This window comes from Nocardioides sp. FY1077 (assembly GCF_058681775.1).
This window is the reverse complement of record NZ_JBZWDB010000005.1, coordinates 1-57,380: the sequence shown is the minus strand read 5'-3', so window position 1 is coordinate 57,380 and position 57,380 is coordinate 1. Positions and strand designations below refer to the sequence as shown.

At 75.0% G+C, this 57,380-nt stretch carries 49 protein-coding genes; 13 read left to right on the top strand and 36 right to left on the bottom strand.

Annotation, left to right across the window (positions count from 1 at the left end; all coding sequences use genetic code 11):
- Nucleotides 1-214: 214 nt before the first annotated feature.
- Nucleotides 215-1,105, bottom strand: coding sequence for a PHP domain-containing protein (locus AC4OR8_RS17345; protein ID WP_492166856.1), 891 nt, complete (start codon nt 1,103-1,105; stop codon nt 215-217).
- 54 nt (nt 1,106-1,159) lie between these two features.
- Here AC4OR8_RS17345 and AC4OR8_RS17340 point away from each other — a divergent pair, with 54 nt between their 5' ends.
- Nucleotides 1,160-2,440 (top strand): YibE/F family protein, encoded by a 1,281-nt coding sequence (locus AC4OR8_RS17340; protein WP_492166855.1) that lies wholly within the window; start codon nt 1,160-1,162, stop codon nt 2,438-2,440.
- 52 nt (nt 2,441-2,492) lie between these two features.
- Here the strand turns inward: AC4OR8_RS17340 and AC4OR8_RS17335 are convergent, their stop codons facing one another.
- The 3 genes from AC4OR8_RS17335 to AC4OR8_RS17325 form a co-directional block, all read right to left on the bottom strand.
- On the bottom strand, nt 2,493-3,149 hold the full coding sequence (locus tag AC4OR8_RS17335) for a DUF6758 family protein (RefSeq protein ID WP_492166854.1): 657 nt from the start codon (nt 3,147-3,149) through the stop codon (nt 2,493-2,495).
- 106 nt (nt 3,150-3,255) lie between these two features.
- Nucleotides 3,256-3,810: a histidine phosphatase family protein gene (locus AC4OR8_RS17330; RefSeq protein WP_492166853.1), complete on the bottom strand. Its 555-nt coding sequence runs from the start codon at nt 3,808-3,810 to the stop codon at nt 3,256-3,258.
- A gap of 32 nt (nt 3,811-3,842) precedes the next feature.
- Nucleotides 3,843-4,379: a MaoC family dehydratase gene (locus AC4OR8_RS17325; RefSeq protein WP_492166852.1), complete on the bottom strand. Its 537-nt coding sequence runs from the start codon at nt 4,377-4,379 to the stop codon at nt 3,843-3,845.
- A gap of 158 nt (nt 4,380-4,537) precedes the next feature.
- Between AC4OR8_RS17325 and AC4OR8_RS17320 the strand changes: the two genes are divergently transcribed.
- Complete coding sequence (locus AC4OR8_RS17320) at nt 4,538-5,737, top strand: endonuclease/exonuclease/phosphatase family protein (protein WP_492166851.1); 1,200 nt, start codon at nt 4,538-4,540, stop codon at nt 5,735-5,737.
- A gap of 45 nt (nt 5,738-5,782) precedes the next feature.
- On the opposite strand, the gene AC4OR8_RS17315 is transcribed toward AC4OR8_RS17320, so the two are convergent.
- The 12 genes from AC4OR8_RS17315 to AC4OR8_RS17260 all read right to left on the bottom strand — a co-directional run bounded on the left by AC4OR8_RS17315 (nt 5,783) and on the right by AC4OR8_RS17260 (nt 20,235).
- Nucleotides 5,783-6,799 carry a hypothetical protein gene (locus AC4OR8_RS17315; RefSeq protein WP_492166850.1) on the bottom strand — a complete coding sequence of 339 codons (1,017 nt, stop codon included), beginning with the start codon at nt 6,797-6,799 and terminating at the stop codon, nt 5,783-5,785.
- A gap of 23 nt (nt 6,800-6,822) precedes the next feature.
- The gene (locus AC4OR8_RS17310) at nt 6,823-8,016 is read right to left on the bottom strand and encodes an acyl-CoA dehydrogenase family protein (protein WP_492167135.1); all 1,194 of its coding nucleotides are present in this window, start codon (nt 8,014-8,016) and stop codon (nt 6,823-6,825) included.
- Nucleotides 8,017-8,162: 146 nt separating this feature from the next.
- The gene (locus AC4OR8_RS17305) at nt 8,163-9,305 is read right to left on the bottom strand and encodes a hypothetical protein (protein ID WP_492166849.1); all 1,143 of its coding nucleotides are present in this window, start codon (nt 9,303-9,305) and stop codon (nt 8,163-8,165) included.
- A complete protein-coding gene (locus tag AC4OR8_RS17300) occupies nt 9,302-9,598 on the bottom strand; it encodes a DUF6752 domain-containing protein (protein WP_492166848.1) in 297 nt (98 codons plus the stop codon). Before AC4OR8_RS17300 ends, AC4OR8_RS17305 begins: the two co-directional genes overlap by 4 nt.
- Nucleotides 9,595-11,289 carry a class I SAM-dependent methyltransferase gene (locus AC4OR8_RS17295; protein ID WP_492166847.1) on the bottom strand — a complete coding sequence of 565 codons (1,695 nt, stop codon included), beginning with the start codon at nt 11,287-11,289 and terminating at the stop codon, nt 9,595-9,597. The genes AC4OR8_RS17300 and AC4OR8_RS17295 overlap by 4 nt, the downstream gene beginning before the upstream one ends.
- Before the next feature lie 89 nt (nt 11,290-11,378).
- Complete coding sequence (locus tag AC4OR8_RS17290) at nt 11,379-12,398, bottom strand: glycosyltransferase family 2 protein (protein WP_492166846.1); 1,020 nt, start codon at nt 12,396-12,398, stop codon at nt 11,379-11,381.
- Nucleotides 12,398-13,591, bottom strand: coding sequence for a hypothetical protein (locus tag AC4OR8_RS17285; RefSeq protein WP_492166845.1), 1,194 nt, complete (start codon nt 13,589-13,591; stop codon nt 12,398-12,400). Before AC4OR8_RS17285 ends, AC4OR8_RS17290 begins: the two co-directional genes overlap by 1 nt.
- 54 nt (nt 13,592-13,645) lie before the next feature.
- Entirely contained in the window at nt 13,646-15,652 is a 2,007-nt protein-coding gene (locus AC4OR8_RS17280; protein WP_492166844.1) for an RCC1 domain-containing protein, read from the bottom strand.
- Between the two features lie 136 nt (nt 15,653-15,788).
- Entirely contained in the window at nt 15,789-17,120 is a 1,332-nt protein-coding gene (locus AC4OR8_RS17275) for a phospholipase D-like domain-containing protein (RefSeq protein ID WP_492166843.1), read from the bottom strand.
- A gap of 71 nt (nt 17,121-17,191) precedes the next feature.
- Nucleotides 17,192-17,680 (bottom strand): hypothetical protein, encoded by a 489-nt coding sequence (locus AC4OR8_RS17270; RefSeq protein WP_492166842.1) that lies wholly within the window; start codon nt 17,678-17,680, stop codon nt 17,192-17,194.
- A 158-nt stretch (nt 17,681-17,838) separates the two neighbouring features.
- Nucleotides 17,839-18,960 (bottom strand): hypothetical protein, encoded by a 1,122-nt coding sequence (locus AC4OR8_RS17265; protein ID WP_492166841.1) that lies wholly within the window; start codon nt 18,958-18,960, stop codon nt 17,839-17,841.
- Nucleotides 18,961-19,089: 129 nt separating this feature from the next.
- Nucleotides 19,090-20,235 (bottom strand): hypothetical protein, encoded by a 1,146-nt coding sequence (locus AC4OR8_RS17260; protein ID WP_492166840.1) that lies wholly within the window; start codon nt 20,233-20,235, stop codon nt 19,090-19,092.
- 47 nt (nt 20,236-20,282) lie between these two features.
- Between AC4OR8_RS17260 and AC4OR8_RS17255 the strand changes: the two genes are divergently transcribed.
- Genes AC4OR8_RS17255 through AC4OR8_RS17240 form a run of 4 tightly spaced genes read left to right on the top strand, consistent with a single transcriptional unit; the run spans nt 20,283 to nt 23,588 of the window.
- Entirely contained in the window at nt 20,283-21,554 is a 1,272-nt protein-coding gene (locus tag AC4OR8_RS17255; RefSeq protein ID WP_492166839.1) for a magnesium transporter MgtE N-terminal domain-containing protein, read from the top strand.
- A complete protein-coding gene (locus tag AC4OR8_RS17250; RefSeq protein WP_492166838.1) occupies nt 21,547-22,080 on the top strand; it encodes a DUF1003 domain-containing protein in 534 nt (177 codons plus the stop codon). The genes AC4OR8_RS17255 and AC4OR8_RS17250 overlap by 8 nt, the downstream gene beginning before the upstream one ends.
- Nucleotides 22,081-22,091: 11 nt before the next feature.
- Nucleotides 22,092-23,255, top strand: a complete 1,164-nt coding sequence (locus AC4OR8_RS17245) for an Mrp/NBP35 family ATP-binding protein (protein ID WP_492166837.1) — start codon at nt 22,092-22,094, stop codon at nt 23,253-23,255.
- A 3-nt stretch (nt 23,256-23,258) separates the two neighbouring features.
- Nucleotides 23,259-23,588, top strand: a complete 330-nt coding sequence (locus AC4OR8_RS17240; RefSeq protein WP_492166836.1) for a sec-independent translocase — start codon at nt 23,259-23,261, stop codon at nt 23,586-23,588.
- A 34-nt stretch (nt 23,589-23,622) separates the two neighbouring features.
- Here AC4OR8_RS17240 and AC4OR8_RS17235 read toward each other — a convergent pair whose 3' ends face one another.
- The gene (locus tag AC4OR8_RS17235; protein ID WP_492166835.1) at nt 23,623-24,156 is read right to left on the bottom strand and encodes a hypothetical protein; all 534 of its coding nucleotides are present in this window, start codon (nt 24,154-24,156) and stop codon (nt 23,623-23,625) included.
- A gap of 157 nt (nt 24,157-24,313) precedes the next feature.
- Between AC4OR8_RS17235 and AC4OR8_RS17230 the strand changes: the two genes are divergently transcribed.
- Both AC4OR8_RS17230 and AC4OR8_RS17225 read left to right on the top strand, forming a co-directional pair.
- On the top strand, nt 24,314-25,039 hold the full coding sequence (locus AC4OR8_RS17230) for a LysM peptidoglycan-binding domain-containing protein (protein ID WP_492166834.1): 726 nt from the start codon (nt 24,314-24,316) through the stop codon (nt 25,037-25,039).
- Nucleotides 25,036-25,572, top strand: coding sequence for an Rv3235 family protein (locus AC4OR8_RS17225; protein ID WP_492166833.1), 537 nt, complete (start codon nt 25,036-25,038; stop codon nt 25,570-25,572). Before AC4OR8_RS17230 ends, AC4OR8_RS17225 begins: the two co-directional genes overlap by 4 nt.
- Nucleotides 25,573-26,357: 785 nt before the next feature.
- Here the strand turns inward: AC4OR8_RS17225 and secA are convergent.
- The 14 genes from secA to AC4OR8_RS17155 form a co-directional block, all read right to left on the bottom strand.
- Nucleotides 26,358-29,198: a preprotein translocase subunit SecA gene (secA, locus tag AC4OR8_RS17220; protein WP_492166832.1), complete on the bottom strand. Its 2,841-nt coding sequence runs from the start codon at nt 29,196-29,198 to the stop codon at nt 26,358-26,360.
- 103 nt (nt 29,199-29,301) lie between these two features.
- Nucleotides 29,302-30,516, bottom strand: a complete 1,215-nt coding sequence (locus AC4OR8_RS17215) for a winged helix-turn-helix domain-containing protein (RefSeq protein WP_492166831.1) — start codon at nt 30,514-30,516, stop codon at nt 29,302-29,304.
- A 179-nt stretch (nt 30,517-30,695) separates the two neighbouring features.
- A complete protein-coding gene (locus AC4OR8_RS17210) occupies nt 30,696-31,379 on the bottom strand; it encodes a response regulator (protein WP_492166830.1) in 684 nt (227 codons plus the stop codon).
- 108 nt (nt 31,380-31,487) lie between these two features.
- Entirely contained in the window at nt 31,488-32,147 is a 660-nt protein-coding gene (gene hpf, locus AC4OR8_RS17205; RefSeq protein ID WP_492166829.1) for a ribosome hibernation-promoting factor, HPF/YfiA family, read from the bottom strand.
- Nucleotides 32,148-32,739: 592 nt separating this feature from the next.
- Nucleotides 32,740-33,483 (bottom strand): ComF family protein, encoded by a 744-nt coding sequence (locus AC4OR8_RS17200; RefSeq protein ID WP_492166828.1) that lies wholly within the window; start codon nt 33,481-33,483, stop codon nt 32,740-32,742.
- A 70-nt stretch (nt 33,484-33,553) separates the two neighbouring features.
- Nucleotides 33,554-35,299 carry an LpqB family beta-propeller domain-containing protein gene (locus tag AC4OR8_RS17195; RefSeq protein WP_492166827.1) on the bottom strand — a complete coding sequence of 582 codons (1,746 nt, stop codon included), beginning with the start codon at nt 35,297-35,299 and terminating at the stop codon, nt 33,554-33,556.
- Nucleotides 35,296-36,933 carry an MtrAB system histidine kinase MtrB gene (gene mtrB, locus AC4OR8_RS17190; protein ID WP_492166826.1) on the bottom strand — a complete coding sequence of 546 codons (1,638 nt, stop codon included), beginning with the start codon at nt 36,931-36,933 and terminating at the stop codon, nt 35,296-35,298. The genes AC4OR8_RS17195 and mtrB overlap by 4 nt, the downstream gene beginning before the upstream one ends.
- Nucleotides 36,934-36,961: 28 nt before the next feature.
- Complete coding sequence (mtrA, locus tag AC4OR8_RS17185) at nt 36,962-37,678, bottom strand: MtrAB system response regulator MtrA (RefSeq protein WP_492166825.1); 717 nt, start codon at nt 37,676-37,678, stop codon at nt 36,962-36,964.
- 58 nt (nt 37,679-37,736) lie between these two features.
- Entirely contained in the window at nt 37,737-39,206 is a 1,470-nt protein-coding gene (gene ahcY, locus AC4OR8_RS17180; protein ID WP_492166824.1) for an adenosylhomocysteinase, read from the bottom strand.
- A gap of 103 nt (nt 39,207-39,309) precedes the next feature.
- Nucleotides 39,310-40,263: a DUF808 domain-containing protein gene (locus tag AC4OR8_RS17175; RefSeq protein WP_492166823.1), complete on the bottom strand. Its 954-nt coding sequence runs from the start codon at nt 40,261-40,263 to the stop codon at nt 39,310-39,312.
- A gap of 108 nt (nt 40,264-40,371) precedes the next feature.
- Nucleotides 40,372-41,400, bottom strand: coding sequence for an SIS domain-containing protein (locus tag AC4OR8_RS17170; RefSeq protein ID WP_492166822.1), 1,029 nt, complete (start codon nt 41,398-41,400; stop codon nt 40,372-40,374).
- Nucleotides 41,397-41,579, bottom strand: coding sequence for a Trm112 family protein (locus tag AC4OR8_RS17165; protein ID WP_492166821.1), 183 nt, complete (start codon nt 41,577-41,579; stop codon nt 41,397-41,399). Before AC4OR8_RS17165 ends, AC4OR8_RS17170 begins: the two co-directional genes overlap by 4 nt.
- The gene (locus AC4OR8_RS17160; RefSeq protein ID WP_492166820.1) at nt 41,576-43,006 is read right to left on the bottom strand and encodes a phosphomannomutase/phosphoglucomutase; all 1,431 of its coding nucleotides are present in this window, start codon (nt 43,004-43,006) and stop codon (nt 41,576-41,578) included. Before AC4OR8_RS17160 ends, AC4OR8_RS17165 begins: the two co-directional genes overlap by 4 nt.
- A 78-nt stretch (nt 43,007-43,084) precedes the next feature.
- Complete coding sequence (locus tag AC4OR8_RS17155) at nt 43,085-43,480, bottom strand: DUF3499 domain-containing protein (RefSeq protein ID WP_492166819.1); 396 nt, start codon at nt 43,478-43,480, stop codon at nt 43,085-43,087.
- Nucleotides 43,481-43,528: 48 nt separating this feature from the next.
- Between AC4OR8_RS17155 and AC4OR8_RS17150 the strand changes: the two genes are divergently transcribed.
- The gene (locus AC4OR8_RS17150; RefSeq protein WP_492166818.1) at nt 43,529-43,978 is read left to right on the top strand and encodes a metallopeptidase family protein; all 450 of its coding nucleotides are present in this window, start codon (nt 43,529-43,531) and stop codon (nt 43,976-43,978) included.
- A gap of 53 nt (nt 43,979-44,031) precedes the next feature.
- On the opposite strand, the gene AC4OR8_RS17145 is transcribed toward AC4OR8_RS17150, so the two are convergent.
- The 3 genes from AC4OR8_RS17145 to AC4OR8_RS17135 all read right to left on the bottom strand — a co-directional run bounded on the left by AC4OR8_RS17145 (nt 44,032) and on the right by AC4OR8_RS17135 (nt 48,651).
- Nucleotides 44,032-45,420, bottom strand: coding sequence for a DUF5719 family protein (locus AC4OR8_RS17145; RefSeq protein ID WP_492166817.1), 1,389 nt, complete (start codon nt 45,418-45,420; stop codon nt 44,032-44,034).
- Nucleotides 45,420-48,302 (bottom strand): glycosyltransferase family 2 protein, encoded by a 2,883-nt coding sequence (locus AC4OR8_RS17140; protein WP_492166816.1) that lies wholly within the window; start codon nt 48,300-48,302, stop codon nt 45,420-45,422. The genes AC4OR8_RS17145 and AC4OR8_RS17140 overlap by 1 nt, the downstream gene beginning before the upstream one ends.
- Nucleotides 48,303-48,396: 94 nt before the next feature.
- A complete protein-coding gene (locus AC4OR8_RS17135) occupies nt 48,397-48,651 on the bottom strand; it encodes a WhiB family transcriptional regulator (RefSeq protein ID WP_492166815.1) in 255 nt (84 codons plus the stop codon).
- A gap of 284 nt (nt 48,652-48,935) precedes the next feature.
- Here AC4OR8_RS17135 and cofD point away from each other — a divergent pair, with 284 nt between their 5' ends.
- The 3 genes from cofD (at nt 48,936) to AC4OR8_RS17120 (ending at nt 51,863) form a co-directional block, all read left to right on the top strand.
- Nucleotides 48,936-49,973 carry a 2-phospho-L-lactate transferase gene (gene cofD, locus AC4OR8_RS17130; protein ID WP_492166814.1) on the top strand — a complete coding sequence of 346 codons (1,038 nt, stop codon included), beginning with the start codon at nt 48,936-48,938 and terminating at the stop codon, nt 49,971-49,973.
- A 10-nt stretch (nt 49,974-49,983) separates the two neighbouring features.
- Nucleotides 49,984-50,997: a coenzyme F420-0:L-glutamate ligase gene (gene cofE / locus AC4OR8_RS17125; protein WP_492166813.1), complete on the top strand. Its 1,014-nt coding sequence runs from the start codon at nt 49,984-49,986 to the stop codon at nt 50,995-50,997.
- A gap of 119 nt (nt 50,998-51,116) precedes the next feature.
- Nucleotides 51,117-51,863 (top strand): DUF3105 domain-containing protein, encoded by a 747-nt coding sequence (locus AC4OR8_RS17120; protein ID WP_492166812.1) that lies wholly within the window; start codon nt 51,117-51,119, stop codon nt 51,861-51,863.
- Between the two features lie 32 nt (nt 51,864-51,895).
- On the opposite strand, the gene AC4OR8_RS17115 is transcribed toward AC4OR8_RS17120, so the two are convergent.
- Entirely contained in the window at nt 51,896-53,014 is a 1,119-nt protein-coding gene (locus AC4OR8_RS17115) for a mannose-1-phosphate guanylyltransferase (RefSeq protein WP_492166811.1), read from the bottom strand.
- Between the two features lie 44 nt (nt 53,015-53,058).
- On the opposite strand from AC4OR8_RS17115, the gene AC4OR8_RS17110 reads away from it, so the two are divergent.
- Nucleotides 53,059-53,808 (top strand): TIGR03089 family protein, encoded by a 750-nt coding sequence (locus tag AC4OR8_RS17110; protein WP_492166810.1) that lies wholly within the window; start codon nt 53,059-53,061, stop codon nt 53,806-53,808.
- Here AC4OR8_RS17110 and AC4OR8_RS17105 read toward each other — a convergent pair.
- Nucleotides 53,790-56,732, bottom strand: coding sequence for an FG-GAP-like repeat-containing protein (locus AC4OR8_RS17105; RefSeq protein ID WP_492166809.1), 2,943 nt, complete (start codon nt 56,730-56,732; stop codon nt 53,790-53,792). The genes AC4OR8_RS17110 and AC4OR8_RS17105 overlap by 19 nt on opposite strands.
- Between the last annotated feature and the right edge of the window lie 648 nt (nt 56,733-57,380).

Genomic DNA, 57,380 nt, shown 5'->3' with positions numbered 1-57,380 from the left:
CACCCGGGTCGTGTGCCCCGCGACCCGTCCAGGAGCGCCACCAGGCACACGACCCACCTACCCACCCCGCGGACCGCCATCCAGCCCGGTCGACCACCCGGCCAGGTCGACCACCCGGGTCGTGTGCCCCGCGACGCGTCCAGGCGCGCCACCAGGCACACGACCCACCCGCCGACCCACGACCAAGGCGCAGCGGCGAGCCCGGGCAGGGGCGTCAGAGCCCGGCGGGCAGGTGCAGCGCCTGGGGGGTCTGCCGACCGGAGGCAGCGGCCGCGGCGGCCGCGAGGTCGAGCAGGCGGCTCAGCTGGGCGGGGTCGGTGGTGTTGCAGCCCAGCTCGTGGTCGACCTTGCCGGTGCCGTGGTGGTCGCTGGAGCCGGTGGCCACCAGGCCGAGGTTGTCGGCGATGGCGCGCAGCCGGCGGCGCACGTCGGGAGCGTGGTCCTGGTGGTCGACCTCGATCCCGGCCAGGCCGCGCTCGGCCAGCGCGGCGAGGGCGGATTCGTCGGGCCGCTCGTCGCGGCGGCGGCCCCACGGGTGGGCGATGACGGTGACGCCGCCGGCGCCCCGCACGGCGTCGACGACGTCGACGAGCGGGGCGGCGTAGCGGTCGACGTAGGCGGGCCGCCCGGGGTTGAGGAAGCGGGTGAACGCCTCGCCGCGGTTGCCGACGACCCCGCGGGCGACCAGCGCGTCGGCGATGTGGGGTCGTCCGCTGGCCGCGGTGCCGTCGGAGACGGCCGCGACGTCGGCCTCGGTGAGCTCGATGCCGAGCGCGTTCAGCCGGGCGACGACCTCCGGCACCCGCGAGGCGCGACCGTCGAGCACCCGCTGCAGGGCGCCGGCCAGCGGCGGGTAGGTGGGGTCGGGCAGGTAGGCCAGCAGGTGCACCGACTGGCCGTCGTGGCGGGTGCTGACCTCCATGCCGCGCACCAGCCCGATGCCCACCTCCTCGGCGACGCGCTCGGCCTCCGCCCAGCCCTCGGCGGTGTCGTGGTCGGTGAGCGCGACGACGTCGAGCCCGGCCGCGGCGGCGGCGCGCACCAGCTCGCCGGGCGTCTGCGTGCCGTCGCTGGCGCGCGAGTGGGTGTGGAGGTCGATGCGCACCCGCCCAGCCTAGGCGGGCGCACCCCCGGTCCCGGCTCCCGGCACAATGCCGCCATGGGCAACCACCGGGCCGACCGCTCCCCCGCCGGCTCCGGCGTCCCCGGCGGGCCCGGCGCCACCGGGGCGCACGGTCACGTGCACGGCGGACCGCCCCCCGACGTCGGGGTCGGCCTGCGCGCCCGCGCGGCGCTGCTCGGGGTGCTGGCGCTCGGCGCGGTGGCCACCGTCGTCGGGCTGGTGGTGCTGTGGCCCTCGGCCGCCGACGCGCCCGCCGACGTCGACTTCCTGCGCGCCGGCACGACCACCGTGAGCGCCCCGGTGGTCGGGGTCGGGCCGTCGTGCCCGGTGCTCGTCGACGGCGAGCAGGGCTCGCGCGAGCCCCCGCCGGAGGACTGCGACACCCTCACCGCCGACGTCGACGGCGAGGAGGTCGTGCTCGGCGTCCCGCCGTACGTCGGACGCTCCGGGCTGACCGCGGGCGACACGGTGCGGCTGATCCGCCTCGACGAGGCCACCACCGCCGCCGGCGGGCCGGGCTACGGGTTCGCCGGCGTGGAGCGCCGCCTGCCGCTGGGGCTGCTGGCGGGGGCGTTCGTCGTGCTGGTGGCGCTGGTGGCCCGCCTGCGCGGGCTGCTGGCGCTGGTGGGGCTCGGGCTCGCCGCCGTGGTGATCGCGCAGTTCCTGCTGCCGGCGCTGCTGGCCGGCGGGTCGGGCTGGGCGGTGGCGGCCGTGGGCTCGTCGGCGATCATGTACGTCGTCCTGTACCTCGCCCACGGCCCGTCGCTGCGCACCAGCGCCGCCCTGCTCGGCACGCTCGCCGGCATCGGCGCCACCGCGCTGCTCGGGGTGTGGGCCGTCGGGGCCGCACGGCTGTCGGGCATCAACGACGAGACCGGCGAGCTGCTCGCCGGCTACGCCCCCGCCCTGGACACCCAGGGGGTGCTGGCCTGCGCGGTGATCATCGCGGGGCTCGGGGTGCTCAACGACGTCACCATCACCCAGGCCTCCGCGGTGTGGGAGCTGCGCGCCGCGGCGCCCCACCTCGGACGCCGCCGGCTGTTCACCAGCGCCATGCGCATCGGGCGCGACCACATCGCCTCCACGATCTACACGATCGTGTTCGCCTACGCCGGCACCGGCCTGGCGGTGCTGCTGCTGCTCTCGCTCTACGACCGTCCGCTCGTCGAGCTGCTCGCCGACGAGTCGATCGGCGTGGAGGTGGTGCGCACCCTGGCCAGCGCGGTCGGGCTGGTGCTGGCCGTGCCGCTCACCACCGCCGTCGCGGCGCTCACCGTGGGCGGGTCGACGCCCCCGCCGGCGTCCCACGACGCCTAGCCACGGAGCCGGGCCGGTCAGCCGGAGCGCACACCCGGCGCAGGCGTCGGGCTCACCAGGCCGGACCGGGGCCGCCGAACGGCAGCTCGACCAGCGCGGGGCCGACGGTGGAGACGTCGCGCAGGTGCCAGTCGGCGTTCAGCAGCAGCAGCGCCGACGCGGGGCGCACCACCACCCACAGCCAGCGGCCGCCGGCCTCGCCGGCCAGCACCGAGCGGTCCCACTCCCCGATCTCCGGAGTCGTGGAGACCGCCCACAGCGGGACCTGCTGGTGCTCCACCCGCACCCGCGCCACCGGCGGCGCCGTGCTGATCTCGTGGCCGGGGTCGTCGTGGCGGGTGCCGGCCACCCGCGCCCCCAGGCCGGTGCCGGGCTCCTCGGCCACCACGACGAGGTCCACCGGCCCGTCGGCGGGGCTGGTGCCCGAGCACGACGCGAGGCTCGCCCGCGCAGCCCCGGCGGGGCCGACCGTGGCGACCGTGGCGAAGTCGGTGACCGACCAGCCGGGGCTCAGCGGCCAGGGCAGGTACGTCGGGAAGCCGGCGGCGGCGTCGAGGTGCTCGGTGAAGTCGTCGTAGCCGACCTCCGAGGGACGCCACAGCGCAGGGGTCGGACCGTGGTCGGGGCACGACCACCCGCCCTCGCCCGCGCTCCCCGGGGCCGGGGCGACGGGCGCCGGGCAGCGCGGGCAACCAGCGGCGAGCGGCACGCAGACACGGTGACCCCCGGGGCCCGGCCCGTCAAGAGCCGGTCACGAGCCGGTCAGCAGCCGGGGTGCGGCAGAGCCGGACCCAGCCGTGCCGGTCGCGGCGGGCTCAGCAGTTCCAGCGCAGCACGACGGGCACGTCGCGCTCGTGGCCGAGCACCGACACGGTGGCGGTGTCCAGGCGCAGCAGCCGCCCGTCGGCGACCGGCAGGTCGAGCCACCGCGCGGCGAGCGCACGCAGGGAGTGGCCGTGGGCGAAGACCAGCGTGTCGCCGTCGGTGGCGCGGGCGCGCGCCACGACGCGGTCGAGGCGGGTGGTGACCTCGGCGGCGCTCTCCCCGCCCGGTGTCGGGTGGGTCCACACCGACCAGCCGGGCACGCTCTCGCGGATCGTCGCGGTGGTGACGCCCTCGTAGTCGCCGTACGCCCACTCCTGCAGGTCGTCGTCGACCTCGGCCGACGACCAGCCGGCCAGCTCGGCGGTGCGGCGCGCGCGGGTGCGGGGGCTGGTCAGCACCAGCGCGAAGTCGCGGGCGAGCCGGTCGCGCAGCGACGCTGCCACCTCCTCGCCCTCCGGCAGCAGCGGCAGGTCGGTCACCGAGGTGTGCCGACCCACCTTGCTCCACTCGGTCTGCCCGTGCCGGACCAGCCACAGCTCACCCATGCCGCCCATCCTCGCAGGCGCGGCGGCGGGCCTCAGGCCTGGGCACCCGGCCCGGCCCAGTGCTTGCCGGGCTGGGGCACCGGTCGCCCGGGCTGCTCACCGCCGCGCTGCTGGAGGTAGCTGTCCTTCGGCACCATGACCTTGCGGCGGAAGATGCACACCACGGTGCCGTCCTGGTTGTAGCCGATGGTCTCGACGTGCACCACGCCCCGGTCGTCCTTGCTGCGCGACTCGGTCTTGGCCAGGACGGTGGTCTCGCCGTACAGCGTGTCGCCGTGGAACGTGGGGGCGACGTGGCGCAGCGACTCCACCTCGAGGTTCGCGATCGCCTTGCCGGAGACGTCGGCGACGCTCATGCCGAGCAGCAGGGAGTAGACGTAGTTGCCGACCACGACGTTCTTGGCGAACTGCGTGGTCTCCTTGGCGTAGTTGGCGTCGAGGTGCAGCGGGTGGTGGTTCATCGTGAGCAGGCAGAAGAGGTGGTCGTCGTACTCGGTGACGGTCTTGCCGGGCCAGTGCTTGTACGTCGCCCCGACCTCGAACTCCTCGTAGCTGCGGCCGAACTGCATTGCGGTGCTCCTCGTGGCTGGGCGACGGTGGTCGGTGTGCGGACTGCTGCGGCCGCTGAGCGGACGCGGGCCCATCGTGGCGCACGCCGCCGACCCCGCGCAGCCGCCCCGCACGTGCGCTTCGTCACCGCGCAGGAACGTCTGCCTACACTTCCCCGGTGACCCCCGACGTGCCTCCTGCGCAGCCCGAGCGTGCCGTCCCGGCACCCGCGGGCGCGTCGCCGGTGGGGCCGCACCACCGGCCCGGAGGCGCGCGCGCCGCGTTGACCGTGGTGCCGATCGTGCTGGTGCTGCTCGCCGTCGTGCTCGCGGTGTCGCTCACCGGCGGGCGCGACGACACCGCCGCCACCGGGCTGGCGCCGGTGGAGTCCGCGGTGGGGTCGACCGAGAGCCCGACGGCCTCGCCGAGCCAGGAGCTGGCGCCGTCACCGGCGCCCCTGGAGGCCGCACCGACCACCCGCGCCGAACGCCGTGAGGCCCGCGCCGAGCGGCGCACCGAGCGGCGCGGCGGGAGCGGCGACCGGCGCGGCCCGCGCAGCGCGACCCCCGGCGTCGACGTGCCGAGCGGCGGGGGCGACCTGGCCCGCCGCACCGAGCAGGCCACCTGCCTCCCGGAGCCGGTGACCCGGTCGGTGACCGTGCTGTCGTACAACATCAAGTCCGGCTTCGCGAGCGGTCGGGGCGTCCAGCTCGACGACTACGCCCGCACGATCCGCGCGTCGGGCGCCGACGTCGTGCTGCTCCAGGAGGTCGACCGCCGTCGCGCGTTCAGCGGGCGCACCGACCAGCCGCGCATCCTGGGCGCCGCGCTCGGCATGGAGCACGCCTTCGGCGCCAACGTGCGCCGGGCCCACGGCAGCCAGTACGGCACCGCGATCCTCTCGCGCTACCCGATCGTGTCGTCGGGCAACAGGCTGCTGCCGTTCCTCGTCGGCAGGGGCATGCAGCAGCGGGGCCTGCTGCACGCCACCCTCGACGTCGACGGCGTGGCGATGAGCGTCTACAGCACCCACCTGCAGAACCGCTCGGAGCCCTCGCGGATGGTGCAGGTGCGGGCGATCAACCGGGTGATGGCGGCCGATCCGCTGCCCACGGTGCTCGGCGGCGACATGAACGCGCACCCGGGTTCTGCCCCGATGCGCACGCTCGCCGCGACCATGGTCGACAGCTGGCCGGGGGTCGGCGCCGGGGCCGGTTTCACCCACCCGTCGGTGGGCCTGCGCGGCCGCATCGACTACCTGCTGCACGCTGGTGAGTCGATCACCCCGGTCGGCGCCTCGGTGGTGCCGTCCACGCTGTCCGACCACCGCCCGGTCCGCACGACGTACCGCCTGCAGGGCGTCGCCTCCGACTGCTGAGGCGGTACGCCGACGGCACCGATGACGCCGGCGCGAGGCGCTGCGTCAGTCGTCGATCTGCGCGGCGAGGACGCCGGCGAGCCCGGCCAGGGCGGCCTCGCCCACCGCGGCGGCGTCGATGCTGTCGGGGTGCACGCCCGGCACGTCGACGGGGTCGAGGTCGGCCCACGCGCCCACGAGGCGGGTGCCCTGCTGCTGCAGCAGCGCCACCGTCTGCTGCGACTGCTCGACCACCCACGGCGCCACCGGCAGGCCCAGCCGCGGCTCCTCGCCCCGGCGGGCGGCCAGCACGGTCTTGGCCAGCACCTGCTTGCGCAGCCGGGCCCCGGCCGGGAACCGCAGGCCGCGGCCGTCGAGCAGCTCGTTGACGCGGCGCAGCGCGAGCGTGGAGGTCAGCCCCAGCGAGGCGTTGCCGGAGTCACCGGGGTCGCGCTGCGGCAGCCCCGCGCCCAGCACCTCCTCGAAGCGCGTGGTGAGGGCGTCGCGCGGGCTGCCGGGGCCGGGCACGGTCACCACGACCACCCGGTCGCGGCCCACGGTCGCGGCCCAGGTGTCCACGACGCGCGGCAGGTGCTGCTGACGCCAGAAGGTGCCGCCGGCGCTCTCGCGGTCGGGCCGGCCGGCGCCTGCGCCGGGAGCCTTGGCGGCCACGTCGGCGACGTACTCGTCCCAGCCCCACGAGCGCCCGTTCTGCACGGTCTCCTGCCACAGCGAGGCGATCGACCGGTTCAGGTCGCGGGCGGTGACGACCACCTCCACCTCGGCGCCGGGGAAGGACCCGACGACCCGCCGCACCTGGTCGGGGCGGGCCGGGCCGAGGAACTCCATCGACACCACGGCCGTGCCCTCGTGGGCGGCCACCTCGTCGACGAGGCGGCCCCACCGGCGTCCGGGGCCCTCGGCGAGCACGTCCTTGACCGCCGCCACCTGGCGACCCCAGCCGGCGCCGGGCACCAGCACCCCCTGCTCGAGCAGGGCCGGCTTGTTGGCGAACAGCAGTCCCTGGACGAAGCTCGTACCGGACTTCATGAGCCCGACGTGCAGGACGACCCGGTGTGCCATGGCGCGAGACCTTAGGCCCTGGCTCAGCGCAGCCGGTAATCCTTCAGCAGCGAGCGACCGATGATCATCTTCTGGATGTCGGCGGTGCCCTCGCCGATCAGCAGGAACGCCGCCTCGCGGTAGAGCCGCTCGATCTCGTACTCCTTGGAGTAGCCGTAGCCGCCGTGGATGCGGAACGAGGCCTCGACGACCTCGTTGCAGTACTCCGCGGCGAGGTACTTGGCCATCCCGGCCTCGACGTCGTTGCGCTCGCCCTTGTCCTTCAGGCGCGCCGACTTCACCATCATCGCGTGGGCGGTCTCCACCTTCGTCGCCATCTCGGCGAGGCGGAACAGGATGGCCTGGTGCTGGGCGATCGGCTTGCCGAAGGTCTCGCGCTGCTGGGCGTAGGCGATGCCGAGCTCGAAGGCGCGGTTGGCGACACCGGTGGCGCGGGCCGCGACGTTGACCCGGCCCACCTCGACGCCGTCCATCATCTGGTAGAAGCCCTTGCCGGGCTCGCCGCCCAGCACCTGGTCGGCGGAGATGCGGTGGCCCTCGAGCACCATCTCGGTGGTGTCGACGCCCTTGTAGCCCATCTTGTCGATCTTGCCGGGGATGGTGACGCCCTGGGCGGTCTCCCCGAAGCCCGCCTCCTTCTCGACCAGGAACGTCGTCATGTTCTTGTAGACCGACTCGGCGCCCTCGTCGGTGCGCACCAGCACCGCCACCAGGTTCGACGACCCACCGTTGGTCAGCCACATCTTCTGGCCGGTGATCTCGTAGCCGTCGTCGGTGCGCACGGCCTTGGTCTTGATCGCCGCGACGTCGGAGCCGAGCCCGGGCTCGGACATGGAGAACGACCCGCGGACCTCGCCGGTGGCCATCCGCGGCAGGTACTTCTGCTTCTGCTCGTCCGTGCCGTGGTGCATCAGCAGGTACGCCACGATGAAGTGGGTGTTGATGACGCCGGAGACGCTCATCCAGCCGCGGGCGATCTCCTCGACCACCAGCGCGTAGGTGAGCAGCGACTCCCCCAGCCCGCCGTACTCCTCGGGGATCATCAGCCCGAAGACGCCGAGCTCCTTGAGGCCCTCGACGATCTCGGTGGGGTACTCGTCGGCGTGCTCGAGCTCGGTGGCGACCGGGAGGATCTCCGACTCGACGAACGCGCGGACCGCCTTCAGGATCTCGGACTGGTCCTCGGTGAGTCCCTCGGTCTCGCACAGGCGGGCCATCGTCACGCGCTCCTTCGTCGGGGTCTGGGCGTGCCCGGCGACGCAGGCGGCGTCGACCGTGGCCCCAAAGTAACCCGTGAGTAGCCTCCGGTCCCTGTGGGAAACACCACACGGCCCGGACGCCGGTCGCGTGCGGGTCGGGCGGGTCAGGCCGGGGGACGCCGGGACCTGCGGGCCCGTCCCACGACCGAGCGGACCCGGTCGGCCGTGGTGGCGGCGGGAACGGTGGTGGGGGCCGCGGCCGGCCCGGCCGACAGGGTGGGCCTGGCCGGGGTGTCGGCCCGCTCGCGCAGCTCGCCGAGCAGGTCGGCGACGAGGTCGACCGCCACGGCCGCGACCTCGGCGTCGGTGACCGAGTCGGGGTGGCGCCGCCGTCCGGGGTCGGCCGGCACGAGCAGCGAGTCGAGGTCGCCGCGCACGTCGTACCCGGCCTCGCGCACCGCGGCCACCGCCCGCTCGCCGCGGGCGCGGCAGTCGGCCACCTGGTCGTCGCCGGGCCAGAACCGCTCGCCCCCGCGCGCGGCCAGCCGCTGGTCGGCGAGGAAGCTGCGCAGCCAGCGGCCGCGATCGACGGCGCTCCAGGCTCCGGTGAGGGCGGCGTTGACCCGGCGCAGCGTCTCGGCCTCGACCACACCCATGCCGGAGTTGGCGAACTGCCCGCTGGTGTCGACCACGTCCGGGTCGACGCCGAGCACCGCGGCGAACCGGTGCCACAGCTCCTCGCGGGGCTCGTCACGACCCGGCACCGGCAGCACGTGCACCCGCTCGGGCGGCACCGCCGGTCCCCAGCGCGCGAGCACCAGGCCGAGGTCGAGCGCGCGCCAGTCCCAGACGTCGCGGGGGTCGTCGGACTCCCCGCGGCCGTAGTCGGCCAGCGGGGTGGTGCCGCGGTTCTTCAGGTGCTCCTGCCAGCTCGACGTGAACAGCGCGAGCGGCTCACGGGCCGTGACGACCAGGTGCACCTCGTCGGCGGACAGGTCGGCGACCGCGCGGCGGGCCTGCTCTGCGCTCGCCGCGCAGAAGAACTCGTGGGAGACCAGGGCGTCGCCGTCGTGCTGCGCGACCTGCGCGGTCACGACGTCCCAGGCCTGTGCCGCGCCCGGGCCGCGCCGGTGCACGCCGGGGTCGTCGCGCACCACCAGCGAGCTCAGCAGGTGGTCGCGCTTGGCCCGCCCCGGCAGCAGCACGCCGGCGGCGAGCAGGCGGTCGCGGTGGGACCACCAGCCGGCCTGCAGGTAGCTGGTGCCGGTCTTGGGCAGGCCGAGGTGCAGGAAGACCCGCCGGCTCATCTGCCGAGCTCGGCGTCGTACCGGTCGAGCACCTCCTGCGCCCGGGCGGGGTCGCTGGACGACAGCGGCAGCAGCAGCTCCTGCACGACGTCGGTCAGCTCGGCGACACGCAGGTTCAGGCGGCGCAGCTCGGCCACCTCCTCCTCGAGCTCGACCACGCGGGCGCGCAGCCCGTCGACCTGGGCGGCCACGCCCTCCGCCTCCACGACGCCCGGCACCTTGCGGCGCAGGCGCTCACCGAGACCGGCGGGCTCGGCGCCCGCGTCGGGTCCGCGGCTCCCGGGTGTGCTCATCTCGTCCACTCCATCACCATCCGGCATCCTTCCTGCGGGTCGTCGACGTCGACGGCGGCCGCGGGCTGTCCGGTGTGCAGGGCGCGCACCGGTTCCTGGCTGAGCACGGTGGCGCCCCGGGCCTCGGCCTCGGCGCGCACGACCTCGGGGGCCACCCCGTGCAGCAGCAGCTCCGAGGGCAGCGGCGGACGCGACGGCGGCACCAGGAAGTCGACGTAGAGCCGTCCCCCGTCGGCCAGCGTCATCGCCGCCAGCCGCCACAGGTGGCGGCGGCCGCGGTCGCTGGTGGCGTCGGCGACGTGGCGGGCCAGCACCGCCCGGGGACCGGGACGCCGCGCGAGCCGCGCGCCCCAGAGCATCACCTGGCGCAGCTCGAGCAGGTTCATCGAGGCGAAGTCGACGTTCCAGCCGTACTCCCGGGCACGGTCCTGCAGGCGGGCGAAGCCGTTGGGCGAGAAGTCGAGGCCGGTCACCTGGTGGCCCTGCCTGGCCAGCCAGACGGCGTCCTGGCCGCGCCCGCAGCCGACGTCGACCACCTCGCAGCCCTCGGGCTCCTCGCGGTGCAGCAGCTTGGCCAGGTCGTGCGGCTTGCGGACCGGACCGCGGTGCACCGCGTCGGAGTAGCGGCGGTCCCAGTGGTTGCGCGCGGCGCGGGTGCCGCGGAACCAGCTGTCGAGGCGCTGGGTGGTCGACGCCGGCGGGTGGAACGCGAACGCCGGGTCCGGCACCCGCCACTGCGGGCCGTAGGTCGCGGCGAGCAGGCGCTCGGGATCGGCCGGCGCCGGCAGCATGCGCCCGCGCAGCGTGACGGTCGAGCGGGGCAGCACGGAGTCGCGCTCGTAGGGCACCAGCAGCTCGCCCATCAGCATCAGGTGGCGCTGGAACAGCGCACCGGCGAACACGTCGATCGTGCGGCGGGTGCCGTCGGGCACGGCGGCGTCGACGCGGAACCCGGCCCCGCTGTAGCGGGTGGTGTCGTAGCCCGCTCGGATCAGGTGGCGCTGCACCCGGTAGGACTCCAGGATCACGTCGACCGGGTTGTCGTGACGGCTCAGGTAGGCCAGGTCCACGTCGTTGTCGTGGCCGAGGAAGGTGCCCTCGCGCACGGCGCCGAGCAGGGTGCCGTAGGCCACGAACGGCTCCACCCCGGCGGCCTCGAGGTCGCCGAGCAGGCGCTCGGTGGCGTCGAGCAGCGGGGCGACGGACTCGTCGTCCTGGTCGCCGAAGGCCACCGCGAGGCGCCCGTGGTTGTCGACCACCAGGGGCCGCCCGGCGCGGTCGACGAGGTCGACCCGCTCGGGTCGCGGCCCCAGGACGAGCTCGCGGTCGAAGAGCACCTCGCCCTCGCCCCTCACCTCCAGCCGGGCCGGCCCGGTGAGCGCCTCGGCCAGCTCGCGCGGCCACGGCACCACCACCTCCGGCTCCACGACCACCGGGGGCTCGACGACCTGGGCGAGGTCGGGCGGCGCGCCGGCGCCCTCGGACGCGGTGGCGCCGGCGACCGCGTCCCCGGCGGCGTGCACCGCCGGGTCGGCGGCGGCCGGTCGGCGGACGCGGCGCCCGGCCACCCGAGCGGTCCAGAAGGACCAGACGCGACGACCGTCGAGGTGCACGTCGAGCAGGACGTCGTCACTGCGGCTCAGCCGCAGCCCGGCACTGTCGACGTCGATGACGTCGGGAAGCCGTCGCACGTCGTCCCCCCTCGGGTGTCCTGGAGCCGCGAACGTACCAGCCCCCGACCCGGCCGGCGGGGCATCCGGCGCCGCCCGGCGCGGTGCGGTCACACCAGTCCGTGGAAGCGCTTCGGCACCCGCACCAGCGGTTGGTTGCGCATCGCCTGCACCTGCCCGGCGCCGGTGGCGCGCCACATGCGGCCCTGGCGCTGCACGATCCGCTCCAGGCGCGCCGGTCGCGGCCGGAACCGCTCCACCGTCTCGAGGTCGACGTCGGCGGTGATCTCGTCGAGCAGGTCGACCATCTCGTCGGCCGGGCGCTCCCAGCTGGTGCGCGCGGCGCGGCCGTCGTCGGCGAACGCGGCGTGGCGCTTGGCCGCGGCCTGCGCGAGGTGGTCGCGGTCGGCGAACTTGAGGTGGAACATCCACAGCTCGGGGTCGACCTCGAAGGGGCACTCGACCCCGTGGGAGGCGTGGGCCCAGCGGGCCGGCACCCACTTCAGGCTGGGCTTGCACATCAGCGGCACGAACTTGGCGAGGTGGCGCTGGCCGAGCACGGGCTCGTCGTCGCGCAGGGCGCCCTCGCGGGCGGCGTCGTGCACGACGTTCAGCGCGGTGACCCCCACGGCCTGGCGGTCCGGCCGGGCCGCGACGAAGTGACGCAGGGAGGCGTGCACGTCGGGATCGGCGACCAGGAACTCGTCGGCGTCGCAGAACACGACGGCGTCGTACGCCGCGAGCAGCCCGGCCGACAGACCGGCCATCAGCTCCATGCGCGACGGCTCGAAGCCTCGCTTGCGCAGGGTCGGGATGCGCAGCACCGGGCCGGCCAGCGCGTCGGTGGAGCCGTCGGTGGAGTGGTCGTCGACGACGTAGACGTTCTCGGCCCCGACCTGGGCGGCGTAGTGGCCCACCCAGCGCCCGAGCATCGCGCCCTCGTCGCGGGCCATGGTCATCACCGCGACGCTCGGCAGCTCGCCCTCGGGCGGCGCGAACACCAGGTGGGAGAGGTCCTCGGGCTCCTCGGCGCGTCCGGCACCGGTGCGCGCGGCCTTCTCGCTCCTCGCGGGCGTCCCGGCGGGTGGCTCGGACGTGGCGTCGCCGCCGCGTCGACGCAGGAGCGCCATCAGTCGTCGTCCCCGAGGTCGGTGCCGTCGGCGCGGTCGGTGCCGCCGGTGCCGTCGGTGTCGTCGGCGGGACCGCGCCCGCGGCCGCCGCGACCACCACCGCCACCACGACCACCACCACGACCACCACCACGACCACCACCGCGACCCGAGCGCCGGGTCGCCCGGCGCTGCTTGCGCTCGCTCTGGCTCCACTCCCGCAGCACCAGCTCGAGGCCGTCGACGGCGGCGGCGAGCTGGTCCTCGGCGGCGATCTGGTCGGTGTGCACCCCCGGCACCACGACCGGGGTCAGCTCGTCGAGGTCGCCGACCACGCGGTGCCCCGCGCGCCGCAGCCGCTCGAGCTGGTCGACACCGGCGGTGCGCACCCACGGCTCGTCGAGGCCGAGCCGGGGCTCGAGCGGGGTGCGGGCCACCAGGCCGCGCTTGGCGAGCGCGTGCTTCACGAAGCGGTCGTAGCCCGGGGGGACGGCGCCGTTCACGACCATCTTCTCGTTGAGCCGGCGCAGCACCATCGCCGTGGCCGGGCCGATCGAGCGGTTGGAGCGCACGTCGAGGTCGTAGCCCTCGGCGTCGACACCGAGCACCTCGGCGAACCGGCGCCACAGCAGGTCGCTGGGGGCCCCGGACGGCGGCACGGTGAGGATCGTGACTCGGTCACGACCGAGGACGCCGGCCCACCGCGCGGCGATGGCCGGCAGGTCCTGGTGGCGCCAGAAGTTGCGGGACGCCGGGGAGCGGCCGTCGTGGTCCCGCACCGCGGCGAGGTAGTCGGGCCAGGTGATCGACGAGCCGTTCTGCATCGACTCCAGCCACATCGCGGGGATGTTGCGCGACAGGTCGCGGCAGGTCAGCACCGCCTCGACGCGGGTGTCGGGGAACGACGCGAGCAGCTGGCGGATCTTGTCCTCGCTGCGCGGGCCGAGGAACTCCATCGAGATCACGGCCGTGCCGGGCCAGGCGTTGACGTCGGCGGCCACCGCCGCCCACGACCCGTCCTCGGGCACCGGCTCCTGGCCGGGGCCGCCGAGCTCGATGAGCTCGCGCACCGCCTTGACCTGCACCCGCCAACGCTCCCCCGCGAACAGCACACCGTGCTCGGCCAGCCGCTCGCGGTGCACGCCGAGGACGTTCTGCACGAAGCTCGTGCCGGACTTCATCGATCCGATGTGCAGGACCAGGCGCTCGGCCATGGGCACGCTCCTCCGCCGCGTCGTGGGGTGGCGGGCGCCGGTCGGGGACGTGCGTCAGGGAACAGTGACGCGAGAGACCGGCACCCAGTGATCCGTCGCCAGCCTCACCAGCGGGATGCGGCTCTCAGCATACCCGGCCCAGGACGCGTTGCCCGGACCGAAGAGCCAGTCGACGCGCATGGTGCCCGGCGGCGGGGTGCACGTGCCGTCGCGGTAGCGGCCACCGGTGGCACTGCGCAGGGTGGTGTGCTGCATGACCTTGCACACGATGGTCGCCTTCTCGTTCATGTCGCCGATGAAGAAGACCGGCGTGCCGGTGGCCTCGAGCTCGTTGATCTTCGCCAGCTGGTCGCGGACCGCGGCGTTGCGCTTGCGCTGGTACTCCCAGGGCGCGTTGTGCACGGCCATCACCCAGGCGCGGCGCCCGGTGGCGCGGTGCTCCAGCAGCACCACCGGCCGGGGCAGCTGGCGGCTGATGAACTGGGTGCTGATGGTGGTCCGGCGCACGGCCTTCCACACGTCGCGGCGCCACAGCAGCGCCGACTCGACGGCGAGGTCGCCGGCGGCCGGGGCGCGGTACGCGGCGTACTCGCCGCCGGCGGCGGCGGTGATCGCGGCCAGCTGCTCAGCGGTCTGCTCCTGCACCCCGACGACGTCGACGTCGAGGGTGCGCAGGGCCCGGGCGGTCCACTCCGCGCGCAGGCGGGCCGGCGCGAGGTGGTCGTCGTGGGCGTAGGGACGGGTGTGCTGGTTGCCCACGGTGTTGAACGTCGCGATGCGGAGGTCGAGGGGACCGGCGCGGCGGGCCGGACGGGTGGCGCGGGACCGGGCGGCAGGCACGGGGGCGGCTCCGGCGCTCTGGCCGCGCTCGTCGTTGCCGGCGCAGACCCGTCGTCCGTCGGCGGTGCGCGAGCAGGTGTGCAGCCAGCCCACGCTGACGTCGCTCCAGGTGCCGGTCGAGGCGACCGGACGTGCGGCGCTGCCGCCCCGCAGCCCGTCACCGAGCTGGCCGTAGACGTCGGAGCCCCAGCACCAGCGGCGCCGGTCGGCGTCGACGAGGCACGAGGTGGCCTCCCCGACGTCGAGGCGGGTGGCGTCGTGGCCGCCGACCACGGTCTGCGGCGAGGTGGCGCCGGTCGGGCTGCCGGTGCCGAGCTGGCCCTGGTCGCCGCGGCCCCAGCAGCTCACGGCGCCGGCGCGGGTGCGGGCGCAGGTGTGGGTCCAGGAGACGGCGATGCCGCTCCAGCTGGTGCCGGTGCCGACCTGCGTGGGCTCGCTGCGGTCGCGGTTGTCGCCGACGCCGAGCTGGCCGAACACGTTGCGACCCCAGCACCAGGCGCTGCCGTCGCCCTTGACCGCGCACGTCGTCCAGCCGTCGACCGAGACCCGCTTCCAGCCGCGTCCGGGGACCTTGACGGGGCTGGTCTGGTCCTTGAGACCGCCCTGGCCGAGCTGGCCGGCGGAGTTGTCGCCCCAGCACCACAGGGTCTCGTCGTCACGGGTCGCGCAGGTGTGGAACCACCCGGTGGAGACCTGGGCCCACTGGCTGCCGGCGACCTTGCGGGGCGTCAGGCGGGCGTCGGTGGTGCCGTCGCCGAGCTGGCCTCGGTGGTTGACCCCCCAGCAGTAGAGGGTCCCCTCCGTGCGCGTCGCGCAGGTGGACGAGCCGCCGGCGGAGACCGAGCGCCACGTGGTGGCCTCCCCGACCTGCTGCGGCTCCGGCGTGCCCGGGCCGGTGCGGTCGGTGCCGAGCTGCCCGTAGGTGTTGCGACCCCAGCACCACAGCGTGCGGTCGCCGCGCACCTCGCAGGAGTGCTCGCCGCCGGCGGAGACCTTGCGCACCGTCGCGGCGCGCCGCGCGGCGGCGTCCTCGACGCTCACGACCGACGCCGTGAGCCGGGTGGGGTCGGTGGTCGAGTCGTCCGGGGCGGCCGAGGTCGTCAGGCTGCTCGTGGGGACGGCGGCGGCGGGGTCGGCGAGGGCCGTGGCACCCGGTCCCAGGGAGAGGGTGGCGGCGAGCAGGACCAGAGCGGTCCAGCCACCGAGCGGGCGCACGAGCATGTCGACCTCCGACGTCGGGGAAGGGGAGGAGGGTCCGGGGAAGGCTAACCTTCCCCGGACCCCCTGTCCCGGCGTTCGGGCGGCGTGTCCGGCACCGGTGCGGGACCGCCCGCCGACAGGCGGGGGCCCCGTGCCGTCACTGCGTCAGCAGCCAGGCCTTCTCGTACGGGTCGACGCCGGCGCTCGGGCGGCTGGCGACCACGCGGCCGCGCGGCGGGTTCAGGAACAGCTGGTTGGCCCAGTCGATGTAGCTGCGCACGATCGCGTCGCGGGTGATGATCATGCCCTGCTCGTCGGACTTCAGGCTCGAGCCCGACCAGTTCGCGGAGCCGTTGAGCACGATGCGGTCGCCGCGGCTGTTGCCGTAGTGGCCGCTGATCGCGATCGACTTGATGTGCAGGTAGCGGTCGTAGACGCCGTCGCCGTTCGGGTCCTGCACGATGTGGCGGCGCGGCACGGGGCCGAGGATGTCGCGCACGTTCGGCGTCATCACCGAGTAGTTGATGCGGACGTTGCAGCCGGCGTTGTGCTTCTGCCGGACCGCGCGGGCGATGGCCTCACCGCGCAGGCCGTTGAAGACCGACTGCGAGATGCGGATCTGCGTGCGGCCGTTGATGCCGAAGCCCTTGCGGGCGTTCTTGCACTTGGTGCGGTCGAGCATGTCGACGACCTGGTCGGAGCGGCCGAGGCGGGGGTAGAACCAGGAGCGGAACTCGCCGTCGGCGAAGGTGTCGAAGGTCGGGCGGTGCAGCCGGTCCTTCGCGGCCTGCGTGAAGATCTTCTCGTAGCCGCGGTAGGACTTCTCGCGTCCGGCCAGCGTGACCAGGTCGTCCCACTGGTTGTTGGCGGCGGCCTCGGTGAGGTTGCCCGAGCCCTGCATCACCACGTGGCGCGACGAGCCGACCCGGCTGAAGAGGAAGAACTTCGAGTGCACGATGCCGGTGCCGGCCTTGCCGCGGCAGGAGTTGTTGCAGACGCGGAACCAGCTCTTCATGCCGGGCTCGCGCGACTTGTTGCCCACCGACAGGGCCCGCTTCAGGGTGCGGTAGTCGCCGTCGGGCTGCTGCTGGGCGGCGAGGCCGCCGGACATGATCACCCGCACGCTGACGCCGCGCTGGTGGGCGGCGCGCAGCGAGCGCACGAACAGCTGGCTCTTGAAGTTCCACGTGATCATGCGGATCTTCTCGCCCTTGGGCGTGTTCGCGATGGCGTCGCGCAGGTGCCTGTTGATGACGTGCGAGCGGTCGTTCAGGGGGTTGTTGAACAGCACCCCCTGCCGCACGGCGAAGCCCGAGGCCACCGACATCTCGCGCTGGCGGCCGTTGCCGCCGGGGCGGTCGGCCGTGGGCACCTCGACGGAGGCGACACCGGCGACCGGCGCGGCCTGCGCGGGCACCGCGACGACGGCCCCCGTCAGCAGCAGCGGCAGCCCCACCAGGGCTGCGGCGAGCGTGCGACGTACAGACATGCTTACTCCTTGTCCCGGACCGCCGGAGGGCGGACCGCACACCTGCCGGCGGCAGGTGGTTGCACCGTGGGTCATCCTTGGCAGCTGCGCAGGGCGCGCTGGTACTGCCGGCTCGAGGCGAGACCATCGGTCTCGTTCACGACGTAGCCCGGCACCGCGTAGTAGCGGCCGGCGTGCTCGACGATCTGCTGTCCCAGCTCGCAGCGGCGGGCCACGGGCTCCTCCACCACGCCGTCCTGCTCGCACCCGGCGTAGCCGCGCGGGAGGTCCTGGCCCGCCACCCACACGTCGGCGCACGCCGGGACGGTGGCCGCCCCGTTACTGCCGCCGGGCGCCGCGCTCCCGGTCGGGCTCTCGCTCGCCTCGGGCGGGGACGCCGACGGCTCGGACGACCCGGACTCGGCCGCGGACGGGCTGGTCGACCCCGCGGGGTCGGTGGCGCTGTCACCGTCGGAGGAGCCGCACCCCGCGAGCAGGGCGGCGGTGGCGACGAGGACCACCGAGGCGCGGGCGCCGTACCCACCGGGGCGGGTGACGACACGACGCAGGACTCGGGACACCTGTCGAGGGTAAGGCATGGTCACCGGCGTGGGGGAACCCCGCGGGCGGCACGTCGGCCGACGTGTCGGGGACCCCCCGGGGCCCGCGACGGCTCCTGCCGCGACTCCGGCCGGGGGCTCCGACGGCACGCCGTTCGGCACGCCGGCCGACGCACCGGTCAGCGGACCGCGGCGACCTCGCGCAGCAGGCTCGCGGCCTCGCCCAGCAGGACGTCGAGGTCGGCGTCCGGACCCGCGACCGACCCTGCCGGGGCCGGGCCCACCTCGTCGGCGTGGCGCTGCGCGGCGTGGTCGCGCAGCACCAACGCCGCCCGCAGCACCTGGTCGGGCGCCGGGGCCGGGGCGACCTGCGGGTAGTCCGCGAGGTCGTCGGAGACCGGCAGGTCGTCGAGGTCGCCGGTGAGCACGACCCGCCCGGTCGTCACCAGGTCGCGCACCGCGGCGTTGCGTGCCAGGGCCACCGCGGCTGCGGCGCGGTCGAGCAGCGGGCGCTCCTCGTCGGCCCGCAGCGCGGCCAGCGGGCCCGTCGCGGCCTCGCGCACCAGCGCCCGGTAGACCGGCGGGGCGATCTCGGCGAGCTGGGGGTTGACCCGCCGCAGCACGTCGCAGGACGCGAAGCCGAGCGAGGCGTTGTGCTTGGCGACCGAGGGGTCGACGACGTCGGGGTCGGCGCCCACCGCGCTCGCGAAGCGGTGCCACAGCGCGTCGGGCGGCGCACCGGGGGCCGGCACCGTGACCAGGCCGACGCCGCCGACGGCGGGGTGCGACCCCCACCGGGTGACCACGTCGGGCACGTCCTGGGCACGGTGGAAGGTGCGGTGGGCACGGCTGTCGACGTCGTCGGGGTCCTCGATGCGGCGCAGGTAGGTGGCCCAGTCGTCCTCGCCCAGGTTGCGGGTGAAGGTCTGCCACTGCGCCGGCACCGCCAGCCGCTGGTCGCGCGCCGAGACCACGACCTGCACGTCGAGACCGGCCAGCGGGGCCAGCAGCTCCTCGACCTGGGCGTCGGTGGCGAAGCCGAGGAACTCCATCGACACCACCGACGTGGGCGACGGGGAGGCGCGGGCCGCAGCGACGAGGTCGAGCCAGAGCGCGCGGTTGCGCTCGGGCGCGGCGGGCAGGCGCAGCATCCGGCGCACGGCGCGGGTCTGCAGCCCGAAGCCGCCCACGAACTCGGTGCCGGACGCGGCGAGCTCCTGCTTGTGGCGGCCCATGATCGACTGCACGTAGCTGGTGCCGGTCTTCATCGCCCCGACGTGCAGGACAACGCGGCTGCTCATGGTCCTCCCAGGTCGCGACACCGGCTGGCTGGCCCTGGCCCGGCTGCCGAGGCGGGTGAACGGTAGCACCGGGCTGCCCGGTGCCGGCCCGCCGTCGCGGGCGGCTCGCCGGGTGGCTCGCCGGGGACCTCAGCGCCCGCGCAGCCGCCCCAGCCGGCCGCGCCGGCCCGGCGGGGAGCCGCGTCCCGCGTCGGCCGCGGGCGGGACGGCGGCACGCTCGAGCAGGGTGTCGGCCCAGCGCTGCGGGTCGTCGCCCGGCGGCGGGTCGACGTCGGGGGGCGGGGCGCCGGGCGCGCCGAGCACCGGCGCGAGGTCGGCGAGGTCGCCGTGCACCTGCCACCCGGCGGCCGCCACCTCCTGCGTCCAGGCCTGCGTGGCGGCGTCCAGCAGCGGACCGAGGTCGGCGGGGGTGGCCGGGCGAGGCGACGACCGGGCGGCCAGCTCACCCTCGGCCCAGCCCTGCTTGACCACACGGGCGCGCGTGCGGGCGTCGAGCCGGTCTCCGAGGGCTGCGTTCACGGCGCGCACCAGTGCGGTCTCGGCCGCCCCCAGCGACGGGTTGCCGGCCACGGCCGCCGCCGGGTCGACGAGCCCGGGGTCGATGCCGGCGGCCTCGGCGAAGCGCTCCCACAGCAGCGCGGCCGGCGCACCGGGCGGGGGGCAGGTGACCAGGTGCACCTGGCCGGGCGGCAGGTCGCCCGCCCAGCGGGAGAGCGCGCCGACGGGATCCTGGGCGTGCCAGAAGTGCGGACGACGCCCGCCGTCGTCGGGGCCGCGCGCCTCGCGCCCGGTGTCGGCGCGCAGCTGCTCGCGCGCCAGGTCGGCGAAGGACCAGGTGGCGCCCAGCTTGACCTCCTCCTGCCAGTGGGCGGTGGCCTGGCGCCCGAGGTCGCGCGCGGTGACGACCAGGTGCACCTCGAGGCCCTGCAGCGGCGCCAGGGCCCGCGCGACCTGCTCCGGCGCGGCTCCGCCCAGCACCTCGTGGCCGAGCACCGCCGTCCGCCCGCCGTCGTCGAGGAAGGTCCGGGCCCGTGCGCACACCGCTGCCCAGGCGCCCTCCACGTCGCCGGGCGCCAGCCCGAAGCGGCCCGCGCTCCCCCGCACCTCGACCGCGCCGTGGAACATCGCCCCGGGCCGGACGAAGGGGTAGACCACGCCGCCCGCACGCAGCGGGTCGCGGTGGGCGGCCAGCAGGCCCTGCAGCCACGTCGTCCCGGTCTTCGGCAGCCCGACGTGGAGCACGACACGGCCCGGGGCGCGGGTGGGTGGGGTCACCCGGCCATGCTGTCATCGCCGGGCTGCCGGGGCGCTAGCGTGACCCCGTGAGCTCCGCCCCCTCCCGCGTCTACGTCGCCCGCCTCGTCGGGCTGCCGGTCTTCGACCCGCAGGGCGACCAGGTGGGCAAGGTCCGCGACGTGGTGGTCTCGGTGCGCTCCGAGACCAGCCAGCCGCGCGTCCTGGGGCTGGTGGCCGAGGTGTTCGGCCGTCGGCGGATCTTCGTGCCGATGACCCGCGTCACCAACATCGACAGCGGGCAGGTCTACACCACCGGCCTGCTGAACATGCGCCGCTTCGAGCAGCGCTCCACCGAGACCCTCGTCATCGGCCAGATGCTCGACCGCACGGTGCGCATCGCCGGCTCGGAGGTCTCCGGCACCGTCTACGACGTGGCGATGGAGCAGGCCCGCAACCGCGACTGGGCGCTGAGCCGGGTGGCGGTGCAGGAGCCGGCGAAGGCGCTGCGGCGCAAGGGCCAGACCCACGTCGTGGAGTGGCGCGACGTGGAGGGGCTGACGCTGCGCGACGAGGCGCAGGGCGCCACCCACCTCGTCGCCGCGCTCAACGAGCTGCGCCCGGCCGACGCCGCCACGATGATCCACGAGCTGCCCCCCGAGCGGCGCACCGCGGTGGTCGCCGCCCTCGACGACGAGCGCCTCGCCGACGTCCTCGAGGAGCTGCCGGAGGAGGACCAGGTCGAGATCCTCGGCCACCTCGGCGACGAGCGCGCCGCCGACGTCCTCGAGGAGATGTCGCCCGACGACGCCGCCGACCTCATCGCCGAGCTGCCGCCGGAGACCGCCGCGAAGCTGCTGGAGCTGATGGAGCCCGACGAGGCCGAGGACGTGCGCCGCCTCATGTCCTACGTCGAGGACACCGCGGGCGCGATGATGACGCCCGAGCCGGTGATCCTGGGCCCCGACGCGACGATCGCCGACGCGCTCGCGCACGTGCGCAACCCCGACCTCACGCCGTCGCTGGCCGCGCTGGTCTACGTGTGCCGCCAGCCGCTCGAGACGCCCACCGGCCGGTTCCTCGGCGTGGCCCACATCCAGCGGCTGCTGCGCGACCCCCCGTCGACGCTGGTGGCCGGGGCGCTCGACGACTCGATGGAGACCCTGCCGCCGGAGGCGAACATCGACCAGGTCGCGGCCCACCTGGCCACCTACAACCTGGTCGCCGCGCCCGTGGTCGACGAGAACGGCCGGCTGCTCGGGGCGGTGACCGTCGACGACCTGCTCGACCACATGCTGCCGGAGAACTGGCGCGAGCAGGGGCTGCGGCCGCGCTCGCGACGGAGGGTGCCCCGTGGCTGACCGCCGTCCCCGCCTGGACACCCCCACCGAGACGCGCCGCCAGCTGGTGCGGCGCCCGTCGTACGACGACGACACCTTCGGCGTGTTCGCCGAGCAGTTCGCGCGCTTCATGGGCACCGCCCGGTTCCTCATCTACATGACGCTGTTCGTCATCGCCTGGGTGCTGTGGAACCTGCTGGCGCCCGACGCCGCGCGCTGGGACCCCTACCCCTTCATCTTCCTCACGCTGATGCTGAGCCTCCAGGCGTCGTACGCCGCGCCGCTGATCCTGCTCGCGCAGAACCGGCAGGAGACCCGCGACAAGGTGGTGGCCGAGCAGGACCGGCAGGCCAACGCCCGCGCCCACGCCGACATGGAGTTCCTCGCCCGCGAGGTCGCCTCCCTGCGGATGTCGGTGGGCGAGGTCGCCACCCGCGACTTCCTGCGCTCCGAGCTGCGCTCGCTGCTGCAGGACCTCGAGGAGCGCGCCGCCGACGAGTCGTCCGCCACACCCGCCGGCGACCGCCGGGAACCACCGCTCGCCTAGACTGGGGCATCATGAGCACCCCCCTTCTCGAGCAGGTCACCGCCGCGCTCGCGACCGTGAACGACCCCGAGATCAAGCGCCCCATCACCGAGCTGGGGATGGTCGACTCCGTCGAGGTCGACGAGGCCGGCCTGGCCCGCATCACCGTGCTGCTGACGGTGGCCGGCTGCCCCCTCAAGGACACGATCAACCGCGACGTGACCGCGGCGGTGACCCGCGTCGACGGCGTCGCGGGTGTCGACCTCACCCTCGGCGTGATGACCCCCGAGCAGCGCTCCGGGCTCAAGGACGTGCTCAACGGCGGCAAGGCGCAGCGCGAGATCCCGTTCGCCCAGCCCGGCTCGCTCACCAAGGTCTTCGCGATCGCCTCGGGCAAGGGCGGCGTCGGCAAGTCGTCGGTGACGGTCAACCTGGCACTGGCGATGGCCGCTCAGGGGCTCAAGGTCGGCGTCGTGGACGCCGACATCTACGGCCACTCCGTGCCGGCGATGCTCGGCGTGGCCGACGCCCGGCCCACCCAGGTCGACGACCTGATCATGCCCGTGCCGACGTCGTCGGGGGTGTCGGTCATCTCGATCGGCATGCTCAAGCCGCGCCGCGACCAGGTGGTCGCCTGGCGCGGGCCGATGCTCGACCGGGCGCTGGTGCAGATGCTGGCCGACGTCTACTGGGGCGACCTCGACGTGCTGCTGCTCGACCTGCCGCCCGGCACCGGCGACGTCGCCATCTCGCTGGGCCAGCACCTGCCCGGCGCCGAGGTGCTCGTGGTGACCACGCCGCAGGAGGCCGCCGCCGAGGTGGCCGAGCGCGCCGGCACGATGGCCTCCATGATGCACCAGCGCGTCGTCGGCGTCGTGGAGAACATGAGCTTCCTGCCCTGTCCGCACTGCGCCGAGGAGGGTCGTGAGCACCGCCTCGAGATCTTCGGCTCCGGCGGCGGCGACCGGGTGGCGCAGACGCTGTCGTCCCGCTTCGGCTACGACGTCGCCGTGCTCGGGCGGATCCCGCTGGACGTCTCGCTGCGCGAGGGCGGTGACGTCGGCAAGCCCATCGTGGACGCCGACCCGACCGCCCCGGCCGCCGTCGTGCTGAAGGACGTGGCGACCAGGCTGGCCGGACGCGGCCGAGGGCTGGCCGGCATGCAGCTCGGACTGACCCCGAGCGCTAAGTTCTAGCTCGTGCCTGGACTCGCCGAGCTTGCCGTCATCGCCCTGGTCGCGATCTTCGTGTTCGGCCCCGACCGGCTGCCCGACCTGGCCAAGCAGGCGGGCCAGATGGTCCGGAAGGCACGCGACTTCGCCAACTCCGCGCGTGACGAGCTGCGCGACGAGCTCGGCCCCGAGTTCTCCGACCTCGAGCTGCGCGACCTCGACCCCCGCACCATCGTGCGCAAGCACATCATGGAGGCGATGGAGGAGGCCGAGGCCGAGGAGAAGAAGCCGAAGCGCAGGGGCCTGCAGCCCCTCGGCGACGGCGAGCTGCCGCCGTACGACCTCGAGGCCACCTGAGCCACCGCGCTCCCTCCCTGTGCCCCGGCCGGGGTCAGTCGCGGCTCTGCACGGCGGCCACCGCGGCCAGGGCCACCAGCACGACCCTCCCGTCGCCGACGCCGACCTCCACGAAGTCGGCACCGACCCGGCGCACCACCCCGTCGTGACGCCCGCCGTCGAGCAGGTGCAGCACGCAGCGCTCCCCCGCGTCGGCGAGGCGGCGCAGCGCCGAGCCCACGCCGAGCCGGGCCACCGGTGACCAGGCCACCTCGGGCGTCGAGCGCTCCGAGGCACCGCGCACCGCGCTGAGGGCGGCGCACCGCACCACCCAGTCCTGAGCCGGGCCGCGCACCACGACCCAGTCGGCCGCCACCCGGTCGAGGACACCGGCGACCGCGCCCACACCGAGCACGTCGAGCACCACCTCGTGCTCCAGCGAGGCCATCAGCCGGCTCACCAGGGTGACCTGCTGGTACTCCGCCCGCGCCCGGTCGGCGAGCTCGACGACCCGCTCGGCGTCGTACATCGCCTCGGCCTGCTGCTCGAGGTCGTCGAGCACCTCGAACAGGTCGTCCTCCCAGCCCATGGCGCCACCCTGCCCCGTGCCGGGCCCGGCCGGGGCCGGGCGCGCCGTGGTGCTGGCCGCTGGCGCCGCCAGCGCTGTGGAGCGCTGGTTGACGCGAGAGGCGGACGGGCGTCTACTGAGGCAAACGGACGCAAACTCATGAATCTCGGGGATCGACATGGACCGTGCCACCGCACCGCGCTGTCTCGCGGTCTGGCTGGGCGCCACCGCGGTGGTCGCCGGGCTCGGCGTGCTGCTGCTGCCCGGCCTGCGCGCCACCCGGGTCGAGGCGTTCGACGACGCGCTCGTCGCCGCCTGCACGGTGGCGCTGTACGCCGGCGCCGCCTGGGGCTGGCTGGTCCTCACCGTGGTCGTCGTCCAGGCGCTGCGCGGACGGGTCGTGCGGGTGCGTGGGCTGCCGGCACCGGTGCGGGCCGCGCTGCTGGCCGCCTGCGGCCTCGCCCTCGCGGGCACCGCGGTGGCCCCGGCCGGCGCGACCTCCGGCGACCCGTCGCAGCGCGAGCGCTGGCTCGACGGCCGCCTCGGCCCCGCCGCTCAGGTCGAGCGCGGGCAGCTGCTCGCCGGGCTGCCGCTCCCCGACCGGGCCACCGCTCCCCCGCAGCACCACGGCGACCGCCACGGCCCGGACGGCCGCGACGGCCGCGGCCGCGCTGCCGCTCCCCGCGTGGTGACGGTGGCGCCCGGCGACACCCTCTGGAGCCTCACCGCCCAGGCGCTGGAACGCGACGGCCGTCCCGCGGGCGAGGCAGAGGTCGCCGCCTGGTGGCCCCGCCTGCACGACCTCAACCGCGACGTCGTCGGGGCCGACCCCGACGTGATCGAGCCCGGCCAGCAGCTCCGGCTGCCACCACCCCCCGCCGACCGACAGGAGCCCCACCCGTGACCGAGTCCTCCACCCGGCGCCGCCGCCGCGGCGACAACGTCGTCGACCTGCGTCGGCCCGTGCCCGTGGCCGCCGTGCAGGGCACCCTCGCCCTCGACCTGCTGGCCCACGACCTGCCGCCGTCGCTCGCCCCGCCGCCCCCGACGGCGCCCGAGGCCGGTCGGGTGCACGCCATCGACCAGCGCGCCCGCCAGGAGGGCGAGGCCTGGGCCCGCCGGTTCGTGCAGGCCGCGGTCGAGATCGTGGGCGGCGACCGCCCCGTGGCGCAGCTGCTGCGCTGGACCAGCCGCGACGTCTACCTCGACCTCGCCCGCCGGGCGCTGCTGGTGGCCCGTGCCGGCGACCACCGGCCCGGCGCCGGCCGGGTGCAGCCGGTGCGGCCGCAGGTGCGCAGCGTGCACGCCACGCAGGTGCGTGCCGGCGTCCTCGAGGCCTCGGCCCGGGTCGCCTACGGCCCCCGCTCCCGCGCCGTCGCCGCCCGCTTCGAGGCCCGTGACGGCCGCTGGGTCTGCACCGCCCTCGAGTTCGCTTGAACAGCGGCGTCCGACGGAGGAGGACGGCGCGTCGTTCAAGCGGGTCGAGCAAGCCCCGCGCCCGAGCCTGCGAGGTCACCGGGCAGCAGGCAGCGAGGAACGAGCTGGCTGCGTGGGCCCGGGTAGGTCGAGCAAGCCCCGCGCCCGAGCCTGCGAGGGCGCGACGGGCGGGTCGAGACCACCGCAGCCGACGCTGGGACCCAGCCACGACAGTCGGAGGGTCTCGATACACCTCGTCGCTGGCGCTCCTCGGCACTCGACCAACGAAGAATCCACCGGCACTCGAGCACCGGCGAACCCCGGTTCGTCGGTCGAGGAGCGAGCGCCAGCGAGCGTCTCGAGACCGCCGCAGTCGACACCGGAGCCCGACCACGACAGTCGAGAGGTCTCGATACACCTCGTCGCTGGCGCTCCTCGGCACTCGACCAACGAGGAACCTCTCGCTGGTCGAGGAGCGAGCGCCAGCGAGCGTCTCGAGACCGCCGCAGTCGACACCGGAGCCCGACCACGACAGTCGAGAGGTCTCGATACACCTCGTCGCTGGCGCTCCTCGGCACTCGACCAACGAGGAACCTCTCGCTGGTCGAGGAGCGAGCGCCAGCGCCCGTATCGAGACCACCGCAGCCCACGCCGGGACCCGACCACGACAGTCGAGAGGTCTCGATACACCTCGTCGCTGGCGCTCCTCGGCACTCGACCGACGAGCGGCGGCGTCTGGGGCTCATCGACCGACGACAGCAGCAGACCCCCGACCGGGAGCCGGTCGGGGGTCTGCGGGGTGCGGGTCAGCCGTTGACGCGTGTGGTGAGGCCGGTGGGGCCGCCCTCGGCGCCGTGGCACTGCTTGAACTTCTTGCCCGAGCCGCAGGGGCACTTCGCGTTGCGGCTGATGCCGGCGAACGGGTCGTCGGGGTCGGCGACCGCCACGACCTCGGCGTCCCCGGTCTCGTCGGGGGCGGAGTAGGCCAGCTTGGCGGGCTTGGCCGGCTCCAGGCCCTTGGCGTGGATGTGCGGTCGGGCCTCCGTCGGCTGGTCGGCGGGGGCCTCGGGGGCCTGGGCGGGGGCACCGGCGGTGACCGGGGCGCGCAGGCCCGCCGCCACCTCGAGGACGGGCGCCTCGTCGGGCTCCTCCTCGACGGTGACCTCGAGGTTGAACAGGAAGCCGACGGCCTCCTCCTTGATGCCGTCCATCATGGCGGCGAACATGTCGAAGCCCTCGCGCTGGTACTCCACGAGGGGGTCACGCTGGGAGTAGGCCCGCAGGTAGATGCCCTCGCGCAGGTAGTCCATCTCGTAGAGGTGCTCGCGCCACTTGCGGTCGAGCACCGAGAGCAGCACGCGGCGCTCCAGCTCGCGCATGACGGGCTCGCCCACCTCGGCCTCCCGGGCGTCGTAGGCGGCGTGGGCGTCGGTGCGCAGCGCGGTGATCAGGTCCTCGCGGTCGATGTCGTCGCGGCTCCCCGCGGCCTCCTCGAGCTCGGCGATGGTGATGCCGATGGGCCAGATCTGCCCGAGGTCGGTCCACAGCTGCTCGAGGTCCCAGGCCTCGGTGAGGTCCTGGGTGGCGCCGGTGACGGAGCCGGTGACCACGTCGTCGAGGAAGGTCCGCATCTGCTCGCGCAGGTCGGCGCCCTCGAGCACCTCGCGGCGCTCGCCGTAGATCACCTGGCGCTGGCGGTCCATCACGTCGTCGTACTTGAGGACGTTCTTGCGGGACTCGAAGTTCTGCGACTCGACCTGGCCCTGGGCGTTGGCGATGGCCCCGGTGACCCGCTTGTTCTCGATCGGGACGTCGTCGGGGATGCGCAGCACCTGCAGCACCCGGTCGACCCACTCCGACTTGAACAGCCGCATCAGCTCGTCCTCGAGGGACAGGTAGAAGCGCGACTCACCGGGGTCGCCCTGACGCCCGGAGCGACCACGCAGCTGGTTGTCGATGCGTCGCGACTCGTGGCGCTCGGTGCCGACGACGTAGAGCCCACCGAGGTCCTTGACCTCGTCGTGCTCGGTCCTGACCTGCTCGCGGATGCGCTCGAGCATGCCGGGCCACGCGGCGTCGTACTGCTCGGCGGTCTCGCCGGTGGGCTCGAGGCCCTGCTTGCGCAGCGCCTCGTCGGCGAGGAACTCCACCGAGCCGCCGAGCATGATGTCGGTGCCGCGACCGGCCATGTTGGTGGCGACGGTGACCGCGCCCTTGTGGCCGGCGAGCGCGACGATCTTCGCCTCGTCGGCGTGGACCTTCGCGTTCAGCACGGTGTGGGGGATGCCCATCGAGGTGAGCTTCTTCGACAGGTGCTCCGACTTCTCCACCGAGACGGTGCCGATCAGCACCGGCTGGCCCTTCTCGTGCCGCTCGCGGATGTCCTCGGCGACCGCGTCGTACTTGGCCTCCTCGGTGCGGTAGACCAGGTCGCCCTGGTCGATGCGCGCCATCGGCTTGTTGGTCGGGATCGGGACGACGCCGAGCTTGTAGATCTTGTCGAACTCGCTGGCCTCGGTCATCGCCGTGCCGGTCATGCCGGAGAGCTTTTGGTAGAGGCGGAAGTAGTTCTGCAGGGTGACGGTGGCCAGGGTCTGGTACTCCTCGCGGACCTGCACGCCCTCCTTGGCCTCGATCGCCTGGTGGAGGCCGTCGTTGTAGCGACGTCCCGACAGCATCCGGCCGGTGTGCTCGTCGACGATGAGCACCTCGCCCTGGATGACGACGTACTCCTTGTCGTTGTGGAACAGCTCCTTGGCCTTGATGGAGTTGTTCAGGAACGAGATCAGCGGGGTGTTGGCCGACTCGTACAGGTTCTCGATGCCGAGGTGGTCCTCCACCTTGGTGATGCCGGGCTCGAGGACGGAGATGGTGCGCTTCTTCTCGTCGACCTCGTAGTCGACCTCGCGCTCGAGCTTGCGGGTGATCTTGGCGAACTCGCCGTACCACTTCACCTCGTCCTGCGTGGGCCCGCTGATGATCAGCGGCGTGCGGGCCTCGTCGATCAGGATGGAGTCGACCTCGTCGACCACGGCGAAGAAGTGACCGCGCTGCACGCAGTCCTCGATCGCGGAGGCCATGTTGTCGCGGAGGTAGTCGAAGCCGAGCTCGTTGTTGGTGCCGTAGGTGATGTCGCAGTCGTAGGCCACACGACGCTCGGCGGGGCGCATCTCGGGCAGGATCACCCCGGTGGTGAGGCCGAGGAAGTGGTGGATGCGGCCCATCTGCTCCGACTGGTACTTCGCGAGGTAGTCGTTGACCGTCACGACGTGCACGCCCTTGCCGGCGAGCGCGTTGAGGTAGGACGGCAGCACGGCGACCAGGGTCTTGCCCTCGCCGGTCTTCATCTCCGCGATGTTGCCGAGGTGCAGCGCCGCGGCGCCCATCACCTGGACGTCGAACGGGCGCATGCCGCTGACGCGGCGGGAGGCCTCACGCACGACCGCGAACGCCTCGGGCATCAGGTCGTCGAGGGTCTCCCCGGCGGCGAGACGCTCCTTGAACTCCACCGTCATGTGCTGGAGCTCGGCGTCGCTCATCGCCTCGAAGTCCTCCTCGATGGCGTTCACGGCCTTCGCGACCGCCTCCAGCTGTCGGAGGATCTTGCCCTCGCCGAGGCGGAGGAGCTTGTCGAGGATCACGGGCACGGAAGGACGCTCCTAGTCAGGGGGCCTAGCGGTGGTCACAGGCGAACTCACTGTACCCAGGGGGGTGGGGCGCTCCCAACCGGGCCGTGCTGCCCGCCGGAGGTCATCCCAGGGCCGCGCGCAGCGCCCCCACGAGGTCGCCGCGCTCGCCCACCTCGACGTCGCCCAGGCCCAGCCACCCCGCCAGGTCGCGCAGCTCGGCGGCCAGCTCGGCAGCGGTCTCCGCCGGGGCCCCGGGCTCGGCGAAGGCGCCGGGCACCCGCAGGACGCCCGCGCCGCCGGCCGCCGACCGGTCGGCCTTGAGGTCGACGCGGGCCACGATCTCGTCGCCGAGCAGGAACGGCAGCACGTAGTAGCCGTGGCGGCGCAGGTGGGCCGGCACGTAGATCTCGATGCGGTAGTGCAGGTCGAAGAGCCGCTCGGTGCGCTCGCGCTCCCAGACCAGCGGGTCGAACGGGCTGAGCAGCGCCCGGGCGCGCACGGCCCGCGGCCGGCGCGCGTCGCGGTGCAGGTAGGCCGGGCGCGACCAGCCCTCGATCGTCACCGGCACCAGCTCGCCGGAGTCGACCAGCGCGGCCACCGCGGGCCGCACGTCGTCGACGTGCATGCGGTAGTAGTCCTTGAGGCAGCGCAGCGTGGCCACGCCGTGGGAGCGCGCCGCGCGCCGGACCAGCTCGAGGTGCTGCTCGGCCACCGGCGGCACGGGCGTGGCGAGGACCTGCGCGGGCAGCACCCGCTCCGGCAGGTCGTAGCGCACCTCGAACTGCGGGGTGCGCCCGGCGATGGCGAGGTCGCCGGTGGTGAACAGGAAGTCGAGCACGCTGCGGGTGGCCGACCAGTTCCAGCCCCACTGGTCACGACTCGCCGGGCCGGCGTCACCGCGCCAGGCCGCGACCTGGCGGGCCGTGGCCGGGCCGTGCGCGGCGATCCGCCCGACGACGTCGGCCTCGAGGTCGGGGGCCTCGTCGAGCACGCTCCACTTGCCGCGGCGCGCGCGGTAGTGGTCGCGGCGGTGGGCCATCACCGGCCAGAGCTCGACCGGCATCAGCGCCTGCACGTGGGCCCAGTACTCCACCAGCCGGCGCGGGCGCTGCTCGGCGGCGCGACGCAGCAGGTCGACGTCGTAGGCGCCCGTGCGCGACCACAGCGGCATGAAGTGGGCGCGCTGGAGCACGTTGACGGAGTCGACCTGGAGCACCCCGGTGCGCCCGACCACGCGCTGCAGCGTGCGCATCGTCGGCGCGGACGGGCGCGGCTCGGCGAAGCCCTGCGCGGCCAGGGCGACGCGGCGGGCCTGCGCGCGGGAGAGGGTCTGCACGGGACGAGGCTAGGGGCCGGGGCCGACGGTGGTCACCCGCGCCTCCGTCTCGGCCGGCCGCGGCCGCCCACCTGCCGCGGGCGGCGCTGCCACGGCAGGTCTCGACACGCCGGTCGCGGGCTCGTGCCTCGCCCGCGCGGCTCGCTCGACCACCACCGACCTGCTGCAGCGGCTGCGCGCTACGGCAGGTCCAGCAGCTTCTCGCGCACGGCGTACATGACGGCCTCCATGCGCGAGTGCAGCTGGAGCTTCTCCAGGATGTTGCGCACGTGGTTCTTCACGGTGTTCTCGGAGATGAAGAGGTTGCGAGCGATCTCGCGGTTGTTCATGCCCTTGGCGACCAGGCGCAGCACCTCGAGCTCGCGCTCGGTGAGCCGCAGGCCCGGCACGTGCTCGCGCTCGGGCTTCGACATCTGCTTGAACTCGTCGATGAGCTTGACCGCCATCGACGGGGAGATCAGCGACTGGCCGTCGGCCACCACCCGGATCGCCTGGGCGACCTCCTCGATCGAGGAGTCCTTGAGCAGGTAGCCCGACGCGCCGCTCTTCACGGCCTCGTACAGGTCGGCCTCCTCGTCGGAGACCGTCAGCATGATGATCTTGGCCGAGGGCACGGCCTCCTTGATGGCCAGGCACGCCTCGATGCCGGACTTCTTCGGCATCCGCACGTCGAGCAGCACGACGTCGGGAGCCACGGAGGAGGCCACGGTGGTGCCCTCGAGGCCGTCGCCGGCCTCGCCGACGACCTCGATGCCGTCCTCGGCGGCCAGCAGCATCGTCAGACCGCGGCGGAAGAGCTCCTGGTCGTCGACGACGATCACACGGACGGCCTCGCGGCGGGAGTCGCTGGTGGTCTCGGGCACGGCTGCATCATGGCACGGCCGCTCGCCGGCCGGGCAGCGAACGGGACCGCCGGACACGACGCCGCCCCGGGGTCCGGCGTACCGGGCCCCGGGGCGGGAGGGCGAGGGTCAGGCCTCGCCGAGGTCGAGCGAGATCACGCCGTAGTCGTAGCCGCGGCGGCGGTAGACCACGGCCGGACGGTCGCTGTCCTTGTCGACGAAGAGGTAGAAGTCGTGGCCCACGAGCTCCATCTCGTAGAGCGCCTGGTCGAGGGTCATCGGGCTGGCCGGGTGGGTCTTCTCGCGCACCACCAGCGGGCCGTCGCCGGTGACCGCGATCGGGCCCACCTGCCGCTCCTCGACACCGTCGTCGGTGGCAGCGTCTCCCCCGTCGGCCCCGCTGGCCCCGTCGGCACCGCCGACCAGCAGCTCGGGGTCGACGTCGGCGAGGGCCTGGCCCACGGAGACCGGGGCGTGCCGGCCGCGGTGGACGCGGCGGCGGTCGGCGGCGCGACGCATCTGGGCGGCCATCTTGTCGACAGCGAGGTCGAGGGCGCCCATCTTGTCGTCGGCGGCCGCCTCGGCGCGGATCACCGGGCCCTTGGAGAACGCGGTGAGCTCGACGTGCACGCCACGGTCGTGCTGGCGCGGGTTGACCTCGCAGTCCACCTCGACGTGCACCCGCATGATGCGGTGGTCGTGCTTCTCGAGTCGGGAGAGCTTCTCGGAGACGTGGGTGCGGAACCCGTCCTTGATCTCGCAGTTCCGTCCGGTGACCACAACTTCCATGTGAACCTCCTTGTGCACGCGAGGCGTGCCGTTGGTGTTGCTCGGTGGTGCGCAGTGCGGATTGGGGGCCGGCTCGGCGGCGCGCGCGGTGGCGCTCGGCCGGGGTGGCTCGGGTCGCTCAGCTGCCGGTCGCGACCTCCTGGGGGCAGGCGGCCACCCGGCGCCGCGCAGGCCACACGTGGGGGGCGGGCCCGCGGCCCGGGGAAGGAGTCCGCCCGGCCGACCTGGTCTTCGACCCCACAACCGCCTGCTGAGGCTCCCGCAGCTTCTCTGCCACTACCGGCCTTCTCCCGGCGCCGGTCGCATCTGACGACCGGGCCGAGGCAGGACTTACCTCTAAGCCGCACCGTGATCGACCCCGAGCCGGGGGCGAGCCCCCGGTCGTGGCCTTACGTGGACCGTTTCGCCTGCGACTGGCATCGGCTTGCCGCTGACGCGTCCGGACTCGCCGGAGCGTCGTCACGACGCAACCACGGACCCGGGCGGACTCCATGACGAGACGATAGGGGAGGTGGCCGCGTGACGAAAGGGACGGGGGTGTCGCTCAGGAACTTCTTCGCCACCGCGGCGACCACCGCCGGACCACCGCCGTTCACCCACCGGAGCCGGCAGGCGGGGTGCGGGCCGGGGTGCGCCGCACGGTGGCGGCGACCGCGGCCACGCCGGCGACCCGCAGCCCCACCGCCTCCAGCGCCCGCTGCGCCTCGCGGGCGGTGGCGCCCGTGGTCAGCACGTCGTCGCAGACCACGGTGAGCACCCGGCGTCCGGGTCCGAGGCGCCGCAGCCCCGGCGTCGGGCAGGTGAGCGAGCCCGCGAGGTTGGCCGCCCGGGCCTCGGCGTCGAGGCCCGACTGGTCGAGCAGCCCGGGCCGGGTGCGCAGCAGCCGGGCCACGGTGACCCGTCGCCCGTCGGCGGCGAGCAGCCGGGCCGCCCCACGGGTCATCGCCAGCGTGGGGTCGTGCCCCCGCGCCCGCACCGACGACGGGCGCGACGGCACCGGCACCAGCACGACGTCGGGCCGCTCCCCCGCACCCCGCGGCGGCACTGTGCCGGCCAGGCACGCCGCGACGGCGAGGGCGAGCAGGTGCGACAGCGGCGCGCCCAGGGCGAGCAGCCGGCGCTCCTTGTGATTGAGCACCAGCGCCCGCACGACGTCGGCGTACGGCGCCGCCGCCCAGCACGGCGCGAGGCCCGGCGGGGGCGGGGTGGGGCCGGCCGGTGCGGCCGCGGCGGGCAGCGCCGCCCGGCAGGCGTCGCACAGCAGCCGTCCCGGGCGCGCGCACCCCACGCAGGTGCTGCCGAGCAGCAGGTCGGTGACGGCGTCGCGCAGCTGCACCCGCCGATCGCACCAGCCGTGCCCGACCGGGGCAACCGACGCCGGGCCCACCTGTGGAGGAGCCGGCGGGTCAGCCCACGTAGTCGAGGGAGCGCACGCCGTCGGTGGTCGGGCGGGCCGAGCCCGGCAGGCCGGTGAGGTCGACCAGGCCGTCGCGGGTGACGGCGTAGAGGACCTCCTCGGGCACCGGCGAGCCGACCAGGGCGGTGGCGCCGGTGAGCGTCGTCGACACGCCGTCGGGACCGGCGGGTGAGCCGTCGACGCCGACGGTGCCGACCTCGGCGCTGGTGGCGCTGAGCCGCTCCAGCACGGCCAGGCTGGTCGGGGTGCGCCAGGCGACGTCGAGCACCCGGCCGCGGGTGCCCTCGTCGGCGTCGACGACCACCGGGCGGCCCAGGCGCAGGATGCGACCGCGGTCGTCGCGCAGGACGCGGGAGACGAGCACCCGGTCCCCGCCGGCCGTGCGCACCACCGCCACGAACCGGGTCCCGTCGCGCGAGACGAGGAAGTCGCTGACCCGGCGCCCGCTGATGCCCGGGGCCCGCACGTCGACGCGCCGGCGCCCCTGGAGGTAGGACACCGCGGCGCCCGCGGCCCTCCGGTCGACGAGCCACGTGCGGTCACCGTGGTCCCAGGCCGGGGTGAGCAGGTCGCGGGCGCCCTCCACGACGCGCTCCACCTCGGCGTCGGCGCCCCGCACGGGCGCGGTGACCAGCGCCGTGCCGCTGTCGGTGACCGCGGCGGCGGTGGTGGCGGTGAGGTTGACCGCCACCGAGCGCACCCCGGCCACGCGCGAGCCGAGGGGACCGTCCACCGGCTCGAGGGTGTCGGGGGTGCCGGAGACCAGGAGGCCGTCGCGCAGGCCGTAGACCAGCGAGCTGGCCTGGAACCCGGTGGGCGCGTACGACGCCCCCTCGGTCACGCTGAACCGGCCGTCGCCGCCCGGCAGCGTGACCGGCTCGCCGTTCAGCCGCAGCTCGACCGCCTCGATCCCGGCGCCCTGGCGCAGCGTCCAGGCCAGCTGCGCGAGCACCAGCTCGGTCTCCGGGCCGGTCACCGGCGGGGTGGCCGGGCCGGTGAGCGACACCTGGGCGACCCCCTCGTCGGAGACCGGCACCGAGAGGTCGACCTCCAGGCCGGGCGGGAAGAAGGTGCGGGTGACCCCGCGCGACCCCTGCCCCGGGCCCTCGACGAGGCCCTCGACCAGCGAGCTGGCGAAGGAGTCGTCGACCGGGGCGTAGACGGGCTCGGGCACGAGCACCTTCGCCTCGCTGTCGAAGAAGTAGAGCGACACCTGCCGGAAGCGCTGGTCGAACCAGCTGTCGGGGACGACGAGCGCGTCGGGCGGGTCGCTGAGGCGCAGCTCGCCGTCCTGCACCTCGAGGGTGAACTCCAGCACCGACTCCTGCGCCGACAGCCGGCCCTGCCAGGCGCCGCGGGCGTCGAGCAGGGCGGCGCCGGTGAGGCCGACGGAGACGCGGCTGCTGCCGGTCGGCAGCTGGTTGTCGTCGTAGGTGATCGTGGCCCGCTGCGGGTTCCACGACGAGGCCGCCTGCGTGGTCAGGAACTGCTCGGCGGCGCGGGTGTCGATCGGGCTGGCCTGCATCGCGGCGAGGAAGCCCTGCACGACCTCCACCGACGACGCTCCCGGGGTGGGGGCCGGCGGGTCGATGGCCGGTGCGGTGCCGACGTCGTCGCTCGACTGACCCGTCCCGGTCTCCACGACCGGCCCCTCGTCGGGCATCGAGACGCACCCGCCGCCGAGCAGGCAGGCGCCCAGCGCCGCGGCGAGGGGTCGCGCGCCCCGGCGGGTCACACCGTCTCCACGGCGTCGTCGGGGATCAGCACGATCGGGCTGCGGTGCAGGGAGCGGCCCGCGTGGCGCGGCAGCGTGAGGCGGAACTGCGCGCCCTCTCCGGGGCGGCCCCACGCCTGCAGCCACCCGCCGTGCAGGTGGGTGTCCTCCAGCGAGATCGAGAGCCCCAGCCCGGTGCCGCCGCTGGTGCGGGCCCGGGCGGGGTCGGCGCGCCAGAAGCGGTTGAACACCATGGCCGACTCCCCCGGCGCCAGGCCCACGCCGTGGTCGCGCACCGCGACCGCGCTGGCCTCGCCGTCGGTGGCCACCCGCAGCACCACCTCCACCGGCCCACCCGGGCGCTCGGGGCCGGCGTGGTCGATGGCGTTGGTGACCAGGTTGCGCACGACCCGCTCGATGCGTCGTACGTCGACCTCGGCCAGGCAGGGCTCGTCCGCGGCCTCGACGACCAGGGTGACGTCGCGCTGGTCGGCCAGCGGGCGGGTGGCGTCGACGACGCGGTGGGCCACCGCGACGAGGTCGACGTCCTCGAGGTCGAGCACCGCCGCGCCGGCGTCGAAGCGGCTGATCTCGAGCAGGTCGGCCAGCAGGGTCTCGAAGCGGTCGAGCTCCTTCTGCAGCAGCTCGGCGGAGCGTGCGGTCACCGGGTCGAAGCCGCCGCGGGCGTCGTGCAGCACGTCGCCGGCCATCCGCACGGTGGTCAGCGGGGTGCGCAGCTCGTGGGAGACGTCGGAGACGAAGCGGCGCTGCACCCGGCTCAGCTCCTCGAGCTGGCGGATCTGGCGCTGCAGGTTGGAGGCCATCTGGTTGAACGACGACGCCAGCCGCGCCAGGTCGTCCTCCCCGCTCACCCGCAGCCGCTCCTGGAGCCGTCCGGCGGCCAGCCGCTCGGCGACCCGGCGCGCGAGCCGGATCGGGGTCACCACCTGGCGGGTCACCAGCCACGCCACCCCGGCCACCAGCACCAGCAGCAGCACGCCGGCGGTGAGCAGCGCGCGGGTCACCAGCGCCAGCGTCTCGTCCTCCTCGGCGAGCGGGAAGAGGAAGTAGAGCGTGTAGGCCTCGCCGTCGGCGGGCAGGCGCACCTGCGAGCCCACCACGATGCCCGGCTCGCTGGAGACCAGCGACCCGCGCTCGTCGAGGCGGCCGACGTCGGTGTAGGTCCAGGCCATCCGCGAGCTCGACTCGAAGTGCTGCACCAGCGTGTCGGGCACGCTCTGCCGGTCGAGCCACGGCGTGTACGTCGCGCCCGCCGACGCCGGGTCGGCGCTCCCGTCGACGGGCCCCGCCAGCACCACCGCGAACCCGCGGGTGTCGCCGCGGGCGATGATCGGCTGCACCAGGTCGCGCTGCTGGCCGACCGCGTCGAGGTTGAGGCTGATCGCGGCCTGCAGCCGGGCGTCGGCCTCGTCGGTCTCGCTGCCGACCTCGGCCAGCACCGCGTCGACGCGGTTGTCGAGCAGGCCGTCGCGGGTCTGCTGCAGCAGCAGCCACCCGACGACCCCGACGACCACCGCCGAGAGCAGCAGCGTCTCGGCCACGACGCGGGCCTGGATGGAGCGGCGCCAGAAGGTCAGCGCGCGCCGCAGCGACACCGACAGCCGGGAGGCCGCCGGCACGCGCACGTTCAGCACGGGAGGACCAGCACGGTGCACCCCACCGCTAGGCGGTGCCGGCCTTGTAGCCCACGCCGCGCACCGTCACCACGACCTCGGGGTTCTCCGGGTCGTGCTCCACCTTCGACCGCAGGCGCTGCACGTGCACGTTGACCAGCCGGGTGTCCGCGGCGTGGCGGTAGCCCCAGACCTGCTCGAGCAGCACCTCGCGGGTGAACACCTGCCACGGCTTGCGGGCCAGGCACACCAGCAGGTCGAACTCGAGCGGGGTGAGGCTGATCGGCTCGCCGCCGCGGGCCACGGCGTGCCCGGCGACGTCGATGGACAGGTCGCCGATGTCGAGGGTCTCGGCCTGCGAGGTGGCGTCGAAGCGACGCACCCGCGCGCGGATGCGGGCCACCAGCTCCTTGGGCTTGAACGGCTTCACGACGTAGTCGTCGGCGCCCGACTCGAGCCCGACGACGATGTCGACGGTGTCGCCCTTGGCGGTGAGCATGACGATCGGGACGCCGGACTCGGCGCGGATCTCCTTGCACACGTCGATGCCGTCCTTGCCGGGCAGCATCAGGTCGAGCAGCACCAGGTCGGGCCGGTAGTCGCGGAACTCGTCCATCGCCAGGTCGCCGCGGGTGCACATGCGGCTGTCGAAGCCCTCCTGGCGCAGCACGATGGTGAGCATCTCCGCCAGGGAGGCGTCGTCGTCCACGACGAGCACGCGACCCTTCGTGGCGTACTCGCTCGGGCTCGGCACTGCCTGGCTCATGCGACCATCTTGCACCCTGGGGCGAGCGTGGGCCGGCGCACCGGCCCACGCCCGGACCTCAGTAGCGGTACTGCTCCGACTTGTACGGACCCGCGACGTCGACGCCGAGGTAGGCGGCCTGGCTGTCGCTGAGCGTCGTGAGCCGGACGCCGAGGGCGCCGAGGTGGAGCCGGGCGACCTCCTCGTCGAGGTGCTTGGGCAGCACGTAGACCCCGACGGGGTACTCCTCGGGCTTGGTGAACAGCTCGATCTGGGCCAGCACCTGGTTGGTGAAGGAGTTCGACATCACGAAGCTCGGGTGACCGGTGGCGTTGCCCAGGTTCATCAGGCGACCCTCCGAGAGCAGGATGATGGCGTGCTCGTCGCGCTCGCCGGTGGCCGGGAAGGTCCACACGTCGACCTGCGGCTTCACGTTCTTGCGCACGACGCCGTCGAAGGCCTCGAGGCCGGCGATGTCGATCTCGTTGTCGAAGTGGCCGATGTTGCCGAGGATCGCGTTGTGCTTCATCCGCGACATCTGCTCGACGGTCACCACGTCCTTGTTGCCGGTCGCGGTGATGATGATGTCGGCGGTGGCGACGACGTCGTCGAGGGTGGCGACCTGGTAGCCGTCCATCGCCGCCTGCAGCGCGCAGATGGGGTCGATCTCGGTGACGATGACGCGGGCGCCCTGGCCGCACAGCGACTCCGCGGAGCCCTTGCCGACGTCGCCGTAGCCGCAGATGACCGCGACCTTGCCGCCGATGAGGACGTCGGTGGCGCGGTTGATGCCGTCGACGAGGCTGTGGCGGCAGCCGTACTTGTTGTCGAACTTCGACTTGGTGACCGAGTCGTTGACGTTGATCGCCGGGAAGAGCAGCGAGCCCTCGCGCATCATGTCGTAGAGGCGGAGCACCCCCGTGGTGGTCTCCTCGGTGACGCCCTTGATCGCGCCGGCGACCTGGGTCCAGCGGTCCTGGCTCTCGGCCAGGCTGGCGCCGAGCACCTCGAAGATGATGCGCTGCTCGGCGCTGGTGGCCGTGGCGGGGTCGGGCGCCTGGCCGGACTTCTCGGCCTCGACGCCGAGGTGCACGAGCAGGGTGGCGTCGCCGCCGTCGTCGAGGATCATGTTGGCGTGGCGGGGCTGGCCGTCGGCGCCGGCGGGCCACTGCAGCACCTGCTGCGTGCACCACCAGTACTCCTCGAGCGTCTCGCCCTTCCACGCGTACACCGGGACGCCCTGGGGGTCCTCGGGGGTGCCGGTGGGGCCCACGGCGATCGCGGCCGCCGCGTGGTCCTGGGTGGAGAAGATGTTGCAGGAGGCCCAGCGGACCTCCGCGCCCAGCGCCACCAGCGTCTCGATGAGCACGGCGGTCTGGATCGTCATGTGCAGCGAGCCGGTGATCCGGGCGCCGGCGAGCGGCTTGTCGGCGCCGTAGCGCTCGCGCATCGCCATCAGGCCGGGCATCTCGTGCTCGGCGAGCTGGATCTCGGTGCGGCCGTAGTCAGCCAGGGAAAGGTCGGCGACCTTGAAGTCAGGGGTGTCCATCGGTGTCTCCTCAGGAGGTGTGGAGCAGGTCTGCGTCGCGCATCTGCGCATCGTCGGGATCTCCCACGCGGACGCCGCCAGCCTAGGTCGCAGGCTCCCTGATTCAGGAATTGCCGCGGAGGCGGTGGAGGGGCAGCACGTGCAGCACCGCGACCACCACGGCCCCGACCAGCAGCCCCACGATCGCGGAGGCCACGGTGTTGACCAGCCAGCCGGCGACCGCGCCCACGGCGCCCAGCGCGTCGTGCACGCCCTCCTCCAGGTGGTGCACCAGGTCGTACGGCGCGTGCCAGCCGAGGTCGTCGACGCCGACCAGCAGGATGTGGCCGCCCACCCACAGCATTGCGGCCGTGCCGACCACCGAGATGACCGTCAGCAGCTTCGGCATGCCGCGCACCAGGCCGTGGCCGACGCGCTGGGCCAGCGCCGAGGAGCGCTGGGTGAGGCTGACGCCGATGTCGTCGGTCTTCACGATCAGCGCGACCACGCCGTAGACGAGCGCGGTGATGCCGATGGCCACCACGACGAGGATCAGGGCGCGCGAGACGAAGCCCTCGGCGGCGACCTCGTTCAGCGAGATCACCATGATCTCCGCCGAGAGGATCAGGTCGGTGCGGATGGCACCGGAGACCATGGCCTTCTCGGCCTCCTCCGACGACGTCTCCGCCGCGGCCACCGCCGCGTGCTGGTGACCGCCGTGGCCGCTGACCTTCTCCCAGACCTTCTCCGCGCCCTCGTAGGCCAGGAACGTGCCGCCCAGCATGAGGATGGGGGTCAGCAGCCACGGCAGCCACTGCGACAGCACCAGCGCCGCGGGCAGGATGATCAGCAGCTTGTTGCGCAGCGAGCCGATCGCGATCTTGCGGATGATCGGCAGCTCGCGCTCGGCGGCCACGCCGTGCACGTACTGCGGGGTCACCGCGGTGTCGTCGACGACCACACCGGCGGCCTTCATGCTGGCGCGACCGGCAGCCGCGCCGACGTCGTCGACCGAGGCCGCGGCCAGGCGGGCCAGGACGGCGACGTCGTCGAGCAGCGCGAACAGGCCGGCGCTCACCGGCGCACCGCCGGGGCCGTCGTCACCGCGAGGCGGCGGGCGGTCGGGGGCTGGGCACTGCGGGGTGTCGGCACGAGACCAGCCTAGACGTCGGACGCAGCGGTCGGGTCAGTCGTCGACGAGGCCGAGGCGCAGGTACTCCGCGGCGTAGCTGCCGCTGAGCAGCAGCGAGGCGTAGCGGGCGACCTCGGTGGTGGCCTCGTTGGTCACCGTCTCGACCCGCACTCCGCGGGCGTCGGCGGCGGTGACCAGCCGGGTGCGCTGCTCGCCGACCAGCGGGTCGTCGGCGCCGTCGTCGAGGATGATCAACATCGGGCGCAGCTCTCCCCCGCCGTCGGCGAAGGGGTCGACGAACACGTCGCGAGCCCGCGCCGCCTCGATCACCGGCAGCAGCTGCTCGACGTCGCCGGCCAGCGCGTTGCGACCGGTGGCGCGGCGCAGCGACTCCGCCAGGCGGCGCGCGGCCCGGGCGGCGAGCACGGAGCCGCCCCACACCACCGGGTTGGCGTCGGCCAGGGCGATGGCCAGCATCTTGGCGGGGTTGACCGCGATGTCACGCTGCGGCGACGACGCGATCGCCACCGCGTCGAGGGCCTCCGCGACGCTGTCGGCGTCGGCGCGGGGGCCGAGGCCCACGCGGTCGAGGTAGCTGAGCATCACCACCGCGATGGCGAGCTGGTCGGTCGTCTGCACCGGCAGGATGGTGCTCCACCGCCCGGCGGCGTGCTCCGCGACGCTGGAGCCGGGCGCACACGCCACGACGACCTGGCAGCCGCGGCGCACGGCCTCGGCGATGGCCGACTTGGTGCCGGAGTCGGTGCCGTCGGGGGCGAGCACGACGACGAGGTCGAGGCTGCCGGCCCAGCCGGGAAGCGAGGGCCCGGGCCACGCCACGAACGGCACCGGGCACCACGGCTCGAGCACGGCGCGCAGCAGCCGGGAGTCGGGGCCGGCCGCGATGACCGCCCGGGGACGGGAGAGGTCCTGGCTGCGCACCACGGCCTCCTCCAGCGACTCGGCGGCCGCGCCGGCCTCGCGCCGCACCCGCGAGCCCGACTCCGCCAGCCCGCGCAGGCGCAGGTCGGCGGTGGACAGGGCGGCGTCGTCGTCGAGGCGGGACTCGTCGAACCAGCTCACGGGTGGCGCGCCTCGTCGACCAGGAGCACGGGGATGTCGTCGCGCACGGGGTAGGCCAGGCCGCAGCCCTGGCACACCAGCTCGTCGGTGCCGCCGGGCGCCGTGGCGGGCGTCTCGACGAGCTCGCTGCGGCAGGCCGGGCACACGATGATCGCGAGCAGGGCGGGATCGAGGTTCATCCGACGCTCCCGCCGCGGATCAGGCCCAGCACCTCGTCGCGGATCGCGCTCATGGTCTCCTCGTCCCTGCCTTCGGCGTTGAGCCGCAGCAGCGGCTCGGTGTTCGACGGGCGCACGTTGAACGTCCAGTCGGCGTGCGACACGGTGAGCCCGTCGAGGTGGTCGGTGGTCACGCCGGGCTGCGAGGCGTACGCCGCCTCGATCGCCGCGACGGTGCCGTGGTGGTCGGCCACCACGGAGTTGATCTCGCCGCTGACCGGGTAGCGCTCGTACTGCGCCAGCAGCTGCGAGAGCGGGGCGGGCGACGCGGCGAGCGCGGCCAGCACGTGCAGCGCGGCGAGCATGCCGGAGTCGGCGCGCCAGAAGTCGCGGAAGTAGAAGTGGCCGCTGTGCTCGCCGCCGAAGACGGCGTCGGTCTCGGCCATCCTGGCCTTGATGAAGGAGTGGCCCACCCGGGTGCGCACCGGCACGCCGCCGAGCTCGGTGACGATCTCGGGCACCGCCCGGCTGGTGATCAGGTTGTGGATGACGGTGGCGCCGGGCTCGTCGGCGAGGTGGCGGGCGGCGATCAGCGCGGTGAGCGTGGACGGCGACACCGCCTGCCCGAGCTCGTCGACCAGGAAGCAGCGGTCGGCGTCGCCGTCGAAGGCCAGGCCCACGTCGGCCCCCTCGGCCAGCACCCGCGCCTGCAGGTCGCGCAGGTTGTCGGGGTCGATGGGGTTGGCCTCGTGGTGGGGGAAGGACCCGTCGAGGTCGAAGTACATCGCCACGAGCTCGGCCACGTCGGGGCCGAGCCGCTCGAAGACCGCGGGCGCGGTGTGGCCGGCCATGCCGCTGCCGGCGTCGACCACGACCTTCAGCGGACGTCCCCGCACCCCCGCCGGCACGGGTGCCAGGGTGAGCAGGTGGGCGGCGTACGCCTCGAGCACGTCGTGCTCGCTGAGCGACCCGGTGGGGGCGGTCAGGGCGTCGCCCACTGCGCCGGCCGGGGTGTCGGCCGCGTCGGCGGCGGCCGCGACCACGCGGTCGCGGATCTCGGCCAGCCCGGTGTCGAGGCCGATCGGCGAGGCCAGGGCGCGGCACATCTTGATGCCGTTGTACTGCGCCGGGTTGTGGCTGGCGGTGAACATCACGCCGGGGTGGGCGAGGTGGCCCGAGGCGAAGTAGAGCTGGTCGGTGGAGGCCAGGCCGATCAGCACCACGTCGGCGCCGGCCTCGGTGGCGCCCTCCGCGAACGCCCCGGCCATGCCGGGCGAGCTGGGCCGCATGTCGTGGCCCACCACCACGGTGCCGGTGCCGACCACCTCGACGAACGCGCGGCCCACCGCTCGCGAGAACTCCTCGTCGAGCTGGTCGGGCACCGTGCCGCGCACGTCGTAGGCCTTGAAGACCGCGCCGACGTTGTCGGCACCCAGGGTCTGTGACATGGCCCAGAGCGTAGTGGTGCCGCGCCCCCGGGGCGCACCCGCCGTCGCGCTGGACCACCGCCGCGCGGTGGGCAGCGCTCAGCCGTCGCTGGTGAGGACGCGCAGGTGCCCCTTGCGGCCGGTCTCGCGGCTGCCGCCCGGCACCGGCGGCTGACCCGACGCGGCGCCGGTGACGGGGTCGCCGGCGGGGCGGCGCGGCGCGGGCCGGGCGGCCTCGCGCACGGCGTCGGCCAGGGCGAGCAGGTCGTCGTTGGAGGGCCCGCGGTCGACGGGGTCGCGCTTCAGCCGCAGCACCTCCCAACCGCGGGGCGCCGAGAGCCGCTCGCTGTGGGCCTCGCACAGGTCGTAGGCGTGCGGCTCGGCGTAGGTCGCGAGCGGGCCGAGGACGGCGGTCTGGTCGGCGTACACGTAGGTCAGCGTCATGACGGCGGGCCGGCCGCAGGCGGTGCGGGAGCAGCGGCGGGCGGAGGTCACGCGGCGACGCTACCCCGCGCTCCCGGCACCGGCGCTTAGGCTCGCCCCATGCCGTCCGAGCCGCCGCCGTCCGAGCCCCGGCGCCCCCGCCGGCGCGACCGTCGCGGGCGCGGGATGCGCGGTCCCGGCGTGATGCCGTCGCGTCCCGGCACGGTCGCGGTGCGCACCCGCCGCGAGCGCTTCGACCAGCTCGTCGTCGACGTGGTCACCGAGGTCGACGCGCGGTGGCAGCACCGCCTCGGGCTCGTCGAGTACGCCGTGGAGGACGCTCCCCAGGTGCCGGACGACTGGCACTCCACCACCGTGCCGCTCTCCGCGCTGGTGCCGGGCACCGGGGGCGAGCCCACCCGCCTGGTGGTGTTCCGCCGGCCCATCGAGCACCGCGCCGAGGACCGCACCGAGCTCGAGGCACTGGTGCTCGCCGTGGTGGTCGAGCAGGTCGCCGAGCTGCTGGGCATCGACGCCGCCGAGGTCGACCCGCGCTACCCCACCGACTGAGCGCGCCCGACGGAGCCGCGCCCGACGGATCCACGCCCGACGGATCTCGGGGGTCAGGGCAGCCCGGGGCGCACGGCCGGCACCAGCGCGCTGCGCACCAGCTCGCGCAGCGGCACGACGACGGCGCCGTCGGGGCCCTGCTGCACCAGCGCGCCCACGACCGACGTGCGCCGCGGCTCGACCCGCACCAGCACCGCCCGCGGCGGCACGTCGACGGCCAGGCCTCGGTCGGGGCCGACCTCGACCCGCTGCGGGCCCAGCTCGGTGCCGTCGGCGTCCCAGGCCTGCACCTCCACGACGCCCGACGCCGTCGCCCCGCCGAGCACCAGCGAGGTCTCGCCGGTGGTGGTCGGGGGCACGGTGAGCAGGGTGGGCGCGGTGACGTCCTGGCCGGGCACGGTCTCGGCGAGGTCGCCGTCGACCGAGGAGCGCAGCGTCGCGGTCACCGCCTCCGAGGAGGTCACCTGCACGCCGAGGGTGCCCTCGGCGGCCGGGGAACCCAGCAGCGCGGCGACCGAGACCACCTTGACGCTGCCGGGGTCGACGACGACCTCCGGCACGTCCTGCGGCTCGAAGACCGACTGCTCGGTCACCAGGCGCAGCTGCACCCGGGCGGCGTCGTCACCGGGGTTGGCCACCGCCAGGGTGCGCCGGCCCTCGCCGGGGGGCACCCCCATCATCAGGTTGTCGGTGCGCGGCTCGTCCTGGGACGGCAGCCACTCGGTGGCGGCACCGCCGGGAACCGCCTCGACCCGGTCGACCAGCGTCGCGGCCACCCGGCCGCGGTCGGTGGTGACCCGCAGGGCGAGCTCCTCGCGGCGCGGGACCAGCTCGGCGAGGTCGAGGCGCAGGGTGCCGCCCGACGGCACCGCCACGCCGCGCAGGCGCTCGGCGTCGAGGGGGCCCGACTGGCTCAGCACCTCGACGTCGGCCACCGCCGGCCCGCCGTCGGGGTTGTGCAGCTCCAGCACGGAGGTGTGGGAGCCGCCCGCGCCGACCCCGGTGAACCACTGGTCGGAGGAGGTGGGCGGGCAGTCGAGGGCGCTGGCGGCGCCGGGCACGGCGCGCCCGGCCACCAGGCCGGGGGCGAGGTCGTCGCGCGCGGTCACCTCGGTCACGCCGTCGACGTCGAGCAGCGCGGTCGTGCCGCGGCCCACCTGCACGGGGTCTCCCCCGGCATCCACCTCGCCGGTGGCGCCCGCGTCGCTGGCGACCCGCACCTCGCCGCCGTCGGCGCGCGGGCACACCACGGTGCTGCGGGCGAGGTCGGCGGTGGTCGGCGCGGTGGCCCCGCCTGACGCGGCGGGGTCGGCGGGGTCGGCGGGGTCGGCACGGTGGAGCAGCAGCGCGGCGAGGAGCAGCACCAGCGGCAGCACGACGGCCATCACCACGGTGGGGGTCACCCGGCTGCCGGTGACCTGCTCGGATCGGCGTCCGGACATCAGGTGCGTCTCCTCTCGCGCGACGGGACGCACAGCAGCAGCACGAGGAGCAGCGCGAGCCCCTGCACGACCAGCAGCACGGTGCGCAGCCACGACCCCGGCCCGTCGAGCGCGTCGGGGTCGAGCTCGCGCCCGACCTGCCAGGCGCGGGTGTCGCGGTCTTCTGCGCTGGCCTGCACCAGCCCGCCGGTGGCGTCGAGACCGGCTGCCACGTCGCCGTCGGCAGGGGCGGGCAGCACGACGTACTCGATGCCGCTGGCGGCGAGGTCGTCGACGACGGCGGGGCCGGGCCGGGAGGTGAGCTCGCCGACCAGCGCGGTCAGGTCGTCGTCGGCGGGGCCGAGCGCGATCACCTCGTCCTCGCCGAGGGTGACGCCGTCGCCACGGCGCACGGTGTAGGTGAGGCCCCCCTCGACGTCGCCGCGCACCACGAGGATGCCGTGCTCGGGACCGAGCTCGGAGCGCTGCACCATGTAGGCCGGCACGTCGGTGGCGGCGGTGTCGGCGAGCGCGTCGTCGGGGCCGGCGACGTACCAGCCCAGCGTGGCCAGCGGCACCAGCGAGGCCACCACCGCGAGCGCGGCGACGCCGCGGCGCACCAGCGTCGGCGCGCGGTCGTGCCCGGAGCCCAGCGCCCCCGTCGCGCCCAGGACGGTGGCGGTGACGAACGCGCCCTGCAGCACCACCACGAGCACCCCGAGGCCGGCAGGGCTGGCGGTGACGGCGAGGTCGAGGGTGAGCGGTGCGAGGGCGGTGGTGAGCACGGCGGCCACGGCGGCGCCGAGCCAGCACACCAGCACCGGCACCCGGGTGGCCCGCGGCACCAGCGCCAGCACGGCGAGCACGGCCGGCACCAGGCCCAGCCACACCGGCGCGCCCAGGTCACCGGTGCGCCCGGCCAGCAGGTCGAGGGCGTCGAGACCGGCGACGGGCAGCCGCCCGGCCTCCAGCAGCAGCGACTCCCCGGCGCTCTCGCGCAGGGCCGGCACCCACCACGGGCAGAGCAGCACCAGCGGGACCAGCAGCGCGGTCAGCGGCGGTCCCCACACCGACTTCTCGGCCACCACCCCGCGCACGACGACGGCCGCGGCCACCAGCACCACGGCACCCATCGCGGCGGCGAACAGCACGACGACGGGCGCGAACGCCGCGACGAGCGCGAGCAGCAGGCCGCTGCGCCAGGCCGCCCGCCAGCGGCGGTCGGCGGTGGGCTCGGCGAAGCCCAGGGCGGCGTGGGCCAGCCACGGCAGCGTGGCCGCGGCGACCACGGGACCGAGGCGGCCCTCGCCCCAGGCGCCGCTGGCCACCGGCACGAGCGCGAAGACCGCGGATCCCCACAGCAGCAACCAGCGCGGCATGCCGCGCGGCGAGACCAGCCGGCCCGCGACGCGCAGGAAGCGCCAGGCGCCCCACAGCGCCACCGGCACGGCCAGCAGCAGCACCGCGCTCACCGCCGCGGCGGGGCTGCCGCCCAGCAGGGTGCCCAGCAGCGCCATCGGCAGCAGGTACGCCGGGGCCGGCACGGCGGTGCCCTGGCCCAGCGGGTGCCAGGCCTCGGTGTGCAGGGCCCACCAGTCGCCCACCGACGCCGGCACCGGCGACAGCGCGCCGCCGGTGACGGTGCCGAACGCCTCGCGGGCCCCCACCACCGCGAGCACGACGAGCAGCGCCAGCGCCAGCGCGACGGGGTTGGTCACGAAGCGCACCAGCACGCCGGGGTCGGCGGCGTACGCGTCGCCGTCGGGGTCGTCGGGGTCGTCGGCCGGTCGGCGCGCGGCGAACGACGCGGGGTCGCGCTCGGCCGCGGCGGCCCGCCGGCGCTCCGCCACGTCGGCGGCCTGGTCGGTGAGCGCCGCGACGAGGTCGCCGACGACGTCGAGGCCGTGGCGGTAGGGCAGCCAGCGCGGCGCCAGCAGCGCGCGCACCTCCTCGGCGGGGGCGGTGCGGGCCGCGCGCCGCGCCCGCCGGGCGGCGAGCACCTCGCGCGGCCGGGCGGCGACGTTGACCAGGGCCGCGAGCTCGTCGAGGGCCTCGCCCACCGAGCGCACCAGCAGGAAGCCGGCCACCCGCAGCAGCGTGCCGAGCGCCAGGCGCAGGGCCTGCAGCAGCCACAGCCGGCTGTCGGAGTTGACCAGGAGCGTCCACAGCGCGGCGCGGCGCTCCTGGTAGTGGGTGTGCCGCCCGGTCAGCGGGGTACGACGCACGCCCCGGTGGGCGGCCTCGGCGTGGAACACCACGGCGGCGGGGACGACGAGCGTGTGGTGGCCCGCCGCGGCGGCGCGCCAGCCGAGGTCGAGGTCGTTGCCGAACATCGGCAGCGCGGGGTCGAGGCCGCCGAGCTCGTCGAGCACCTCGCGCCGCACGAGCAGGCCGGCGGTGTTGACCGCCAGCACCCGGCGCAGATCGTCGTGCTGGCCCTGGTCGTACTCGCCGCGCTCCAGGCCGGTCTCGCGGCGTCCGGTGCCCGACAGGGTCACCCCGACCTCGAGCAGGCGGCGCAGCGAGGGCCACTCGCGCAGCTTGGGGCCGAGCAGCGCCGCCTCGGGGTGCGCCGCGGCGGCGGCGAGCAGGGCCGCGAGCGCGTCGGGGGCGGGGTTGGCGTCGTCGTGGAGGAGCCAGACCCAGTCGGTGCCCGCGGGCACCTGCGTCAGGCCGAGGGCCACGGCGGCGGGGTAGGACGTGGAGCCCGGCGCCCGGTGGACCGGCCCGAACGCCGCCTCGAGGAGGTCGGCGCTGGCGTCCTTGCTGGCGGTGTCGACGCACACCACGGCGTCGAGCGGGCGGGTCTGGGTGCGCAGCCCGTCGATCACCGCGGGCAGCCAGCGGGCGCCGTCGTGGCTGACCACGAGGGCGGCGACGCGGGGCGCAGACGATCCGGACACGGTCGGTGACCCTAACCCGCAGGGGCAGCCGCCCCGAATCCGCCGGCGGGCGGGACAAATGCGAGCGGCCCCGGCCGATGGCCGGGGCCTGCACTCACACTGCGCGCTTCTTGAGCTTGCGCCGCTCCCTCTCGGAGAGGCCGCCCCAGATGCCGAACCGTTCGTCGTTCATCAGGGCCGACTCGAGGCACTCGTCGCGCACCTCGCAGGTCAGGCACACCTTCTTGGCCTCCCTGGTCGAGCCCCCCTTCTCGGGGAAGAAGGCCTCCGGGTCGGTCTGGGCGCAGAGCGCCCGCTCCTGCCAGCCCGCCTCGTCGGCGTCGCTTTCGAGGAGGATGAGTTCCCTCATGTCGTCGCCCTTTCGACCCTGTGCGTCACCGCGAGCCGGCTGGGGGCCGGTTCGGCTGATCAGTGAACAACACTGTGGGAATTACATGCCTGTCGTGCACTCGAAGTCAAGTGCGGTTCTGGTATGGAACCGTCCGCGGCACCCGCGGCGTCCGTCCGGAACCGCCGCATGGCCCGGACGGGCCATGGCGCCCCCGCGCCCGGGCCGCTAGCGGCGCGTCACGGTGCCGACCACCGCGACCGGTCGGTCGGCGGACGGGCCACGGCATGCGGCACAGTGGGCGCATGCGTGAGATCACCGTCCTGTCCGGCGGCATGGGCGGCGCCCGGTTCCTCCAGGGCCTGCTGCACGGCATCGCCGCGGGCACGCTGCCCGGCGTCGCCGCCGACGCCCGGGTGACCGTGGTCGCCAACACCGCCGACGACCTGTGGGTGCACGGCCTCAAGGTGTGCCCCGACCTCGACACCGTCATGTACACCCTCGGCGACGGCATCGACCTCGAGCGCGGCTGGGGCCGGCGCGACGAGACCTGGAGCGTGCGCACCGAGCTGGCGGCGTACGGCGTGGAGCCGACCTGGTTCGGCCTCGGCGACCGCGACGTGGCCACCCACCTCGTGCGCACCCAGATGCTCGACGCCGGCTACCCGCTCTCGCAGGTGACCGATGCGCTGTGCCGGCGCTGGCGACCCGGCGTGCGGCTGCTGCCGATGACCGACGACCGGGTGGAGACCCACGTCGCCGTCGCCGACCCCGACGCCCCCAGCGGGCGCCGTGTCGTGCACTTCCAGGAGTACTGGGTGCGGATGCGGGCGGAGGTGCCGGCCGAGACCGTCGTGGTCGTCGGCCTCGAGGACTCCACCCCCGGCCCCGGCGTGCTCGACGCGATCGCCTCCGCCGACCTCGTGGTGCTGCCGCCGTCGAACCCCGTGGTCTCCCTCGGCACCGTGCTCGGCGTGCCGGGCGTGCGCGACGCGCTCGTCGCCACCCCGGCCCCGGTCGTGGGGCTCTCCCCCATCGTCGGCGGCGCGCACGTGCGCGGGATGGCCCAGCAGATGCTCGACGCGATCGGCGTCGAGGTCAGCGCCGCCGGCGTCGGGCTCCACTACGGCGCCCGCAGCGACGGCGGGGTGCTCGACGGCTGGCTCGTCGACACCGCCGACGCCGACGCCGTCGAGCCGCTGCGCGCCGCGGGGCTCGCCGCCCGCGCGGTGCCGCTGATGATGACCGACCACGACGCCACGGCGGCGATGGCCGCCGCGGCGGTGGAGCTGGTCACCGGGGCTGGCGGGGTGGCCGGGGCTGCCGGTGCCGGCTCGGCATGAGCGGACCGGCGTGAGCGTGCCGGCCGGCGGCGCGCTGCGGGTCACCGCACCGGACGGCGTGCCGGAGGTGCGTGCGGGCGACGACCTGCTGGCGCTGCTGCTGCCACTGGTCGAGCTGGTCGACGGCGACGTGCTGGTGGTGACCAGCAAGGTCGTCAGCAAGGCCGAGGGCCGGGTGCGCCGCGGCTCGCGCGAGGACGCGCTGGCCGAGGAGACGGTGCGGGTGGTGGCCCGCCGCGGTCCCACCCGCATCGTGCGCACGCGCCACGGGCTGACGATGGCCGCCGCCGGCATCGACGCCTCCAACGTGGAGCGGGGCTCGGTGGTGCTGCTCCCCCTCGACCCCGACGCCTCCGCCCGGGCGCTGCGCGAGGGCGTGCGCGACCGCACGGGGCGCAACGTCGGGGTCGTGGTCACCGACACCGCCGGGCGCGCCTGGCGCGAGGGCCAGACCGACATCGCCGTCGGCGCCGCCGGCCTGCTGGTCGCCGAGGACCACGCCGGGCGCGTGGACGGCCACGGCAACGAGCTCGCCGTGACGCTGCCCGCGGTGGCCGACGAGCTCGCCGGCGCCGCCGAGCTGGCGCAGGGCAAGCTCGCCGCCCGCCCGGTCGCGGTCGTGCGCGGGCGCGCCGACCTGGTGCTGCCACCCGGCGACCACGGCGCCGGCGCGACGTCGCTGGTGCGCCCCGAGGGCGGCGACCTGTTCGGCTACGGCGCCCGCGAGGCCGTGGTGCGGGCGCTGACCGGCGCCGAGGCCGACCGCGCGCCGTTCGGCTCGCCCGCCGCTCCCGACGAGCTCGCCGAGGCGGTGCTGCTCGTCACCGGCAGCGCTCCGGCCCCCGACGGCGACGCCCTGGTCGTCCACGCCGCCGACGCCGGCGACCTGCGGGTGCTGGCGGCGCTGGCCTTCGCCCACGGCTGGCAGGTGGACGGCAGTGCTCACACCACGGGCACCGCGCCCAGGTCACCGGTCGGTGACGATCGCGGCCTGGTCGCACGCCTGCGACCCCGCGGTCCGTAGACTCCGCGGTCGGGCCCACCGCCACCTCGTGGGGGCGCCCGCGCGCCGCCGCGTGCGCACCGCGCACGTCAGCAGCAGCACACGCCAGCAGCACACCATCAGCCGAGGGACACCGCACCGTGGCCAAGCCCGCCAAGACCGACCGCCAGGCGAAGATCGACGCGATCCGCAAGCAGCAGAAGGGCGCCGACAAGCGCCGCGGGTTCGCCATCGTCGGCGTCTGCGTCCTCATCGCCCTCGTGATCATCGGCGCCGCGGCCTTCCAGCCGCTGCGCGACGCCTGGCAGGGACGCGAGTACGACGAGCTGGCCGTCTCCGAGATCGGCGCGCCGGCGTCGTCGTGCGAGGACATCACCACCGAGAAGGCCGACGGCGTCCAGGACCACGTGCCCGAGGGCACCAACGTCGAGTACGCCACCGCGCCCCCGGCGTTCGGCGCCCACTGGAACGTCGCCGGCATCGCCCCGGTCTCCATGCAGCGCAAGGTCTACACCGACGACCGCCCCGAGCTCGAGGCGCTGGTGCACAACCTCGAGCACGGCTACACCGTCCTCTGGTACGACGAGACGATCGCCGCCGACGACGAGGCCATGGGCGAGATCCGCGGCATCGCGGAGAAGTACGAGGGCGACGAGAACTTCCGCGACAAGTTCATCGCCGCGCCCTGGACCGCCGAGGACGGCGAGGCGTTCCCCGACGGCCAGCACGTCGCGTTCACCCACTGGTCGGCCGGTGGGGTCGGCGAGACCGACACGACCAAGCAGGTCGGCGCCTTCCAGTACTGCGCCGCTCCCAGCGGCGCCGCGCTCGACGCCTTCATGACCGAGTACCCGTACTTCGACAGCCCCGAGCCCAACGGCGGCTGACCCGCACCGGGCCCGCGCCGGGCCTGGTCGGGTCAGGTCAGGTCGGCGCGGCCCGCCTGCTTCAGGGCCGCGACCACGGCCTTCACGTCCTGCGCGCGGGCGCGGGTGGTGACCAGCACCGCGTCGGGGGTGTCGACCACGACGACGTCGTCGAGCCCCACCACCGCCACCAGCCGGTCACCGGTCACCACCAGGCCGGTGGCGTCGACGGCCTGCACCAGCGCGGCGTCGCCCAGCACGGCGAGCGCGGCCGCCCCGTCGTCGTCGGCCGCGTCGGCGCCGTCCGTGCCGGGCTGGCTTAGCAGGGTGGCGAGGGAGTCGAAGTCACCGATGTCGTCCCAGCCGAACGACGCCGGCACCACCGCCACCCGGCCGGCGGCGGCGGCGGGCTCGGCGACGGCGTGGTCGAGGGCGATGCGCTGCAGGTCGGGCCAGCGGGTCTCCAGCGTGGCCGGGTCGGCGGCGACCGCCCGGAGCAGGGCCGCCATCTCGGGGTGCCAGGTGGCCAGCAGGTCGAGCAGCACCCGCGGGCGCACCACGAACATGCCGGCGTTCCAGCGGTGGAGGCCTGTGGCGAGGTAGCCCGTCGCGACCTCCACCGACGGCTTCTCCACGAACGACGCGACCCGGGCCGCGCCGGGGTGCGCGGCGAGCGGCTCGCCCTGCTCGACGTACCCGAACGCCGACGACGGGTGGGTGGGCTCGATGCCGATGGTGACCAGCCAGTCGTCGCGGGCCACGGCCACCGCGGTCCGTACGACGTCGCGGAAGCCCTCGGGGTCGGTGATGACGTGGTCGGCGGCGAAGGAGCCCATCACGGCGGCGGGGTCGGTGCGCTCCAGCAGCGCCGCGGCCAGCCCGACGGCGGCCATCGAGTCGCGCGCGCTGGGCTCGGCCAGCACGGCGTCGGGCCCCAGCGCCGGCAGCTGCGCGCGCACGGCGTCGCGGTGGGCCGTGCCGATGACCACCACGACGCGGTCGTCGCACAGCGGGACGAGCCGGTCGACGGTCTCCTGCAGCAGCGAGCGACCGTGGCCGCGCAGGTCGCGCAGGAACTTGGGCGAGGCGGCCCGCGACAGCGGCCACAGGCGGGTGCCGGCGCCGCCGGCGGGCACCACGGCCCAGAAGTGGTCGAGGGAGGCGTCGCTCATGAGGCCACACCCTAGGGGCCGCAGGCCCTGCCTAGGCTGGGCGGGTGACGACCTTTCCCCGGCTGCTCTCCGACCTGCTGCGCCGCGACCCCGGCCGCCCGCTGGTGACCTTCTACGACGAGCGCAGCGGCGAGCGGGTCGAGCTGTCGACCACGACGTACGCCAACTGGGTGGCCAAGGCGTCGTCGCTGCTCGTCGACGAGCACGGCCTGGAGCGCGGCGACACCCTGCGCCTCGACCTGCCGACCCACTGGCTCGGCCCGGTGTTCCTCGGCGCGGCCTGGAACGCCGGCCTCGCGGTCGACCTCGAGGGCGACGGACCCGGCGACGCCGTGGTGTGCGGCCCCGACGGCCTGGCCCGGTGGGCCGCCCACGCCGACGACGTCCCGGTGCTGGCCTGCTCGCTGCGTCCGATGGGCGTGCGGTTCGCCGAGCCGCTGCCGCCCGGCGTGCACGACGTCGGCGTCGACGTGTGGTCGCAGCCCGACTCGTTCATCCCCCTCGACCCCGCCGGCGACGACGACGTCGCCCTGGCGGGCGGCGCCGCGACGTCGTCGCAGCAGCAGCGCACCCAGGGCGAGCTGTGGGAGACGGCCGCCGCGGGGAGCGTCCTCCCCGACGGCGGCCGCCTCCTGCTGGAGACGAACCCGGCTTCCCCACCGGGAGTCGTCCCGTTCGCGGAGCCGCTGGCGCGCGGCGGCTCGCTGGTCCTGGTCGTCGGTGCCGACGCCTCGCGGCTCGAGGCGATCGAGGCCGCCGAGCGCGTGACGGCGCGTCACCCGACCAGGTCGTAGTCCCCCAGCCCCTCGGCGAGGAAGCGCCGCTTCTCGAAGCCGGTCGCGCTGGCGCGCAGCAGCCACAGGTAGCCCGTGGCCCGCTCGCGCACGACCAGGTCGGGGTGACCGGTCAGGCCGACGTCGCTGACGCCCACCACCCGGTCGTACGGCGTGAGGTCGACCGGCAGGCGTCGCGGCGAGCCGGTGAGCCCGCCGGGGCCGTTGCCCGACCACACGCTGAGCGTGGCGCCGTCGCGGAAGAGGGAGTCGGGGGCCCCGTCGCCGTCCCACAGCCCCACCGGCACCTGCGCGGTGGCGCTGACGGCGCTGCGGGCGACGTACCCGGTGCGCAGCCCCTCGAGCCCGGCGCCGGGGTAGATCATCATCGAGCCGCCCCGGGGCTGGCCCATCAGGTCGGGCCAGCCGTCGCCGGTGACGTCGCCGGCCGCCGCGAGCAGCCCCACCGACGCGAAGCCGGTGGCGATCCGCACCGGGGTGCCGAAGCGACCCGTGCCGTCGCCGCGGCGCACGGCCAGCGCGCCGTCGTTGCGCACCAGCAGGTCGCCGTCGCCGTCGCGGTCCCAGTCGCCGGCTCCGGTGACCAGGTCGGCGGCGCGCAGGCTGAGCCCGGTGTCGACCAGGGGCGCGGTGTCGACGGTGCCCGGGTTGACCAGCAGCACCCAGCGCCCGCGTGAGCGGCCCACCACGTCGGGCGCGGTGTCACCGGCCACGCTGCCGCCGGCGACGACGTCGCCCAGGCCGGTGACCCGGTCGACCGGGCCGAGCACGTGGCCGAACGTGCCGTCGCCGCGGGCCGGCATCACGAAGCCCGCGCCGCCGGTGCGCCGCACCAGGAGGTCGGCGAGGCCGTCGCGGTTCCAGTCGCCGACGCCGGTCACCACGTCCCAGCGGGACCAGTCGCCGCGCAGGCGCTCGGCGGCGGCGAAGCCGACCTGGCCGGGCGCGGTGGAGGTGCCGCGGTGCAGCCACGCCGAGCCGTCGTCGTCGCGACCCACCAGGTCGACCACGCCGTCGCCGGTGAGGTCACCCGGGGCCACCAGCAGCGCGTGGCCGGCCGCGGTGGTCCCGGCGTCGACGCGGCGGAAGCCGCCGGTGCCGTTGCCGAGGTGGGCCTCCAGGCGGGCGGTGGCGGGGTTGCGGGCCAGCAGGTCGGCGCGGCCGTCGCCGTCGAGGTCCCCGGCGGCGGTGAGCTGCTCGCGTCCGGTGAAGGCCGTCAGCTCGCGGGGGGCCGCCACGAAGCCGCCGGCGCCGTCGCCGGCGTGCACCGACACCGCACCGCTCGCCGCCACCGCGACCAGGTCGCCGTGGTCGTCGCCGGTGAGGTCGGGCGAGGTGAGCACGCGGGCCGCGGTGTCCCAGGCCCCCACCAGCGGGCGGGGAGCGGCGAGCCGGCTGAGGCCGCCGGTGGGCAGCACCAGCACCCGGCCGTCGCTCGCGCGACGTACGACGACGTCGGGGTGGGGCGAGCCGGCGAGGTCGGACTCGAGCTGGCGTCCGTCGAAGTCCTCCTGCGCGTCGGCAGCGAGGCGGCGGATGTCGCCGAGACGCTCGTAGAGGTAGCGGCCGGGGCAGGCGGTGGAGCCGGCGTCGCGGTGGCCGTTGATGGCGGGGAACGACCTCGACCCCACGCGCTGGGCCGTCGAGGCGGCGTCCACGCCGTGCAGCGAGAGCTTCCAGGCGAAGAGCGCGCCGTAGGCCTGCACGACCGCCGGTGACGGCCTCACGACCTCGAAGTTGCCGATGGCCGACATCGCGAAGGAGTAGTCGTTGTAGCCGAGGGTGTGGGCCCCCACGACCGCCCGGTCGATGCCGCCCCAGCGGCCCTCCCAGATGCGCCCGAACCGGTCGACGAGGTAGTTGTAGCCGATGTCGGACCACCCCTGGGAACGGGTGTGGTAGGCGTAGATGCCGCGGATGATGCCCGGCACCTGCTCGCGCGTGTAGTCGTTGGCGTTCACCGTGTGGTGCACGAAGCCGGCGTGCACCTCGCCGTAGCGCAGCGACGACGCCGAGCGCATCCGCTCGTCGGCACCCCACTGGGCGCGCGAGAAGATCACCGGCTTCGCCGTGGTGGTCGCCGCGGCGCTCAGCGCCAGCGCGTCGCCCGTCCCGCCCGAGACCTCCGGGGCGGCTGCCGCTGCGGCCGCGCCGTCGGTGGCCTCGTCGGTGGCCTCGCCGCTGGTGGCCTCGCCCGTCGAGGAGGTGTCGAGGGCGGCGCGCTCGCTGGTGGTCTCGGCGGGCGTGCCGGGGTCGATGACGGCCAGGCTCAGGTCGTCGGGGGCGGTCGTGCCGGGGCTCAGCCGCACCCGCACCTGCACTCGGTCGACCGCGCCGACGAGCAGCGGGTCGGTGCCGGGGCGGGCGTTCCGGCCCTCGGCGCTGTCGGGGTCGGGTCCGTGCTCCTCGTGGTACTCCAGCTCGGCCCACTCCCCCCAGCGGCCGGCCTCCTCGGTGCGCACGACCACCGACAGGTCCTCGTCCGACACGCGCTCGCCGTGCTGCCAGGTGACGCCGACCGCGCCGTACCCGGTCACCGGCTGGGGGTCGCTGGTCACGGCGGTGCCGCCGCCGGCCGTCGTCCGGCGTGCCGAGGCGGTCGGTGCGTCGTCCTCGCCGGCGGGCGGGGTGAGGGCGTGCTCGCGCACCTGCGGGTCGACCGGTGCGGCCGGCACCGTGGACGCCGTCCGCGCCGTCTCGGCGTACGCCCTCGCGCCGGTCGACGCGGCCGGGGCGGTCTCGTCGGTGCGGTCGGCGCGGGCGGGCGGGGCCAGCAGGCGGGGTGCCGCGGCGGTCCCCTCGGGGGCCTCGCGCACGACGTCGAGGCTGATGACGCTGGCGGCGGGCGTGAGCACGGCGAGCACCACTCCGAGCGCGAGCAGCTGCTGGCACACGGTGACGAAACGGGACCTGCTGGGTGACATGAGGGCTGCTCCAGTGCGCGGGGAAGTTCACACGGAGCGCAACTTTCACACGCGTCACAGAGGCGCGGCCAGGAAAGGTGAGTAACTACAACGCTGTAATTTCCACTCGACACGCCGACGACTTCCGACTTTGTCAACTCCTTCGGCGCGTCGCCCGGTGTGGCGCGTGGGGCGCGTGTGACAACCGCCGCCCCGGACGATCCTCGGTACTGGACTTCGGGAGACCGGTACGTCACTGTTCGAGCAGGGCGATCAGCGCCGGCCCCTCATCGTTGGTCGGCAGGGCCCCCAGTGCGGCCCCTCATCGTTGGTTGAGCAGGGCGCGCTAGCGCCCGTGTCGAAACCCCCGCAGCCCGCGCCGGGACCTGCCCCGGGCCAGCCCCAGCAGATGGTTGCGTGGTCTCGATACACCTCGTCGCTGGCGCTCCTCGGCACTCGACCACCGAAGCGGGCCGGGGCTCGTTGGCGAGTACGGCGCGCAGCGCCCGGCCCCTCATCGTTGGTTGAGCAGGGCGCGCTGGCGCCCGTGTCGAAACCCCCGCAGCCCGCGCCGGGACCTGCCCCGGGCCAGTCCCAGCAGATGGTTGCGGGGTCTCGATACACCTCGTCGCTAGCGCTCCTCGGCACTCGACCACCGAGAGGGGCCCC

Coding starts and splice junctions, on each gene's coding strand:
- AC4OR8_RS17340 (WP_492166855.1), top strand. CDS start 1,160: ATGGGCAACCACCGGGCCGACCGCTCCCCCGCCGGCTCCGGCGTCCCC.
- AC4OR8_RS17330 (WP_492166853.1), bottom strand. CDS start 3,810: ATGGGTGAGCTGTGGCTGGTCCGGCACGGGCAGACCGAGTGGAGCAAG.
- AC4OR8_RS17325 (WP_492166852.1), bottom strand. CDS start 4,379: ATGCAGTTCGGCCGCAGCTACGAGGAGTTCGAGGTCGGGGCGACGTAC.
- AC4OR8_RS17315 (WP_492166850.1), bottom strand. CDS start 6,799: ATGGCACACCGGGTCGTCCTGCACGTCGGGCTCATGAAGTCCGGTACG.
- AC4OR8_RS17310 (WP_492167135.1), bottom strand. CDS start 8,016: ATGGCCCGCCTGTGCGAGACCGAGGGACTCACCGAGGACCAGTCCGAG.
- AC4OR8_RS17305 (WP_492166849.1), bottom strand. CDS start 9,305: ATGAGCCGGCGGGTCTTCCTGCACCTCGGCCTGCCCAAGACCGGCACC.
- AC4OR8_RS17300 (WP_492166848.1), bottom strand. CDS start 9,598: ATGAGCACACCCGGGAGCCGCGGACCCGACGCGGGCGCCGAGCCCGCC.
- AC4OR8_RS17290 (WP_492166846.1), bottom strand. CDS start 12,398: ATGGCGCTCCTGCGTCGACGCGGCGGCGACGCCACGTCCGAGCCACCC.
- AC4OR8_RS17285 (WP_492166845.1), bottom strand. CDS start 13,591: ATGGCCGAGCGCCTGGTCCTGCACATCGGATCGATGAAGTCCGGCACG.
- AC4OR8_RS17280 (WP_492166844.1), bottom strand. CDS start 15,652: ATGCTCGTGCGCCCGCTCGGTGGCTGGACCGCTCTGGTCCTGCTCGCC.
- AC4OR8_RS17275 (WP_492166843.1), bottom strand. CDS start 17,120: ATGTCTGTACGTCGCACGCTCGCCGCAGCCCTGGTGGGGCTGCCGCTG.
- AC4OR8_RS17265 (WP_492166841.1), bottom strand. CDS start 18,960: ATGAGCAGCCGCGTTGTCCTGCACGTCGGGGCGATGAAGACCGGCACC.
- AC4OR8_RS17245 (WP_492166837.1), top strand. CDS start 22,092: ATGAGCACCCCCCTTCTCGAGCAGGTCACCGCCGCGCTCGCGACCGTG.
- AC4OR8_RS17235 (WP_492166835.1), bottom strand. CDS start 24,156: ATGGGCTGGGAGGACGACCTGTTCGAGGTGCTCGACGACCTCGAGCAG.
- AC4OR8_RS17230 (WP_492166834.1), top strand. CDS start 24,314: ATGGACCGTGCCACCGCACCGCGCTGTCTCGCGGTCTGGCTGGGCGCC.
- hpf (WP_492166829.1), bottom strand. CDS start 32,147: ATGGAAGTTGTGGTCACCGGACGGAACTGCGAGATCAAGGACGGGTTC.
- mtrA (WP_492166825.1), bottom strand. CDS start 37,678: ATGAGCCAGGCAGTGCCGAGCCCGAGCGAGTACGCCACGAAGGGTCGC.
- ahcY (WP_492166824.1), bottom strand. CDS start 39,206: ATGGACACCCCTGACTTCAAGGTCGCCGACCTTTCCCTGGCTGACTAC.
- AC4OR8_RS17165 (WP_492166821.1), bottom strand. CDS start 41,579: ATGAACCTCGATCCCGCCCTGCTCGCGATCATCGTGTGCCCGGCCTGC.
- AC4OR8_RS17160 (WP_492166820.1), bottom strand. CDS start 43,006: ATGTCACAGACCCTGGGTGCCGACAACGTCGGCGCGGTCTTCAAGGCC.
- AC4OR8_RS17150 (WP_492166818.1), top strand. CDS start 43,529: ATGCCGTCCGAGCCGCCGCCGTCCGAGCCCCGGCGCCCCCGCCGGCGC.
- AC4OR8_RS17145 (WP_492166817.1), bottom strand. CDS start 45,420: ATGTCCGGACGCCGATCCGAGCAGGTCACCGGCAGCCGGGTGACCCCC.
- AC4OR8_RS17135 (WP_492166815.1), bottom strand. CDS start 48,651: ATGAGGGAACTCATCCTCCTCGAAAGCGACGCCGACGAGGCGGGCTGG.
- cofD (WP_492166814.1), top strand. CDS start 48,936: ATGCGTGAGATCACCGTCCTGTCCGGCGGCATGGGCGGCGCCCGGTTC.
- AC4OR8_RS17115 (WP_492166811.1), bottom strand. CDS start 53,014: ATGAGCGACGCCTCCCTCGACCACTTCTGGGCCGTGGTGCCCGCCGGC.
- AC4OR8_RS17105 (WP_492166809.1), bottom strand. CDS start 56,732: ATGTCACCCAGCAGGTCCCGTTTCGTCACCGTGTGCCAGCAGCTGCTC.